The sequence below is a fragment of the Bacteroides muris (ex Afrizal et al. 2022) genome (genome assembly GCF_004793475.1).
Lineage (GTDB): Bacteria > Bacteroidota > Bacteroidia > Bacteroidales > Bacteroidaceae > Bacteroides > Bacteroides muris.
The window spans coordinates 1-42,277 of the sequence record NZ_SRYZ01000032.1; the positions used below are offsets into that span (position 1 = coordinate 1).

At 47.6% G+C, this 42,277-nt stretch carries 44 protein-coding genes and 1 pseudogene; 33 read left to right on the forward strand and 12 right to left on the reverse strand.

What is annotated here, in order from left to right; translation table 11 throughout:
* Nucleotides 1-600 precede the first annotated feature (600 nt).
* From E5355_RS13055 to E5355_RS13065, 3 genes are all read left to right on the forward strand, one after another.
* A complete protein-coding gene (locus E5355_RS13055) occupies nucleotides 601-1,164 on the forward strand; it encodes a Crp/Fnr family transcriptional regulator (protein WP_136010692.1) in 564 nt (187 codons plus the stop codon).
* A gap of 99 nt (nucleotides 1,165-1,263) precedes the next feature.
* Nucleotides 1,264-2,418 (forward strand): acyltransferase family protein, encoded by a 1,155-nt coding sequence (locus E5355_RS13060; protein ID WP_136010693.1) that lies wholly within the window; start codon nucleotides 1,264-1,266, stop codon nucleotides 2,416-2,418.
* 167 nt (nucleotides 2,419-2,585) lie between these two features.
* A complete protein-coding gene (locus tag E5355_RS13065) occupies nucleotides 2,586-3,476 on the forward strand; it encodes a YitT family protein (RefSeq protein ID WP_136010694.1) in 891 nt (296 codons plus the stop codon).
* Here E5355_RS13065 and E5355_RS13070 read toward each other — a convergent pair.
* The 4 genes from E5355_RS13070 to truA form a co-directional block, all read right to left on the reverse strand.
* On the reverse strand, nucleotides 3,463-4,122 hold the full coding sequence (locus E5355_RS13070; protein ID WP_136010695.1) for a DUF3256 family protein: 660 nt from the start codon (nucleotides 4,120-4,122) through the stop codon (nucleotides 3,463-3,465). The two genes, E5355_RS13065 and E5355_RS13070, sit on opposite strands and share 14 nt — an antisense overlap.
* Nucleotides 4,119-4,589 (reverse strand): GAF domain-containing protein, encoded by a 471-nt coding sequence (locus E5355_RS13075; RefSeq protein ID WP_136010696.1) that lies wholly within the window; start codon nucleotides 4,587-4,589, stop codon nucleotides 4,119-4,121. The genes E5355_RS13070 and E5355_RS13075 overlap by 4 nt, the downstream gene beginning before the upstream one ends.
* An 11-nt stretch (nucleotides 4,590-4,600) precedes the next feature.
* Entirely contained in the window at nucleotides 4,601-5,500 is a 900-nt protein-coding gene (locus E5355_RS13080; protein ID WP_136010697.1) for a DMT family transporter, read from the reverse strand.
* Between the two features lie 91 nt (nucleotides 5,501-5,591).
* Nucleotides 5,592-6,365 carry a tRNA pseudouridine(38-40) synthase TruA gene (gene truA / locus E5355_RS13085; RefSeq protein ID WP_136010698.1) on the reverse strand — a complete coding sequence of 258 codons (774 nt, stop codon included), beginning with the start codon at nucleotides 6,363-6,365 and terminating at the stop codon, nucleotides 5,592-5,594.
* Between the two features lie 205 nt (nucleotides 6,366-6,570).
* Here truA and E5355_RS13090 point away from each other — a divergent pair, with 205 nt between their 5' ends.
* On the forward strand, nucleotides 6,571-7,254 hold the full coding sequence (locus E5355_RS13090) for a DUF5715 family protein (RefSeq protein WP_136010699.1): 684 nt from the start codon (nucleotides 6,571-6,573) through the stop codon (nucleotides 7,252-7,254).
* A 28-nt stretch (nucleotides 7,255-7,282) separates the two neighbouring features.
* Here the strand turns inward: E5355_RS13090 and E5355_RS13095 are convergent, their stop codons facing one another.
* Nucleotides 7,283-8,794: an NAD(P)H-hydrate dehydratase gene (locus tag E5355_RS13095; protein WP_136010700.1), complete on the reverse strand. Its 1,512-nt coding sequence runs from the start codon at nucleotides 8,792-8,794 to the stop codon at nucleotides 7,283-7,285.
* Nucleotides 8,795-9,140: 346 nt separating this feature from the next.
* On the opposite strand from E5355_RS13095, the gene E5355_RS13105 reads away from it, so the two are divergent.
* From E5355_RS13105 to E5355_RS13205, 21 genes are all read left to right on the forward strand, one after another.
* On the forward strand, nucleotides 9,141-10,679 hold the full coding sequence (locus E5355_RS13105) for a peptide MFS transporter (protein ID WP_136010702.1): 1,539 nt from the start codon (nucleotides 9,141-9,143) through the stop codon (nucleotides 10,677-10,679).
* A 41-nt stretch (nucleotides 10,680-10,720) separates the two neighbouring features.
* A complete protein-coding gene (hpt, locus tag E5355_RS13110) occupies nucleotides 10,721-11,257 on the forward strand; it encodes a hypoxanthine phosphoribosyltransferase (RefSeq protein WP_136010703.1) in 537 nt (178 codons plus the stop codon).
* Between the two features lie 42 nt (nucleotides 11,258-11,299).
* Entirely contained in the window at nucleotides 11,300-11,872 is a 573-nt protein-coding gene (locus tag E5355_RS13115; protein ID WP_136010704.1) for an adenylate kinase, read from the forward strand.
* Between the two features lie 14 nt (nucleotides 11,873-11,886).
* On the forward strand, nucleotides 11,887-13,068 hold the full coding sequence (obgE, locus tag E5355_RS13120; RefSeq protein WP_136010705.1) for a GTPase ObgE: 1,182 nt from the start codon (nucleotides 11,887-11,889) through the stop codon (nucleotides 13,066-13,068).
* Nucleotides 13,065-13,892: a peptidoglycan editing factor PgeF gene (gene pgeF / locus E5355_RS13125; RefSeq protein WP_136010706.1), complete on the forward strand. Its 828-nt coding sequence runs from the start codon at nucleotides 13,065-13,067 to the stop codon at nucleotides 13,890-13,892. The genes obgE and pgeF overlap by 4 nt, the downstream gene beginning before the upstream one ends.
* Nucleotides 13,892-14,557 carry a B3/4 domain-containing protein gene (locus E5355_RS13130; protein WP_136010707.1) on the forward strand — a complete coding sequence of 222 codons (666 nt, stop codon included), beginning with the start codon at nucleotides 13,892-13,894 and terminating at the stop codon, nucleotides 14,555-14,557. The genes pgeF and E5355_RS13130 overlap by 1 nt, the downstream gene beginning before the upstream one ends.
* A 9-nt stretch (nucleotides 14,558-14,566) precedes the next feature.
* Entirely contained in the window at nucleotides 14,567-15,289 is a 723-nt protein-coding gene (locus E5355_RS13135) for a M23 family metallopeptidase (protein WP_136010708.1), read from the forward strand.
* Nucleotides 15,290-15,298: 9 nt separating this feature from the next.
* Nucleotides 15,299-16,300 (forward strand): PhoH family protein, encoded by a 1,002-nt coding sequence (locus tag E5355_RS13140; RefSeq protein ID WP_136010709.1) that lies wholly within the window; start codon nucleotides 15,299-15,301, stop codon nucleotides 16,298-16,300.
* Between the two features lie 26 nt (nucleotides 16,301-16,326).
* The gene (locus E5355_RS13145) at nucleotides 16,327-17,271 is read left to right on the forward strand and encodes a phosphoribosylaminoimidazolesuccinocarboxamide synthase (protein WP_136010710.1); all 945 of its coding nucleotides are present in this window, start codon (nucleotides 16,327-16,329) and stop codon (nucleotides 17,269-17,271) included.
* Nucleotides 17,272-17,341: 70 nt separating this feature from the next.
* Entirely contained in the window at nucleotides 17,342-18,079 is a 738-nt protein-coding gene (gene ubiE / locus E5355_RS13150) for a bifunctional demethylmenaquinone methyltransferase/2-methoxy-6-polyprenyl-1,4-benzoquinol methylase UbiE (RefSeq protein ID WP_136010711.1), read from the forward strand.
* 84 nt (nucleotides 18,080-18,163) lie between these two features.
* Nucleotides 18,164-18,910: a shikimate dehydrogenase family protein gene (locus tag E5355_RS13155; protein WP_136010712.1), complete on the forward strand. Its 747-nt coding sequence runs from the start codon at nucleotides 18,164-18,166 to the stop codon at nucleotides 18,908-18,910.
* Nucleotides 18,910-19,905, forward strand: coding sequence for an alpha/beta hydrolase (locus tag E5355_RS13160; RefSeq protein WP_136010713.1), 996 nt, complete (start codon nucleotides 18,910-18,912; stop codon nucleotides 19,903-19,905). The genes E5355_RS13155 and E5355_RS13160 overlap by 1 nt, the downstream gene beginning before the upstream one ends.
* A 40-nt stretch (nucleotides 19,906-19,945) precedes the next feature.
* Nucleotides 19,946-20,845 carry a TPM domain-containing protein gene (locus E5355_RS13165; protein ID WP_136010714.1) on the forward strand — a complete coding sequence of 300 codons (900 nt, stop codon included), beginning with the start codon at nucleotides 19,946-19,948 and terminating at the stop codon, nucleotides 20,843-20,845.
* 142 nt (nucleotides 20,846-20,987) lie between these two features.
* Nucleotides 20,988-21,569, forward strand: a complete 582-nt coding sequence (locus E5355_RS13170) for a LemA family protein (RefSeq protein ID WP_136010715.1) — start codon at nucleotides 20,988-20,990, stop codon at nucleotides 21,567-21,569.
* A gap of 176 nt (nucleotides 21,570-21,745) precedes the next feature.
* A complete protein-coding gene (locus E5355_RS13175; protein ID WP_136010716.1) occupies nucleotides 21,746-22,714 on the forward strand; it encodes a hypothetical protein in 969 nt (322 codons plus the stop codon).
* A 50-nt stretch (nucleotides 22,715-22,764) separates the two neighbouring features.
* Nucleotides 22,765-24,009: an acyloxyacyl hydrolase gene (locus E5355_RS13180; protein ID WP_136010717.1), complete on the forward strand. Its 1,245-nt coding sequence runs from the start codon at nucleotides 22,765-22,767 to the stop codon at nucleotides 24,007-24,009.
* An 86-nt stretch (nucleotides 24,010-24,095) separates the two neighbouring features.
* The gene (locus E5355_RS13185) at nucleotides 24,096-25,265 is read left to right on the forward strand and encodes an AIR synthase related protein (RefSeq protein WP_136010718.1); all 1,170 of its coding nucleotides are present in this window, start codon (nucleotides 24,096-24,098) and stop codon (nucleotides 25,263-25,265) included.
* A 5-nt stretch (nucleotides 25,266-25,270) separates the two neighbouring features.
* Nucleotides 25,271-25,504: a hypothetical protein gene (locus E5355_RS13190; protein WP_136010719.1), complete on the forward strand. Its 234-nt coding sequence runs from the start codon at nucleotides 25,271-25,273 to the stop codon at nucleotides 25,502-25,504.
* A 40-nt stretch (nucleotides 25,505-25,544) separates the two neighbouring features.
* Nucleotides 25,545-26,660 (forward strand): peptide chain release factor 1, encoded by a 1,116-nt coding sequence (gene prfA, locus E5355_RS13195; protein ID WP_136010720.1) that lies wholly within the window; start codon nucleotides 25,545-25,547, stop codon nucleotides 26,658-26,660.
* A gap of 95 nt (nucleotides 26,661-26,755) precedes the next feature.
* On the forward strand, nucleotides 26,756-27,580 hold the full coding sequence (gene pyrF / locus E5355_RS13200) for an orotidine-5'-phosphate decarboxylase (protein WP_136010721.1): 825 nt from the start codon (nucleotides 26,756-26,758) through the stop codon (nucleotides 27,578-27,580).
* Between the two features lie 9 nt (nucleotides 27,581-27,589).
* Nucleotides 27,590-28,048, forward strand: a complete 459-nt coding sequence (locus tag E5355_RS13205; RefSeq protein WP_136010722.1) for a DUF6078 family protein — start codon at nucleotides 27,590-27,592, stop codon at nucleotides 28,046-28,048.
* A 238-nt stretch (nucleotides 28,049-28,286) separates the two neighbouring features.
* Here E5355_RS13205 and E5355_RS13210 read toward each other — a convergent pair whose 3' ends face one another.
* Nucleotides 28,287-29,342, reverse strand: a complete 1,056-nt coding sequence (locus E5355_RS13210; RefSeq protein ID WP_136010723.1) for a DUF7309 domain-containing protein — start codon at nucleotides 29,340-29,342, stop codon at nucleotides 28,287-28,289.
* A 235-nt stretch (nucleotides 29,343-29,577) separates the two neighbouring features.
* On the opposite strand from E5355_RS13210, the pseudogene E5355_RS19945 reads away from it, so the two are divergent.
* The 6 genes and pseudogenes from E5355_RS19945 to miaA form a co-directional block, all read left to right on the forward strand.
* Nucleotides 29,578-29,742: pseudogene (locus tag E5355_RS19945) on the forward strand (phosphohydrolase); the annotation flags it as partial.
* 84 nt (nucleotides 29,743-29,826) lie between these two features.
* Nucleotides 29,827-30,867: a UDP-3-O-(3-hydroxymyristoyl)glucosamine N-acyltransferase gene (gene lpxD, locus E5355_RS13220; RefSeq protein ID WP_136010725.1), complete on the forward strand. Its 1,041-nt coding sequence runs from the start codon at nucleotides 29,827-29,829 to the stop codon at nucleotides 30,865-30,867.
* A gap of 3 nt (nucleotides 30,868-30,870) precedes the next feature.
* On the forward strand, nucleotides 30,871-32,256 hold the full coding sequence (locus tag E5355_RS13225) for a bifunctional UDP-3-O-[3-hydroxymyristoyl] N-acetylglucosamine deacetylase/3-hydroxyacyl-ACP dehydratase (protein ID WP_136010726.1): 1,386 nt from the start codon (nucleotides 30,871-30,873) through the stop codon (nucleotides 32,254-32,256).
* 130 nt (nucleotides 32,257-32,386) lie between these two features.
* Entirely contained in the window at nucleotides 32,387-33,163 is a 777-nt protein-coding gene (lpxA, locus tag E5355_RS13230) for an acyl-ACP--UDP-N-acetylglucosamine O-acyltransferase (RefSeq protein ID WP_136010727.1), read from the forward strand.
* A 56-nt stretch (nucleotides 33,164-33,219) separates the two neighbouring features.
* The gene (locus E5355_RS13235; RefSeq protein ID WP_136010728.1) at nucleotides 33,220-33,774 is read left to right on the forward strand and encodes a plasmid pRiA4b ORF-3 family protein; all 555 of its coding nucleotides are present in this window, start codon (nucleotides 33,220-33,222) and stop codon (nucleotides 33,772-33,774) included.
* Between the two features lie 111 nt (nucleotides 33,775-33,885).
* Nucleotides 33,886-34,770: a tRNA (adenosine(37)-N6)-dimethylallyltransferase MiaA gene (gene miaA, locus E5355_RS13240; protein WP_136010729.1), complete on the forward strand. Its 885-nt coding sequence runs from the start codon at nucleotides 33,886-33,888 to the stop codon at nucleotides 34,768-34,770.
* A gap of 30 nt (nucleotides 34,771-34,800) precedes the next feature.
* On the opposite strand, the gene E5355_RS13245 is transcribed toward miaA, so the two are convergent.
* The 3 genes from E5355_RS13245 to E5355_RS13255 form a co-directional block, all read right to left on the reverse strand.
* Nucleotides 34,801-35,289, reverse strand: a complete 489-nt coding sequence (locus E5355_RS13245; protein WP_136010730.1) for a TlpA family protein disulfide reductase — start codon at nucleotides 35,287-35,289, stop codon at nucleotides 34,801-34,803.
* A gap of 12 nt (nucleotides 35,290-35,301) precedes the next feature.
* The gene (locus E5355_RS13250) at nucleotides 35,302-37,383 is read right to left on the reverse strand and encodes a M56 family metallopeptidase (protein WP_136010731.1); all 2,082 of its coding nucleotides are present in this window, start codon (nucleotides 37,381-37,383) and stop codon (nucleotides 35,302-35,304) included.
* A 256-nt stretch (nucleotides 37,384-37,639) separates the two neighbouring features.
* On the reverse strand, nucleotides 37,640-38,002 hold the full coding sequence (locus E5355_RS13255) for a BlaI/MecI/CopY family transcriptional regulator (RefSeq protein WP_136010732.1): 363 nt from the start codon (nucleotides 38,000-38,002) through the stop codon (nucleotides 37,640-37,642).
* 211 nt (nucleotides 38,003-38,213) lie between these two features.
* Here E5355_RS13255 and E5355_RS13260 point away from each other — a divergent pair, with 211 nt between their 5' ends.
* Both E5355_RS13260 and E5355_RS13265 read left to right on the forward strand, forming a co-directional pair.
* Nucleotides 38,214-38,918 carry a hemerythrin domain-containing protein gene (locus E5355_RS13260; RefSeq protein WP_136010733.1) on the forward strand — a complete coding sequence of 235 codons (705 nt, stop codon included), beginning with the start codon at nucleotides 38,214-38,216 and terminating at the stop codon, nucleotides 38,916-38,918.
* Nucleotides 38,908-39,522, forward strand: coding sequence for a response regulator transcription factor (locus tag E5355_RS13265; protein ID WP_136010734.1), 615 nt, complete (start codon nucleotides 38,908-38,910; stop codon nucleotides 39,520-39,522). Before E5355_RS13260 ends, E5355_RS13265 begins: the two co-directional genes overlap by 11 nt.
* A gap of 87 nt (nucleotides 39,523-39,609) precedes the next feature.
* On the opposite strand, the gene E5355_RS19485 is transcribed toward E5355_RS13265, so the two are convergent.
* The 3 genes from E5355_RS19485 to E5355_RS13275 form a co-directional block, all read right to left on the reverse strand.
* Nucleotides 39,610-39,705 carry a smalltalk protein gene (locus E5355_RS19485; protein ID WP_168354333.1) on the reverse strand — a complete coding sequence of 32 codons (96 nt, stop codon included), beginning with the start codon at nucleotides 39,703-39,705 and terminating at the stop codon, nucleotides 39,610-39,612.
* 32 nt (nucleotides 39,706-39,737) lie between these two features.
* Nucleotides 39,738-40,238: an HU family DNA-binding protein gene (locus E5355_RS13270; protein ID WP_136010735.1), complete on the reverse strand. Its 501-nt coding sequence runs from the start codon at nucleotides 40,236-40,238 to the stop codon at nucleotides 39,738-39,740.
* A 179-nt stretch (nucleotides 40,239-40,417) separates the two neighbouring features.
* Nucleotides 40,418-41,980, reverse strand: a complete 1,563-nt coding sequence (locus E5355_RS13275) for an ATP-binding protein (RefSeq protein ID WP_136010736.1) — start codon at nucleotides 41,978-41,980, stop codon at nucleotides 40,418-40,420.
* Nucleotides 41,981-42,277: the final 297 nt, after the last annotated feature.

The following is a 42,277-nucleotide window of genomic DNA, read 5'->3' on the forward strand; positions in this document are numbered from 1 at the left end:
ATGCCTTCTTTTATACCCTCTTATAAACTTTCATGCTGACTTGCGAAACTTAAATAATTTACATATTCTCCATGAAATATCACTATTCCAAGAAGTAACTATATTATCCCATCTTATTAATTAGAAGGACAGCTATTAAGTCGGGTGTCCTTTTTCTGTTTATACACTCCAATCAAATAAAGAGCAATCAAATCGAAGTCACATTCCTTTAATATATGGTAATAGCATCGTTCACATACAAATATTTTATTCGTAGACTACCGTTTTCGACAAAGAAACAACATTCTAAGAACAGGTATCTTTTTTACAAGAAAAATCCCATTATACCATAAACGCTTATAAAGCAATGCACACATTTGTATATCAAAGCCCTATTTTAGTTAGAGCCTGTTTAAATTTTATTCAGCATTCTTTTAAGAGTTCTTTTTGAGGATGTTTTTCTGTTTTAATGAAGAGCATAGCGGGCTATGTGACGAATAGAAACAGAAAAACAGACCGGAAAGAAGCTTGGGAAGAAGCTGAAAAAACTTTTTGAAGAAAATTTAAACAGGCTCTAATCAAATTATGTAAGTTTGCAAACGAATAAAAAGTTCCCTTTCCATGAACAATATCATTCATAAAATCAGGCAGATTTACCCGGTTTCTGATGAGGCACTGCAGGCGCTTCTGACAAATATGCAAGTAAGGTACTACTCTAAAGGTACTTATATAGTACGAGCGGGAGTGACAGACCGACTGGTATATTTCATTGAGGAAGGAGTCACCCGTTCCGTATTTCATCACGACGGACAAGATACCACCACTTGGTTCAGCCAGGAAGGTGATGTAACCTTCGGAATGGATTCACTATATTATCAACAGCCGTCAATAGAAAGTATTGAGACTCTTTCGGACTGCAAAATCTATACTATCCACATAAACAAGTTAAACGCTCTCTACGAAACATATATCGATATAGCCAACTGGGGCAGAATATTGCATCAGAACGTAAACAAAGAGCTCAGTCACATGTTTGCGGAAAGACTCCAACTGCCTCCCAAAGAGCGGTACGAACAATTTAACCACCGTTACCCCGGACTGATAAACCGGGTGAAGCTAAAATATGTGGCAGCCTTTCTGGGTATTTCCATTTACACCCTCAGCCGGATACGCGCAAAAAAATAGAAACTCGTCGTTCTTTTTTTGCTTTTAAGCAAAAGAACTTCGTTTCGCATGGCGTATCTTTGGCATCCGAAAACATTAACCAAACAATAGAAAAAACAGATGTCACACATTTCATCTTCTGCCTTCTCAGACACCAAAGCACACTATGACCTTCTCGACGGGCTCCGTGGCGTAGCAGCCTTAATGGTTATATGGTATCATATATTCGAAGGCTATGCTTTTGCCGGTGGTGGCATTATCGACACCTTCAACCACGGTTATTTAGCTGTAGATTTCTTCTTTATACTATCGGGATTCGTTATCGGGTATGCCTATGATGACCGTTGGGGCAGGAGCCTCACAATGAGAAACTTCTTTAAACGGCGCCTGATACGTCTCCATCCGATGGCCATTATGGGGGCCGTCCTAGGCACCATTACCTTCTGTCTTCAAGGATGTGTACAATGGGACGGAACACATATTGCCCTCTCCATGATTATGCTGTCCCTTCTTTGCACAATATTTTTTATTCCCACAATGCCGGGTGCAGGTTATGAAGTCCGTGGCAATGGCGAAATGTTTCCTTTGAATGGTCCATGCTGGTCCTTGTTCTTTGAATATATAGGCAACATCCTTTATGCTTTATTTATCCACCGCTTATCAAACAAAGCCCTAACCGTACTGACAATATTGCTGGGAGTGGCATTGGCATCATTCGCCATTTTCGATGTCTCCGGATACGGAAATATGGGAGTGGGCTGGACACTGGACGGAATAAACTTTGGCGGCGGATTACTGAGGATGCTTTTTCCTTTCTCCATGGGCATGCTTTTGTCACGCAACTTCAAGCCTATCAAGGTGAAAGGTGCTTTCTGGATATGTGCCATCGCATTGGTCGCCTTGTTTTCAGTGCCCTACCTGGAAGGTGCAACACCGGTCTGTACAAATGGCATTTATGAAGCGTTCTGTGTAATCATCGCTTTTCCGGTTCTCGTCTGGTTAGGAGCTTCCGGTACCACAACAGACAAGAAATCAACCCGGATATGCAAATTCCTGGGAGATATATCCTATCCAATCTATGTGATACATTATCCATTCATGTACTTATTCTATGCATGGCTCATCAAGAACCAGCTCTTCACATTGGAACAGACCTGGCAGGTTGCCTTGTGTGTTTACGCATGGAACATATTATTGGCTTCTCTATGCCTGAAATTCTATGATGAACCGGCGCGGAAATATCTGGCTAAACGCTTCTTGAACAAGAAACGGTAAAATGGCTTCCTACTTCCGTCACATTTTTATATTCATAATCTCCTCTTTTTACTTATTAGACGCGGAAATATGAAGGTTGATTGCAAAAATCTGCATTTTTTTCCTACATTATATCCCCAATAAGCAGTATCTTTGTCCCCGCATTTTCACAACCACATAAAATTATAATGAAAACAATAGTACATGTTCCCTCCCGACAGAACACCATGCGCGAACTGCGGGATTATCTGATGATTGCTCTGGGTATGGTCTTATATGGTATCGGTTGGACAGTATTCCTGCTTCCCAACGATATTACTACCGGTGGCGTACCGGGCATTGCATCCATCGTATATTTTGCCACTGGATTTCCCGTCCAATATACGTACTTCGCCATCAACTTTATACTTCTATTGCTTGCCCTACGTGTGTTGGGATGGAAGTTCAGCGTAAAGACAATCTTTGCCGTATTCACCCTGACCTTTTTCCTTTCCATTATCCAGAAACTGACCGAGGGTGTTGTCCTCCTACACGACCAACCCTTCATGGCTTGTGTCATCGGTGCTTCCTTCTGCGGTAGCGGCATCGGCATCGCCTTTTCCAACAACGGCAGTACCGGCGGCACGGACATCATTGCCGCCGTAATCAACAAATACCGCGACATCACGCTGGGCAGAGTCATGCTGATATGCGACCTTATCATCATCTCGTCCAGCTACTTTGTTCTGAAAGACTGGGAAAAGGTGGTGTACGGCTACGTTACTCTATACATATGCAGCTTCGTGCTCGACCAAGTGGTGAACAGTGCCCGCCAGTCCGTACAATTCTTCATCATCAGCGATAAATACGAAGAGATAGCCAAGCACATCCAGGTATATCCCCATAGAGGTGCAACGGTCATCAACGCTTCGGGTTTCTATACAGGAAAAGAGATAAAAATGCTATTCGTGCTGGCCAAGAAACGGGAGTCCACCATCATCTTCCGGCTCATAAAAGACATAGACCCCAATGCTTTTGTATCACAAAGTGCAGTCATCGGAGTCTATGGAGAAGGATTCGACAAAATCAAAGTGAAGTAGAGGACTTCTCAAACTTCCCTTGATTCCAAGTATAAACAATAAAACGGCGGACAAACGGTTTCAGTTTCTCCGCCGCTTCTTTACCCATATAATCGGTCGTGGTAAAAGTAAATGTCAACGTGGCGTCCTCCGCAGAAAGGTCTGCTTTCATCAGCAACATGTCGGCCTGGCGACGGGCATCCTGATACTCATAGACATCCACTGTATCCGAGGCCTCAGCGATAAAATCATCCAGAACGGGCAATGCCGGCAAATAGGACGAAGCTGTCAGCTCCTTCCAGTCTGTGTTATAGAACTTGACATGGCTGTCGCAGGCCGGAGCACAAACCGTAGCAACCACACAAATCACCTTCGTACTGTCGTTAACGGGCAAGAGCTTCATCTGCCATGACCCTTGAGGCGTCATCTTCACATGTATATAGTCTGGAGAAAGCTTCGTCATTTCCGATTTACCACCAAGGCTGTTGGTCACCTCGGCTTTCATCTTACTTTCCAGAAAGTCTATAAAATCCGCACGGTTCACGGCACTAAGCAACGGACATATAGAATCCGGCATATTCTTAAAACACGTCTTGGCTTCCTGGGCCTGCAAACATCCCCATCCGATGAAAGCCAAAAACAAAAAAGCACTCAGTTTTCTTATCATAACATTTTAATCATTTCTTCAAGGAAACGGGCATCTGTTTTATCAAAACTGCCCAAATCGTCACTGTCAATATCCAATACCCCCCACACTTCACCGTCCTCACGCTTCAGCGGAACCACAATCTCCGAACGCGACAGCGAGCTGCAGGCTATATGTCCGGGAAATGCATCCACATCGGGCACAACCAATGTCTCGGCTCTATCCCATGCCGTTCCGCAAACACCGCGACCTTTCCTGATGCGTGTACAAGCTATCGGTCCCTGAAAAGGTCCCAACACCAGTTCCTCCCCTTTCACCAGATAGAATCCTACCCAGAAGAAACGGAAAGTCTCTTTCAGCGCCGCCGAAACATTTGACAGATTAGCTATCAAGTCATCTTCACCTGCCAGCAGGTTTTTCAGCTGAGGAAGCAGGGCTCGATATTTCTCTGTCTTGCTACCAGCATTTATATATAAGTCTTCTGCCATATATTTCTTGTCTATTTACTCCCCAAATATAGGAAGAACATTCCAATCAACACCAAAATGAGGTCGACAGCCTTGCTTTTTAAATTCTTTTCACGGAAGAAAAGCGCACCGAAAAGGAAGGAAACCACAACGCTACCACGGCGCACCATCGAAACGATGGAAATCATGGAGTCCTCATAGCTCAGGGCATAAAAATATACAAAGTCTGCCGCACAGAGGAAAATGGAGATGCAGATAATGGTCCAGTCCCAACGAAACGGAGTGCTTTCTTTTCGTTTGGGGTACCACAACAGCAGGATGATGGGGCACATGATAAAGACTTGGTAGACATTATACCACGACTGCACCAGCATCGGGTTGAGCTGCTTCATCAGGTATTTGTCATACAGCCCGCTGACAGCTCCGGCAACGGCCGCCAGCACGATGAAAAGAATCCATTTGTTATGCTTGAAGTCGATTCCCTCTTTCTTGCCCGAACGGCTCAGCATGAAGAAGGACACTATGGCAAGCAGCACGCCAATCCATTGATAAAGGTTCAAGCGTTCGCCAAACACAAGCATGGCACCTAACAGCACCATTACGGGCCGCGTCGCATTAATCGGTCCCACGATAGTCAGCGGCAGATGCTTCATCCCGAAATAGCCTAATATCCAGGAAGAAAGCACGATGAGCGACTTGACAACAATAAACTTATGTACCTCCCACCCCACCACGGGGACATCAAACATCGTGCCTCCCAACACCGACGGCGCAAAGGCAGATACCAAAATGAAAGGAAGAAATATAAGGCTTGAGAACAGCGTGTTCAGAAAAAGCACCGGCAGTACGGCATTGTCACGCAGCGACTTCTTCTTGAAGACATCGTAAAATCCCAGCAAGGCGGCAGAGAGGAAAGCAAGTAATAACCACATTGTTTTAATTGAAAATTGATAGTTAATAGTTGAGAGTTGATAGTTGATAGTTGAAAATGAAGAACGGGAAGATATATGCAATATTTAATCCTCAATCCTTCATTTCCCGTTCTTCATTTAAGAACAGCCCTTCCGGATAGGCTACGTCCACCAAAAACAATGCATTTCCGGGAACGGAAGTTCCTGCGCGGCAACGGTTCTTCTGCTCGATGACGCGTCGGAACCCTTCGACGGAAAGTTTTCCACGACCCACCTCGAGCAAAGTGCCAACAATAGCACGTACCATGTTGCGCAGGAAACGGTCGGCCTGGATGGTAAAAACCCAGGTCACATCGTCTACCCGAGTCCAGGAAGCATACATAATCTTGCAATTATTGGTTTTGACATCGGTATGGAGTTTGCTGAAGCTGGTAAAGTCCGTATAGTCAAACAAGGTTCGGGCCGCCTCATTCATCCGCTCAAAGTCCGGTGTTTGGAACAGACGGCAACGATATTGGCGATTGAAAGGAGACTTGGCGGTAGTGACGTAATACTTATACATACGTGCAGTTGCATCAAAGCGTGCATGTGCCTCCGGTATCACCGCCCGCAAGCGATACACAGAAATATCGGGAGGAAGCAGGCGATTCAGCTTATCCGTCATAAAAACAGTGTCCAGAGGAGAATCGCTGTCAAAGTGAGCTACCATCAGTGAGGCATGCACCCCGGCGTCGGTACGCCCCGCTCCCACTACTTCCACCTCGCGACGCAGCAAGGTACTCAGCGCCTTCATCAAACACTCCTGCACACTCGCACCATTCGGCTGGATTTGCCAGCCGTGATAAGCGGTACCATCATAAGCCAAGTATATAAAATATCGTTGCACGGTCTTTTTTGTGTGCAAAGATAGTGCAAACCGAATACAGAACTTTCATGCTCGCATGAAAAAGTTATGCTGAAGTGCAGCCTATATTCGCTTTTTCAGCAAAGATAGTGCCAATTTAAAAAACGTTTGAATTATCTTTGCAAGGTTTTCACCACGGATTACACAGATTAACGCAGATTTTTCACAGACGTAGTACATTTATAAGATGAGATATTCTTCCAGAATCCTACCTATACTGATAATTGCCGCAGCTGCCGCAACATTCACCTTTGCCGGCTGTAAGAAGAAGGACATGTCGCTCAAGTTGAACGAACCACGCAACATTCGGGGCGTTGTCAGTTACAAACGCTCGTTCGGAGACTTGAATGAGAAACATCTCAATGCAGCCCAAGCCATCGGCATACGTGTGCTTTCCTCTCGCGAGGAAGCAGAAAAGATGAAGGAGCAACTGCAACCTATCACGACAAACGAGCTCTATGCCGTGGATTCACTGACGCATTCCATCCCTTATCTCATTCCGGGCGCAGCCAGCCTGCTGGACACCATCGGACGCAACTTCCTTGATTCACTGACCTCCAAGGGGCTGAATCCAAACAAGGTAATTGTGACTTCCGTACTTCGCACCCAGAACGATGTAAAACGCCTGCGCAGCCGCAACCGCAATGCTTCTCCAAACTCGGCACATTTCTACGGAACGACATTCGATGTCAGCTGGAAGCGCTTTCAGAAAATAGAAGACGAGGATGGGCGTCCTTTGCAGGATGTCAGCGCAGATACCTTAAAACTGGTTCTTTCGGAAGTGCTTCGTGACCTGCGGAAAGCCGACAAATGCTACATCAAATACGAGTTGAAGCAAGGATGCTTCCACATTACGACAAGAGGGAAATAAGCAGATAAGTGTTATTACACTTATCTCTTTATTCTTCCAACATCTTCCACGCCAGCGGCAGGCAGGCAACCATATCCCCTGCCGTCATCGCCACTGCCCCCTGCTTCTTGCAGGCAATATCTCCTGCCAGTCCGTGCACATACGTGGCCAGGCAGGCTGCCTTTTCCGGCTCATAGCCTTGGGCAAGCAGTGCAAGCACTACTCCCGTCAGCACATCACCGCTACCTCCCGTTGCCATACCCGGATTGCCGGTAGGGTTGAAAAAGCATTTCCCGGCAGAAGTGACAATGGCAGAATAAGCGCCTTTCAAGATGATGTGCACTCCGGCACTCTTCGCCAGCTCGCGAGCCTTCACCAGGCGTTCGTACGAATTCTGGCATTTGCCTACAAGACGCTCCAGTTCCTTGGGGTGCGGAGTCAGAATGCTCCCTTTGGGCAGACGCCCTATATAGTTGCGCTTCTCGCCCAGCAAGTTCAGGGCATCAGCATCTACCACCATCGGAGTCTGGCATATATCTATCTGCTCCAACAGAGCCGCTTCGGTTTCTGCCGCCTTTCCCAGTCCCGGGCCTATCCCTATGGCCTGATAATCATCCGTATCGGTGGCGGCGGCAAAGCAAGTGTCGCTGATGTCCAGCTCTGTCATGGCTTCGGGCACGGAAGTCTGCACAATGAAGTTGTTGCAGAACGGAACATGCACCGTCAGCACCCCCACACCCGAACGCAGGCAGGCGCGTGCGGCAAGCACCGAGGCCCCCGCCATCCCCTGCGAACCGGCTATCAGCAATGCGCGTCCGAAGTTCCCTTTATGGGCAAACCGACTGCGCGGCTTCAGCAAAGCAGACACGTCTTCATGCTCTAGCAGACAGAAGTCCGTTTCCATGTCATGTATGGCATCCTTGCTGAGCCCGATGTCCAGCAACTGCCATTCGCCCACATACGGTTCATTCTCGGCAAAGAGAAATGCCAGTTTCGGGAGTTGTAGGCTTAGCGTCAGATGGGCGTGGACGATATTCGTCTGTATATTATAGGTATTGTCCTCGCCCATCAGTCCCGACGGGATATCAATGGCTACCACCGTGGCGGGCGAGGCATTGATGTACTTCACTACGGCTGCAAAACCGCCACTCAGAGCCTTGTCCAGACCACTTCCGAAAAGGCCGTCTATCACCACGTGCCCTGCTGTCAATGTGGGAGGCACGAACTGGGTCGTCACTTCGTGAAACTCCACACCCGTCACGCCGCACAACCGTTCCTTGTTCGTCTCACAGTCCTGCGAAAGCGTCCCTTTCGTATTGAAGAGATACACCTCGAGCCGGTATCCCTTCGCTGCCAACAACCGCGAGAGGGCAAGCGCGTCGCCACCGTTGTTCCCCGGTCCGGCAAAGACCGTAAATGGCGTGTCCGGCTCCCAGCGTTCCTCAATGGCTTCCGCCAATGCGTGTGAGGCACGTTCCATCAAGTCGATGGAAGAAATCGGTTCATTCTCTATGGTATTTGCATCCAGTTGCTTGATGCTTGCAGTAGGAAATATCTTCATAACAGAATTATCTGAGTTTTAAATTATAGAGCAAAGATAGAGCTTTGATTTCAACTATACAAAGAGAAGGCGTTTTTTATCAAGTTATTTGTGCTGTCACGGAGAAGGGTTCTCCGCATTATCAGGAAGCCAGTAATCCTATGTTTGTGCCATCGCATTGGCAAAGTTGTGCCATCGCATTGGCAAAGTTGTGCCATCGTATTGGCAAAGTTGTGCCATCGTATTGGCACAAACTTGTGTTCCCTATCGGATTTGATAAATTAATTATCTCCGCCAATTTAAGAAAATAATGACTATTTTTGCACTTTCAATATCATAAAAACGAAAAACAATAAGAATATACACTATGAGTACATCCCGACATCCCAAAGGTCTTTACCTTATCTTCGCCACCAGCACGGCAGAGCGTTTCAGTTACTACGGCATGCGTGCCATCTTCATCCTGTTTCTCACCCAGGCACTTCTTTTCGACAAGGAGCACGCCGCCTCCATCTACGGCAGCTACACCGGACTGGTCTATCTGACACCTTTGATTGGCGGCTACATTGCCGACAAATACTGGGGCATCCGCCGTTCTGTCTTCTGGGGAGCGATGATGATGGCAATCGGCCAGTTCCTGATGTTCGCCAGCGCCTCGATGCTGGAGGCACGTGAGCTTTCGCATTGGCTGATGTACGGCGGACTGACTTTCCTTATATTGGGCAACGGCTGCTTCAAGCCCACCGTCTCCTCCCTGGTGGGGCAGCTCTACGAGCCGGGTGACAAACGGCTGGATTCCGCCTACACCATCTTCTATATGGGTGTCAACGTGGGTTCCTTCCTCGCCCCGCTGGTCTGCGGCTACTTTGGCGAGACGGGCAACCCTCACGACTTCCGATGGGGATTCCTCATTGCCGCCATCGTCACCGTGCTGACGATTGCCCTCTTCGAAACCCAAAAGAACAAGTACCTCATCGGCCCCGACGGCCAACCTCTCGGCATCATCCCCGATGCCCGCAAGGAGCAGCCTCAGGCAGACAACACTGCCCGGAAGAGTGCCCCCGCCAATGGCCGGAGCGCACGCAACTACCTACTGCTTTCCCTACTCGCCATCGCGCTTGCCGGTTTCTTCTACTGGTGCTTCGGGGGCGACTGGATAAGCATCGGCATCTTCACCGCCTGCATCGTGTTTCCTGTCAGCATCCTGCTGGAAGGCTCGCTCACCAAGACGGAGCGCGACCGCATCTTTGTCATCTACATCATCGCCTTCTTCGTCATTTTCTTCTGGGCAGCCTACGAACAGGCAGGTGCCTCGCTCACGCTTTTCGCCTCCGAACAGACCGACCGCGTCATCCTGGGGTGGGAAATGCCCGCCTCCTGGATTCAGTCCTTCAATCCCTTCTTTGTGGTGATACTTGCCGCCATCATGCCGGGTGTATGGGGTGCTTTGGGCAAGCGGGGCATGGAGCCCGCCTCGCCTACCAAGCAAGCCATCGGTCTGCTACTACTTTCACTGGGCTATCTCGTCATCTGCTTTGGGGTGAAAGATGTGCAGCCGGGCATCAAAGTGAGCCTCATCTGGCTGACGGGGCTCTACTTTATCCACACCATGGGCGAAATCTGTCTCTCGCCCATCGGGCTCTCTATGGTGAATAAACTCACCCCCATCCGCTTCGCCTCGCTGATGATGGGGATATGGTATCTCTCCACTGCCACTGCCAATAAGTTTGCAGGCACGCTGAGCGGGCTCTATCCCGAAGCCGGAAAGGTAAAGACACTGCTGGGCTATCACATCGAGACGATGTACGATTTCTTCATGGTGTTTGTCGTCATGTCTGCCACAGCATCGCTTATCCTCTTCCTGCTTTCAAAGAAATTGCAGAAGATGATGCATGGAGTGGAATAAAAATCGTATTTTTGCCCCAACTTTCTAAAAACATCCCATCTATGGATACCATACAAATAAAAGACAAAATGTTCACAGTCTCTATCAAAGAGCAGGACATACTGAAAGAAGTAACCCGTGTAGCGAACGAAATCAACCGCGACCTGGCGGGAAAGAATCCTCTATTCCTCAGCGTACTGAACGGTTCATTCATGTTTACCGCCGATTTGTTGAAACGAATCACAATACCCTGCGAAATTTCGTTTGTCAAATTGGCATCCTATCAAGGAGTATCCTCTACCGGGGTAATTAAGGAAGTAATAGGCATCAATGAAGACCTCACAGACCGCACAGTGGTCATTGTAGAAGACATCGTAGATACGGGTCTCACTATGCAGCGCCTACTGGACACCCTTGGTACCCGCAGTCCCAAGGAGATTCATATTGCCTCCCTGCTGGTGAAACCGGATAAGCTGAAAGTTGATTTGAACATAGAATATGTGGCCATGAATATTCCGAACGACTTCATCGTGGGTTACGGGTTGGATTATGACGGCTTCGGACGTAACTATCCAGACATTTATACAGTAGTAGACTGATACAGACATAATATAGTAAATCATTAAATAATAACTAAGCAAATGTTGAACATTGTAATTTTCGGTGCTCCCGGTTCAGGTAAGGGAACGCAAAGTGAAAAGATTGTAGAAAAGTATGGCATCAACCACATCTCCACCGGAGACGTGCTCCGTGCAGAAATGAAGAATGGTACAGAACTGGGCAAGACTGCCAAAGGCTACATCGACCAGGGTCAACTGATTCCCGATGAGTTGATGATTGATATCCTGGCAAGCGTATTCGACAGTTTCAAGGATAGTAAAGGTGTGATTTTCGATGGCTTCCCCAGAACAATCGCCCAGGCCGAAGCATTGAAGAAGATGCTCGCCGAACGCGGACAAGAAGTCAGCGTAATGCTCGACCTCGACGTACCCGAGGAAGAACTGATGAAACGCCTCATCAAACGCGGACAAGAATCAGGACGTGCAGACGACAACGAAGAGACAATCAAGAAGCGTCTGGTGGTGTATCACTCGCAGACAGCTCCGCTGATTGACTGGTACAAGCAAGAAGGCAAATATCAACACATCCAGGGCCTCGGCGTATTGGAAGAAATCTTTGCCGATGTTTGCAAGGCTATTGACGCAGTAAAATAACAATAAAACTGAATATGGCTGAATCGAATTTTGTTGACTACGTAAAAATATATTGCCGCTCCGGAAAGGGCGGACGAGGTTCTACGCATATGCGGCGTGAGAAATACATACCCAACGGAGGCCCCGACGGAGGTGACGGAGGACGAGGAGGCCATGTCATCTTGCGCGGTAACCGCAACTACTGGACGCTGCTCCATCTGAAGTATGACCGCCACATTCTGGCAGGACACGGAGAATCAGGTTCCAAAAACCGAAGCTTCGGCAAGGACGGAGCAGACAAGGTGATTGAAGTGCCCTGCGGCACGGTGGTGTACAACGCCGAAACGGGTGAATATATCTGCGACGTCACCGAGCACGAACAAGAAGTCATCTTGCTGAAAGGCGGACGCGGAGGTCTGGGCAACTGGCACTTCAAAACCGCCACACGCCAGGCTCCCCGTTTTGCACAACCCGGCGAACCGATGCAGGAGCTGACGGTAATCATGGAACTGAAGTTGCTGGCAGACGTCGGTCTGGTAGGTTTCCCCAATGCAGGAAAATCCACTTTACTGGCATCCGTTTCTGCGGCAAAGCCCAAAATCGCCAATTATCCGTTTACGACACTGGAGCCCAATCTGGGCATCGTGTCCTATCGCGACAGCAAATCGTTTGTAATGGCGGACATTCCCGGCATCATCGAAGGGGCCAGTGCGGGCAAAGGATTGGGATTGCGCTTCTTGCGACACATCGAGCGCAACTCCTTGTTGCTGTTCATGGTACCTGCCGACAGCGACGACATCCGCAAGGAGTACGACATACTCTTGAACGAGCTTCGCACCTTCAACCCCGAAATGCTGGACAAACAGAGGGTGCTTGCCGTCACCAAATGCGACATGCTCGACCAGGAACTGATGGATGAAATAGAACCGACACTACCCGAAGGAATTCCGCATATATTCATCTCTGCTGTCTCCGGCATGGGCATCCCGGTGCTGAAAGACATCCTTTGGGAAGAGCTGAACAAGGAAAGCAATAAGATAGAAGGCAAAGTAGACAGCATTGCCCACCGCGCCAAAGACCTCAGCCACCTGCAGGAAGAATTGAAGGAAGAGGGTGAGGACGAAGACCTCAGCTATGAATACGTCAATGATGATGAGGACATAGAAGACCTCGAGGACTTTGAATACGAAGAAGATTGGGAGGAAGACAAAAAATGATTCCTCTTACTGAAGATAGGAAAATGTTGGGATATGAGCTGCTTGTCTCATATCCCGGCATTTCTTGTTTTGTAACCACCCGCCGCGGAGGATGCAGTGAGGGCAACTATGCCTCACTCAACTGTACGCCTTATACCGGAGATGATGCTGAAGCAGTGCGCCGCAATCAGGAAATAGTATGTTCTTCGCTGCCCCGGCGTCCCAAAGAACTGGTCATCCCGTTTCAGACCCACGGGACAGAGGCACTTGTCATTGATGAAACCTATCTGCAAGCAACAGCAGAAGAACGCCACTCCATGTTGCAAGGCATTGATGCACTGATAACCCATGAACCGGGTTACTGCATCTGTATCTCTACGGCAGACTGCATTCCCATCCTGCTCTACGACCGGAAGAATGCCGTGATAGCTGCTGTTCATGCCGGATGGCGGGGCACAGTGAATCATATCCTCGGCCACACGCTCGACAAGATGCGTGCCTGCTATGGCACAGAGGGTAAAGAAGTGATAGCCTGCATCGGCCCCGGCATCTCTCTTTCTGCCTTCGAGATAGGCGACGAAGTCTATGAAGCATTCCGTAAGAACGGTTTTCAGATGGATTACATCTCCGAATGGAAACCCGACACCCACAAATACCATATCGACCTATGGGCCGCCAACCGACTGCAATTGCTGGACTTCGGAGTACCTGCCTCACAAGTAGAGACAGCCAATATATGTACTTTTACCCAATATGAAGAGTTTTTCTCGGCACGCCGGATGGGTATCAGATCCGGAAGGATGTTGTCGGGAATCATGTTGACCTATTCAAACGGATTGTATTAATGTATCATATCACACTTTCTAAAGATATCAAGCAAAATTGCCCCGAATTCCGCGGTGCAGCCGTATTTGCAGAAGTGACAAATACCGCATATTGTGAAGGGTTGTGGCAGGAAATCGCAACTTTCACCCATGAGCTAAGAGCACGTGAAACAACGGACAGCATCAAGTATCAACCCGTCATTGCCGCCACACGCGAGGCCTACAAGCGTTGCGGAAAAGACCCCAGCCGCTACCGTCCCTCTGCCGAAGCCCTGCGCAGACGGTTGCTGCGCGGACTGGAACTTTATCAGATTGACACGCTGGTAGACCTTATCAACCTTGTTTCCCTACGCACGGGCCACTCTATCGGCGGATTTGATGCCGACAAGATACAAGGAACCGACCTTGAGCTGGGTATAGGACGTGCCGAGGAATCGTTCGAGGGTATAGGCCGCGGCATGCTGAACATAGAAGGGCTACCCGTCTACCGCGACCGTATAGGCGGTATCGGTACCCCGACCAGCGACCACGAACGCACCAAGATGGGACTGGAAACCCGTCATATCCTTGCCATTGTCAACGGTTACAACGGTCAGGAAGGACTGGCAGAAGCCGCCGAAATGATACTGCACCTATTAGAGAAATACGCTTCCGCTACCGGTGGAACCATACAATATTTTGAATAAGACCATCCCATGAGAAATCATATTCTTGCCTGCTGTCTGCTGCTGCTCCCTCTCGATGCCACGGCACAAGAAAAGAAAAACAGCTTTTCCGCCATGGAAATCAACCACGTCCGCGTCACCACCCCCGGACTGTTCTCGCAACGAAACGAAATAGAACTCCCCTTGGAAACCATATTGGATAGCGAATACTCCTTCCCCCTGCCCGGCGGAAAAGTCATCTCTCCATACGGACGGGGAAGGGGAAGACACAGCGGCATCGACATCAAGACCCACGCCAAAGACACCATACGGAGCGCTTTCAACGGAGTGGTACGCATGTCCAAGCACTACAGCGCATACGGCAACGTGATAGTCGTGCGCCACTCCTTCGGGCTGGAAACCATCTATAGCCATAACTCCAAAAACCTGGTACACAGCGGAGATACCGTCAAAGCCGGACAACCCATCGCCCTGCTTGGACGTACGGGACGCGCCACCACCGAACACCTCCACTTTGAGACTCGCGTCAATGGCCAGCACTTCGACCCCAACTTCATCTTCGACATGGAGAAACAAACCCTTCACAGGCAACGCATCAGCTGCCTGAAAACCGGAAACAAGATTGTCGTGAAACCATTGCCCACCATCTACCCGAAGCCCTTGGAAAAAAAATACCCAATGGAACTATTTAAGTATCCAAACGTTTCACTACATTTGCAAAACGTTTCACTAAAAGAACGAATTGAACTTTAAAGCATATCAATGATAGAAAAACTGATTGTTCTTGAAGATATTGATCCGGTAATATTCTACGGCGTAAACAACGCCAACATGCAACTGATAAAAGCTTTGTACCCCAAACTTCGTATCGTTGCCCGTGGCAATGTCATCAAAGTATTGGGTGATGAGGAGGAAATGTGTGCATTCGAGGAGAACATCACCAAACTGGAAAAATACTGTGCCGAGTACAACTCTTTAAAAGAAGAGGCCATTATCGACATCATCAAAGGCAATGCCCCGCAGGCCGAGAAATCGGGCAATGTCATCGTATTCAGCGTAACCGGAAAGCCTATTATACCACGTAGCGAAAACCAGCTGAAACTGGTGGAAGCCTTTGCCAAAAACGACATGCTGTTTGCCATCGGTCCTGCCGGTTCCGGAAAGACCTATACTGCCATCGCACTTGCCGTGCGGGCACTGAAAAATAAAGAAATCAAGAAAATCATCCTCAGCCGCCCTGCCGTAGAAGCCGGAGAGAAACTCGGTTTCTTGCCCGGTGACATGAAGGACAAGATAGACCCGTATCTGCAACCACTCTACGATGCCCTGCAGGACATGATACCTGCTGCCAAGCTGAAAGAGTACATGGAGCTGAACGTCATCCAGATTGCCCCCCTCGCCTTTATGCGCGGACGCACACTGAACGATGCCGTCGTCATTCTGGACGAAGCGCAGAACACCACTACCCAGCAGATCAAGATGTTCCTCACCCGTATGGGTATGAACACCAAAATGATCGTAACGGGAGACATGACGCAGATTGACTTGCCTTCTTCCCAGACTTCGGGTCTGGTACAGGCACTGAAGATTCTGAAAGGCGTAAAAGGCATCAGCTTTGTGGAACTGAACAAGAAAGACATCGTAAGACATAAGCTTGTCACCCAAATCGTGGAGGCCTACGAAAAGTTCGACAAAGAAGCGAAAGCAGAGCGTGAAAGGCACAAGACCGAACAAACCGACAAAAGGATTGAACAGAAACAGTAAATTCTCAAATCGTAAATATTACAAAGATGAAAGCATTAACAGCAACTGAATTTAACTTTCCCGGACAGAAAAGCGTGTACCACGGAAAAGTTCGCGATGTGTACAACATCAACGGTGAAAAACTGGTCATGGTAGCTACCGACCGTATCTCAGCCTTCGACGTAGTATTACCCAAAGGCATTCCCTTCAAAGGACAAATGCTGAACCAGATTGCAGCCAAGTTCCTGGATGCCACTACCGACATCTGTCCCAACTGGAAAATGGCTACTCCCGATCCGATGGTGACGGTAGGTGTGATGTGCGAAGGTTTCCCCGTAGAAATGATTGTACGCGGTTACCTCTGTGGCAGTGCATGGCGTGCTTACAAAAGCGACGTGCGTGAAATCTGTGGTGTGAAGCTTCCCGAAGGAATGAAGGAAAACCAGAAATTCCCCGAGCCCATCATCACCCCGACCACTAAAGCCGAGATTGGCGAACACGATGCCGACATCTCCAAAGAAGAAATCCTGGCACAAGGGCTGGCTACTCCCGAAGAATATGACGTATTGGAAAAATATACCATGGCCCTCTTCAAACGCGGCACCGAGATTGCAGCGGAACGCGGATTGATTCTGGTAGACACCAAATACGAATTCGGCAAGCACGACGGCAAGATTTACCTGATGGACGAAATCCATACCCCCGACTCCAGCCGCTACTTCTACTCCGAAGGCTACGAAGAACGTTTTGCCAACGGCGAACCGCAGAAGCAACTTTCCAAGGAATTCGTACGCGAATGGCTGATGGAAAACGGCTTCCAGGGTAAGGAAGGACAGCAGGTACCGGAAATGACAGACGAAATCGTTACTTCAATCAGCGAACGTTATATCGAACTGTACGAGCATATCACCGGCGAGAAGTTCGTGAAGGAAGATACCAGCAACATTGCCGAACGCATTGAAAAGAATGTAACAGAATACTTAAATAAGTGATAAATATCTTAGTGACAAGTGATTAATAGATTTATTAATCACTTGTCACTTATCACTAAACTCTATCAACATGGATTATCCCCAGGAACATATCAAGCCCTACGGTAAGGATGGAAAGAAGAGTGAACAGATAGAGGAAATGTTCGACAACATTGCCCCTGCTTATGACAAGCTGAACCATACCCTTTCATTAGGCATCGACCGCAGTTGGCGCCGGAAAGCAATCAATTGGTTAAAGCCTTTCCAGCCGAAGCGCATCATGGACGTAGCCACCGGTACAGGTGACTTTGCCATTCTGGCCTGCCGCGAGTTGCAACCTGACGAGCTGATAGGCACCGACATCTCAGAGGGAATGATGGACGTGGGACGTAATAAAGTAAAACAGGCGCACCTCTCGGACCGAATCACCTTTGCCCGGGAAGATTGCACCTCTCTCTCATTTGCCGATGACACGTTCGATGCTGTAACCGTAGCGTTCGGTATCCGCAACTTCGAAGGGCTGGACAAAGGGTTGGCAGAAATGTGCCGCGTGCTGAAAACCGGAGGACATCTCGTCATTCTGGAACTCTCCACACCGGACCGTTTTCCTATGAAACAACTTTTCACCATCTACTCCAAAGTAGTCATCCCCCTACTTGGCAAATGCCTGTCAAAGGACAATAGTGCTTACACCTACCTGCCCCAAAGCATCCGTGCTTTCCCGCAAGGCGAAGTGATGCAGGAAGTTATTCGCAAAGCAGGTTTCAGTCAGGTTAATTTCCGCAGACTGACATTCGGTATATGCACTCTTTATACTGCGACCAAATAGAGTGATAAAGTGATATCACCTATCACATTACCGCTCTACCACCTTGATATATAGTATTATTAACGTTAGCACACTAAGAGAATTATGCAGAAATACGGTTTAATAGGCTATCCGCTGAGACATTCGTTTTCCATCGGATATTTCAATGAAAAGTTCAAATCGGAGAATATCGACGCTGAATATGTAAACTTTGAGATACCCAGTATCAATGACTTTATGGAAGTCATAGAGGAAAATCCCGACCTCTGCGGACTTAATGTGACCATCCCGTACAAGGAGCAGGTCATTCCCTTTCTTGACGAACTGGACAAAGACACCGCAAAGATCGGTGCAGTGAACGTCATCAAAATCATCCGCCTGCCGAGGGGAAAAGTAAAGCTTGTCGGCTACAACTCGGATATCATAGGATTTACACAGTCTATTGAGCCTTTACTGCAACCCCATCACAAGAAGGCGCTGATTCTGGGTACAGGCGGTGCATCCAAAGCCGTCTATCGCGGACTGGCCAACCTAGGCATCGAAAGCGTATTCGTATCGCGCACGAAAAAGGAATCGTCTTACCTCACTTATGACGAACTGACACCGGAAATCATGCAGGAATATACAGTCATCGTAAACTGTACGCCTGTAGGCATGTATCCCAAAGTAGATTTCTGCCCCGACATCCCTTATGAACAACTGACCCCAAACCATTTGCTCTACGATTTGTTATATAATCCAAACGAAACACTCTTCATGAAGAAAGGCCAGGCACAAGGAGCCGTCACTAAAAACGGACTGGAGATGTTGCTGCTGCAAGCCTTTGCTGCATGGGAAATTTGGAATAGATAATGAAGAAAACCATCAAATATTCAATTCTCGGTCTGGCTGCCCTCTGCACCTTGCTGTTGTGCGGAGGGTACTATATGCTAGGATATGCCCTGAAGCCCGAAGAACTGGCGACACGAAGCCGCGACATCGCCTCATCCTACGAACTCATGTACGAACACTATCCCGAACTGCAACCGTGGATGGACAGCCTGATGACCGTAGGAGCACTGAAGGACTTCTACATCGAGAACGACCGTGGAGAGACACTACATGCGCTCTATGTTGCAGCCACCCTCCCCACCGACAAAACGGCAGTCATCGTACATGGATATACGGACAATGCCGTACGCATGCTGATGATAGGCTATTTGTACAGCAAGGAGATGGGTTTCAATATCCTGCTTCCCGACCTTTACGGACACGGAATGAGCGAAGGAACCCATGTACAGATGGGCTGGAAAGACCGACTTGACGTGTTGCAATGGACTGAAACCGCCGATGAGCTTTTCGGGCGCAGCCATGCAGACAGCATATCATCCCGCAGTACAAAGATGGTAGTACACGGCATCTCCATGGGAGCCGCCACCACCATGATGGTATCCGGCGAAGTAGAACATGGCCAATACCAACAGCCTTTCATCAAGTGTTTTGTGGAAGACTGCGGCTATACAAGCGTATGGGACGAGTTTCGCGGAGAATTGAAAGAACAGTTCGGACTGCCTCCTTTCCCCCTACTGCATACTGCGAGCTGGCTCTCTCGGCAGGAGTACGGATGGGACTTCCGTGAAGCTTCTGCCTTGGAGCAAGTAAAGAAATGCACTTTGCCCATGCTCTTCATCCACGGTGATGCCGACACCTTTGTGCCGACGTGGATGGTTTATCCCCTCTACGAAGCCAAGCCTGAACCCAAAGAATTATGGATTGTACCCGGTGCCACGCATGCCATGTCTTACAAGGATTATCCGCAGGAATACACCGAGCATGTAAAGAAATTCGTAGGGAAATACATTCATTAATGTGATTTTGCCTATCTTGGCCACAACGAATATTAGTAGTATGAAACGATTTATTTCCATAGCATTCTTCTTGTGCCTGGTCGTATCCTTGCAGGCACAAGAAGTCTACACCACTAAGAACATTCCTAAAGTACACCTTCAGGACAAGACACGTTATGCCTGCAACCCTGCCGGTATCCTGTCTGCAGAGGCATGTGACGACATAGACCGCATGCTCTACGCACTGGAACAGCAGACGGGCATCGAAACGGTAGTCGCCGTTGTCCCGTCCATCGGACAAGAAGATTGTTTCGACTTTTCACACCGGCTGCTCAATGAATGGGGAGTGGGCAAGAAAAAGAAAAACAACGGTTTGGTCATTCTGTTGGTAACCGACCAACGCTGCATCCAGTTTTACACAGGATACGGTCTGGAAGGAGACTTGCCCGATGCCATCTGCAAACGCATACAAACCAAGTACATGATTCCCTATCTGAAAGACAGTAATTGGGATGCCGGAATGGTAGCGGGCGTAAAGGCTGTCTGCGCACGTCTTGACGGCAGTATGGAAAATGACACGGAAGAGGAGGAAGACCTCTCTACAGGAGGTATTCTGTTGGGGATTTTAGGTATCTTTGGAGTAGCACTGATAACAGGTTTCCTTGCCCAACGCGCAGCCAACAAATGTCCCAACTGCGGACAACATAAATTGCAGAGAAGCGGAAGCGTACCCATCTCACGCCGCAATGGAGTGAAAACCGAAGACGTGACCTACACCTGCCGCAATTGCGGACACAAAGTAGTGCGCCGCCAGCAGTCATACGATGAGAATTACCGGGGAGGCGGAGGCAGCGGTCCGGTCATTTTTGGTGGAGGAGATCTCTTCGGAGGCGGAGGCTTCAGCGGTGGCAGCTTCGGAGGTGGTATGGGCGGTGGCGGTGGAGCCGGTTCCAGATTCTAAAACCTCATCCTCTCTCCCGCAGAGAGGAGAAAAGGAATGAAAAAAAAATTTCATAGAATATAATTAAATGATTAATAACCGCACTTTCCTCCTCCCCTCTCTACGGAAGAGAGGGCGGGGGCGAGGCTTAAAAATGAAAAGTATGAAGAAATCAACCATTATCATTATTGCAGTTTTAGCACTCCTTGCCATTTGGGCAGTAACGGGTTACAACGGACTTGTAGCAATGGAAGAAAATGTCAACGGACAATGGTCGAACGTGGAAACTCAATACCAACGCCGTGCCGACCTGATTCCCAACCTTGTAAATACAGTAAAAGGCTACGCTTCTCACGAACGGGAAACCTTGGAAGGTGTGATAGAGGCCCGCAGCAAGGCCACCCGAATCACAGTGAATGCCGAGGACCTGACGCCCGAAAAGCTGGCCGAGTATCAAAAGGCGCAAGGTGCCGTGACTTCTGCCCTCGGCAAACTGCTTGCCATCACGGAGAACTATCCCGAGCTGAAGGCCAACCAGAATTTCCTGGAACTGCAAGCCCAACTGGAAGGTACCGAAAACCGCATCAACGTGGCACGTACCAACTTCAACAACACGGCGAAGGAATTCAATACCAGCATCCGCCGCTTCCCCAAGAATATCCTTGCCGGACTGTTCGGCTTTGAGAAACGCGCTTACTTTGAAGCTGCCGAAGGTGCGGAACAGGCACCGAAAGTAGAGTTCTAAAAATGGACGCAAAAGCATGAATTGAATAATACAGCCTGCATCACATATTCATAAGCAACTGTATATCAACATAAATAATCTAATAAAAGCTAAAAAGGTATGCCCGTATAACCGGACGTACCTTTTATTTTATACATTTGCTCCCGTTATCCATTCCTTTTAACCCGATACAAACAATGAAACATACGTTGAAATACATCTTCACCCTCCTTATACTGTCCGGCTTGTATGCCTGCAACGGTGACGTTTTTGTGGACGAAGTCAAACTCCCCCTCACCGAAGCCACGCTCAGCGGCGACGGCGACACGCTGACTCTCCGATTCAATACTCCAGAGTGGTCGCTGATTAATGCCTATAAAGGCGAAGAGATTTACGGGCTTTACGGACAATTCTATACACTGGACGGCACGGACATGGGTATCACCAAGTGCCATTTGGAAGACAAAGGAAAAATCGTAGTAAAAGACCTCGGCCAAGAGTTAATCCTTGTCCGCCCCAACGACAGGGAACTGCAAGTGTACATCGGCGACAACCCCACCGGCAATCCTTTTCTTTTCTCCGTGTTGATAGGCAATAAGAACCATTACGGCAAGGAACAAGAGATACGCTTCACCCAATCTCCGGGCAGCGGTTACGTGATAGACCGGATAGAATACAACCTCATCCCCGAATCCGTGGGTACTGAAATTTTTGAAGACAATTATCTGCTATGCCTCAACAGCTCCGGCGAACCGGAAGTGCGCACCTACAACCTGAACGAATGGATGCGCCGTCACATATACCTCTCCTGCGCCACCTCCACACACTTTGCACAAACAGATGACGGTCTGCCCTCCATCGAGCTCCCATCTGCCGACATCTCGCAGGGACTGAAACCCGGCAACGACCGTATAGAGTACTTCCAAAACGGAAACGCACTTGTCGAAATGAGTGTGCAGCCGCCCTTCATGAAGACCATGACCCTGCAACCGGGTATCACAGAAATCAGACGCATAGCCGAATATCAGGTTTATTCCGCCGACTACACCCTCTATCTGCGCAATGCCAAAACAGGAAAGCCCCATACCGTGCAAGGTACCTTGCGCAGCAAAACTCCGACAAGAACAATTGGTTTCTATCTAAATCATCAGGAGAATGATAAGTGACCCCAAGAACAAAATACAATATACAAGTAAGAAAACAAGCCTATACATTCATGAAAACCATCCATAAACTACTGACGGCCCTGCTCCTTGCAGGACAATCTGTCAACGGGCTATGGGCGCAGGGCGATGCGATGCCCGCACATACAGACACCGTGCCTCATCCCCTGCACCGTCCCATCCACAAAATCTCACTGGACATACGCCCCGCCTACCTGACTCCTACCAACAGCTTCTTCAAAGGTGACAATGCAAACCAACAACGGATGAACAAGTTCTTGTCGGGGCATCTGAAATACGGTTTGCAGTTCAACCCCGAATCGCCTTTGGGAATGATGTATCCACACACCACACAGGGCATCGGTTTGGCGGTCAATACGCTATTCAATGACACGGAAATAGGAACACCGGTGGCAATCTATGCCTTTCAGACTTCGCGCATCGCAAGCCTATCGTCCCGGTTGTCGCTGGACTATGAGTGGAACTTCGGCGCATCGTTCGGCTGGAAGAAGTATGACGAGGAGACGAATCCGTACAATACAGTGACAAGTTCCAAGATAAATGCCTACATCAACCTGGGCTTCTTCCTGAACTGGCAGCTTTCTCCCTGCTGGAACTTCACGGCAGGGGTGGAAGGAACCCACTTCTCGAACGGAAACTCCCACTATCCCAATTCAGGAGTCAACACGATAGGAGCACGGATAGGCATCACACGGAACTTCGGCGATGCACGGACACTGATGCCGGCACAAGCCGCCCGTCCTCCTCAGGGAAGGACATTTGTCCCGCATATCAGTTACGACTTAGTGGTGTACGGAGCCACGAAAATACGCGGTTGGGTAGAAGAGTACAACAGTGTGCTGGTGCCGGGTTCATTCGGTGTAGCGGGCATCAACTTCAACCCGATGTATAATTTCCACCGGGTATTGCGGGCAGGCATATCGATAGACGCTCAATATGACGAAAGCGCCAACCTACGCGACCATCAGGCGGGAACGAACGAGAAGGGTGACCTCAAGTTCTACCGCCCACCATTCAAGGAGCAATTCAATGCGGGACTGTCGGCACGCATCGAGTTCGTGATGCCGGTGTTCTCCATCAACCTTGGCGTAGGTTACCACTTCCTGCACAAGGGCAATGACACCAAAGGATGCTACCAAGTACTGGCACTGAAAACGTCACTAACGAGGAACCTCTACCTCCATATAGGCTATCAGTTGCAGAATTTCCACGACCCGAACCACTTGATGCTGGGATTGGGATGGAGATTCAACAACCGGAGAACCGGAATGTTCTAAGCAGATTACTTTTCTCGCACAAAGCCAAGGTTGTAACCGAAATAATCACTACTTTTGCGCATTCAATTGAACTAACTTATTATCTCATGAGCAATCAACGATACATGATGCGAGGCGTCAGCGCATCCAAGGAAGATGTGCACAACGCCATAAAGAATATCGACAAAGGTATCTTCCCGCAGGCTTTCTGCAAAATTATTCCCGACATTTTGGGCGGCGACCCGGAATATTGCAACATCATGCACGCCGACGGTGCAGGCACCAAGTCCAGTCTTGCCTACATGTACTGGAAGGAAACCGGTGACCTCAGTGTATGGAAAGGCATCGCACAGGATGCACTTATCATGAACATAGACGACCTGCTTTGTGTGGGTGCCGTGGACAACATTCTGGTATCTTCCACCATCGGGCGCAACAAACTGCTCATTCCCGGTGAAGTAATCTCCGCCATCATCAACGGTACGGACGAACTGCTTGCCGAGCTCCGTGAAATGGGCGTAGGCGTTTATGCCACCGGAGGCGAGACTGCCGATGTGGGCGACCTTGTACGCACCATTATCGTAGACTCTACGGTGACTTGCCGCATGAAGCGCAGCGATGTCATTGACAATGCCAACATCCGCCCGGGAGACGTGATTGTAGGTCTGGCTTCCTACGGACAGGCCACCTACGAAAAAGAATACAACGGCGGTATGGGCAGCAATGGTCTGACCAGCGCACGCCACGACGTGTTCGCCAAATATCTGGCAGAGAATTATCCCGAAAGCTACGACAAGGCAGTGCCCGAAGAACTGGTTTACAGCGGCAAGCTGAAACTGACGGACAGCGTCGAAGGCAGTCCGATAGATGCAGGAAAGCTGGTACTCTCTCCTACCCGTACGTATGCACCGGTAGTAAAGAAGCTGCTCAACGCACTCCGTCCCGAGATTCACGGTATGGTCCACTGCTCAGGCGGCGCACAGACCAAGGTGCTGCACTTTGTAGGTAACAACTGCCGCGTCATCAAAGACAATCTCTTCCCCGTTCCACCGTTGTTCAAGATCATCAAAGAACAAAGCGATACGGACTGGAGCGAAATGTACAAGGTGTTCAACATGGGCCACCGTCTGGAAGTGTACCTCTCTCCCGAACATGCGGAAGAGGTGATTGCCATCTCGAAGAGTTTCAACATCGACGCACAGATTGTAGGCCGCATCGAGGAAAGTGACAAGAAAGAGTTGATTATCAAAAGCGAATTCGGAGAGTTCAGATACTGATAAAGATGGGAAAAAAAGGCGACAGCATCTACATAAAACTACCTGAAAGCATAGTTCAACTGGGTGCGATAGCTATTCTGTTCGTTATTATCGACCTCACCGGAGGACTGATAGACTACATTCAGGAACCGGAAATGAGAATAGGTCGTATCATTATGCGCTCAATAGGTATATTAGGCTGGTCGGGCGTAGAATATCTTGCCATTAACGTGATATGGCAGAATCATAAGAATAAATGACTCTACAGCAGGAAGTAAAAAAACAGAAAACTATTATTAAATGGCAGATAACAACAATACACTACTCGAAAAACTGGAGGGCCTCGTAGCCCGCTTCGAGGAGGTATCGACTTTGATTACGGACCCGGCAGTGATTGCCGACCAGAAACGTTACGTCAAGCTCACCAAAGAGTACAAGGAACTGGGCGACCTGATGAATGCCCGCAAAGAATACATGCAAGTGTTGAGCGGCATCGAAGAAGCCAAAGAAATCATTGCCAACGAAACAGACCAGGAGATGCGCGAAATGGCACGCGAAGAGCTGGATGCCTGCCAGACCCGCCAACCGGAACTGGAAGAACAGATAAAGCTGCTCCTCGTTCCCGCCGACCCGCAGGACGGACGCAACGCCATTCTGGAGATACGTGGCGGTACGGGCGGCGATGAAGCCGCCATCTTTGCAGGCGACCTCTTCCGCATGTACACCAAATTCTGTGAAGCCAAAGGCTGGAAGCTGGAAATATCCAGCGCCAACGAAGGTGCAGCCGGCGGTTTCAAGGAAATAGCATGCTCCGTGACGGGCGACAACGTATACGGCACGCTGAAATATGAATCGGGCGTACACCGCGTGCAGCGTGTGCCTGCCACCGAAACACAAGGACGCGTACACACCTCTGCCGCCTCCGTAGCCGTGCTTCCCGAAGCCGAAGAGTTCGATGTAGTCATCAACGAAGGCGAAATCAAGTGGGACACCTTCCGAAGCGGCGGTGCAGGCGGTCAGAACGTGAACAAGGTGGAATCCGGCGTGCGTCTGCGCTACAACTGGAAGAACCCCAACACGGGCGTAGTCGAAGAAATCCTCATCGAGTGTACCGAGACGCGCGACCAGCCCAAGAACAAGGAACGCGCCCTCTCGCGCCTGCGTACCTTCATCTACGACAAGGAACACCAGAAGTACATCGACGACATTGCCAGCAAACGCAAGACAATGGTCAGCACCGGCGACCGCTCTGCCAAGATACGTACCTACAATTATCCGCAAGGACGTATCACAGACCATCGCATCAACTACACCATTTATAATCTCTCCGCTTTTATGGATGGAGACATCCAGGACTGCATCGACCACCTCATCGTAGCGGAAAATGCAGAAAGACTGAAGGAAAGCGAATTGTGACAAGGTGGCAAAGTGATAAAGTGACAAGGTTATAGAGTGACGAGATGATAGTTCATTAACCAAGCAATCCCAATCATTAAATCGTAAATATAAAGATGAACAAACAAGAATTATTTGAAAACATAAAGCGCAAGAAATCATTTCTTTGCGTAGGCCTTGATACCGACATCAAGAAAATCCCCGAACATCTGCTGAAAGAAGAAGATCCTATCTTCGCTTTCAACAAAGCTATCATCGACGCAACGGCCGACCTCTGCATCGCCTACAAGCCCAACCTTGCTTTTTACGAAAGCATGGGCGTGAAAGGCTGGATAGCTTTCGAGAAGACCGTGAACTACATCAAGCAGAACTATCCCGACCAATTCATCATCGCCGACGCCAAACGCGGAGACATCGGAAACACCTCTGCCATGTATGCACGCACGTTCTTCGAAGAGCTGGATATAGATTCCGTAACCGTTGCCCCCTATATGGGCGAAGACAGCGTTACGCCGTTCCTCACCTATGAGGGCAAATGGGTAATTCTGCTTGCACTGACCAGCAACAAAGGCTCGCACGACTTCCAACTGACGGAAGACCCGCAAGGCGAACGCCTCTTCGAGAAGGTGCTCCGCAAATCACAGGAGTGGGCTAGCGACGAACAGATGATGTATGTGGTAGGCGCCACCCAGGGCCGTGCCTTCGAGGATATCCGCAAGATTGTGCCCGAACACTTCCTGCTTGTCCCCGGCGTAGGTGCCCAAGGCGGTTCGCTGGAAGAAGTCTGCAAGTATGGCATGACGAAGACTTGCGGACTGATTGTCAACTCCAGCCGCGGCATCATCTATGTGGACAAGACGGAAAATTTCGCTGCTGCCAGTCGCAAGGCTGCCCAAGAAGTGCAGGCACAGATGGAAGAACAATTGAAAGCAATCTTGTAAGAATATGCCATGATACTCCTGCAAGACATACCACAATATTATGCATACTGCTTTGCGGGCAAAGACCTTTGCCCCAAAGCAGCCACCTGCCTGCGAGCCATTGCAGCGCAAACCCTCGCGGAAAGCGAGGAAGAAGGGAAGAATATACTGTACTGCATAAATCCCGTTTATGTGCAGCGTCTTTCGCCTGCCGACAGTTGCCGGTATTACCGCAACAATAAACCCGTGCGCTATGCCAAGGGTATGACCCAGCTCTTCGAAGACCTCCCCTTAAAGCAATCACGCGTGGTCCGCCTACGGGTAATGCAATGCTTTTCGTGCGAAAGCTATTTCTACCAAAGCCGCAAAGGAGAGCGGCTCATTACTCCTGACGAACAAGAAGCCATTCGCCGTGTATTCCGTGCGTCAGGCGTGACAAGCGAACCTAAGTTCGATGGCTTTCAGTACAGTTTGGCGTGGGAAGGATAGATATAACTATTCTATCAATCAGCATCTTACGGATTTATTTATTTTTATCTCCAACAAAGTGACACTTTATTCCCAATAAAGCGCCACTTCAACAGCAATAAAGCGTTACTTTAACAGCAATAAAGTGGCGCTCTGGCAGAGATAAGACAAAACTCGATTGTCACTGAAGCAACAGCATACGGAAAAGAAGATACAGACAAGACAGTTCTCATCCACCAGTTGATGAGCAGCGTCTGTCTTACTGCATGAAATTAGCAATCAGGAAACTGCAAGCGTCCTCAAGTTCCGAAAGTTCTTCTTTGCGAGACAGACGGATGCCGCACCGGTCGCAGAAATCTTTCAAGAGCGATTCCGTTCTGCCATCCTCCACCTCAATCATATCCGGTTTGTTGTCCAAGCGGCACAAGTTATCGACAAGTTCAACAAGCATCTGCCGAGGCGCCTCTTCTCCATCCTCCATACAGAAGACGGGGAACAGCCCATCTTCTCCGGCATCCAGGCAAAGCAATACAGACGGCAGGAAAGGTATTCCATCTGCTGATTCATCCACGGGTGCAGGCATGTGGATGAGCTTCATCTGCAATGTGCCGGAAGTACGGAGTTTCTTCACCCTTCTTATAAGTATATCATTGGTAAACTCCGGTGCCGGCCATTCGTCGGGCAGGAGAGCAGGGAGCTCTATCATCCCCCAGTCGTAAGTCCCCTCAGCGTTTGGAACAAGGTAAGGCACCGGTTTTCCTCCCTCCATCGTAGGGTAATCTCCTTTTTCGTCAAAGCCCAGTTCAGTCAGACTCCGGCACGCCAACTCTCCCGCAACGGCAATCGCCGCACGGAGTGCTTCGACAATATCGGCGGCATCTTTCTCGCAAGTAATGCCCAAGGGCACTTTGAAAGGCAGATGCCGGGTAAAGTCAGGCCACCCTTTGGGACGGCGCACCTTCAGCCCATGGGCATTGACATAGTCGCGGATTATCTTCTTCGTCTTATTCTGCACGGCAGATGCCTGTATGAAGTCACAATTGATGCAGTCAAAAGTCGCTGCCATCTCAAGCATATCCACTTCAGAAAACCGCATACTGCCGAAACCGAGACTCTTCAAATAAGAAGCGAACCCTTTCTGTCCCCTATAGAAGCCCAAGGCTAAATGTTCGCCTCCATTCCCCATCACGCAACAATAACCTGTCTCTCCATCAGAAAGGCGGAATGCAAACACATCACTGTCCGTCAATATATTCCACAGTTCCGTATCGCGGTATTGAAATGCCACCGCAAGCATATCATCTGTCAATATCATACTACATCTATTTTTATCAGATGCAAAGCTACGACTTATTTCGAACAAACATGCTTCCTTATCTATTTAATTATAAAAAACTGTCATCCATAGCGAAGCAAAGCACCTACTTTTCCAAAACAAGTTTGTTATCTATCAAACCCAAGACGGGAAGACTTCTATTGATGTGAAATTGGAGCAGGACACGGTGTGGCTTACACAGGCGCAAATGAGCGAATTGTTTCAGATTTCATCTTCGACAGCGAAGAACATGTACAACAAGGCAGATGACAGTATTGACATCCTCTACAACGACGGCAGCACCAAGAATATTGCCGAAGCATCGGACATGCTCAACATTTCTCTTCTGTCTAAGAAAGTAAAAAAGTACGACTTATGCTACCAACGTTTGCATAGATAAGTATAAAATATTCACCTTAGAATAAGGAAATATAAAAAAAAAGTCCGTTATTTGCGTTTTGAAACCATCTAACAAGAATAAGACATGGAGTTCTCTGCTAAACAAATTGCAACATTTATCCAAGGAGAAATTGTTGGAGACGAGAATGCTACCGTTCATACCTTTGCGAAAATCGAAGAGGGAATACCGGGAGCCATATCCTTCCTATCCAACCCCAAATACACCCCCTATATATACGAAACCCAATCAAGCATTATTCTGGTAAACAAGGACTTTGTTCCGGAACAAGAAGTAAAAGCTACCTTGATTAAAGTGGACAATGCGTATGAAAGTCTTGCCAAATTGCTGAATCTTTATGAGCAAAGTAAGCCAAAGCGGGTGGGAATTGACTCTCTGGCCTTTGTTGCCGAGACAGCTAGAATAGGCAAGGATGTTTACATTGCGCCTTTTGCTTGTATTGGCGAATATGCAGAAGTGGGAGACAATACGGTCATTCATCCTCACGTCACGATTGGCAACGGTGCCAAAGTGGGCAATGACTGTATTATTTACGCTAACTCAACCATCTATCACGATTGCCGGGTAGGAAATCACTGCATCCTGCACTCCGGTTGCGTTATCGGTGCAGATGGCTTCGGCTTCGCCCCCACTTCCGAGGGTTATGAAAAAATCCCGCAAATAGGTATAACCATCTTGGAAGACCATGTGGAAATCGGTGCCAACACGTGTGTGGACCGCGCTACTATGGGAGCTACCATCGTACATAGCGGCGTGAAACTGGATAATTTAATCCAGGTGGCACACAATGATGAAATAGGCTCCCACACCGTAATGGCTGCGCAAGTAGGTGTAGCAGGTTCTACCAAGATAGGAGAATGGTGCATGTTCGGCGGGCAAGTAGGCATTGCAGGCCATATCCATATAGGCAATAAAGTGAACCTTGGCGCACAGTCCGGTGTTCCCAGTAGCCTAAAGGACGGTAGCCAGCTTATCGGCACCCCTCCTATGGAGCTGAAACAATATTTCAAGGCATCCATCGCACAAAGAAGTTTGCCGGAAATGCAAGTGGAACTGCGCCAGCTCCGCAAAGAATTGAATGAACTTAAACAACAATTAAATAAGTAACCAATGTTAAAACAAAAGACTCTAAAAGATAGCTTTTCGCTCAGCGGAAAAGGTCTTCATACGGGACTTGACCTAACCGTTACTTTCAATCCTGCTCCGGATAATCATGGATACAAAATCCAACGTGTCGACCTAGAAGGACAACCTACCTTCGATGCCGTTGCAGACAATGTAATCGAAACTACCCGTGGTACCGTACTCTCCAAAAACGGAGTAAAGGTGAGCACAGTGGAGCATGGTATGGCAGCCCTCTATGCATTGGGAATCGACAACTGCCTGATACAGGTAAACGGACCGGAATTTCCCATTCTGGACGGAAGCGCCCAATATTATGTCAACGAAATAGAGCGCGTAGGCACTGTAGAACAAAATGCCGTAAAAGATTTCTATATCATCAAGTCCAAAATTGAATTCCGTGACGAAACCACCGGCTCTTCCATCATCGTGTTGCCGGACGAGAACTTCAGCTTGAATGTACTGGTATCGTACGACTCCAACATCCTCCCCAACCAGTTTGCAACATTGGAGGACATGACAAAATTCAAGGATGAAATCGCAGCAAGCCGTACTTTCGTGTTTGTGCGCGAAATTGAGCCATTGCTGCAGGCCGGTCTTATCAAGGGCGGCGACCTTGACAATGCGATTGTTATTTACGAACGCGAAATGTCTCAGGAGAACTATGACAAACTGGCCGATGTGATGGGAGTTCCTCACATGGACGCCAAACAATTGGGATATATCAACCACAAACCTTTGGTGTGGCCCAATGAATGCGCCCGTCACAAGTTGCTCGATGTCATCGGCGACCTGGCTTTGATAGGCAAGCCCATCAAGGGCCGCATCATCGCTACCCGCCCGGGACACACTATCAACAACAAGTTCGCCCGCCAGATGCGCAAGGAAATCCGCCTGCACGAAATCCAGGCTCCTGCCTACGACTGCAACCGCGAACCGATTATGGATGTAAACCGCATCCGCGAACTTCTGCCTCACCGTTACCCGATGCAATTGGTGGACAAAGTAATAGAAATAGGTGCCAACTACATTGTAGGTATCAAGAACGCAACTTCCAACGAGCCTTTCTTCCAGGGACACTTCCCGCAGGAACCCGTAATGCCCGGTGTGTTGCAGATAGAGGCAATGGCGCAGACGGGAGGTCTGCTTGTACTGAATTCGGTGGATGAACCGGAACGCTACTCTACCTACTTCATGAAGATTGACGGTGTGAAGTTCCGCCAAAAAGTGGTACCGGGAGATACGCTCATCTTCCGTGTAGAGCTGATGGCTCCCATACGCCGCGGCATTTCTACCATGAAAGGTTATGTGTTCGTAGGCGAGAAAGTGGTCTGCGAAGCGGAGTTTATGGCACAAATAGTTAAGAACAAATAAATAGATTTACGATTAGACGATTTACGTTTTACGATTCATATTACCCATAAGAATTATCACTTTCAGGTAAAATCGTATATACTGTAAATCGCAAATAACCTCAATCGTAAATTGCTAAACCGTAAATAATATGATAAGTCCCTTAGCGTATATTCATCCCGAAGCCAAAATCGGGGAGAACGTAGAGATTGCTCCTTTTGTTTTCATTGACAAGAATGTGGTAATCGGTGATAACAACAAGATTATGGCAAACGCCAACATTCTGTACGGTGCACGCATCGGCAATGGAAACACCATTTTCCCGGGAGCCGTTATCGGTGCCATTCCCCAGGATTTAAAATTCAGAGGGGAAGAAAGCACTGCTGAAATCGGAGACAACAATATCATACGTGAAAACGTAACTATCAACCGCGGCACAGCTGCCAAAGGCAGAACCATCGTCGGCAACAACAACCTCCTGATGGAAAGCGTACACGTGGCCCACGATGCCCTGATAGGCAACGGCTGTATCATTGGCAACTCTACAAAAATGGCGGGTGAAATTGTCATCGACGATTATTCCATCATCAGTGCCAATGTACTGATGCACCAATTCTGCCATGTAGGCGGTTACGGTATGATACAAGGCGGTTGCCGTTTCAGCAAGGACATCCCACCGTACATCATTGCCGGACGCGAGCCTATCTGCTATGCGGGAATCAATGTGGTAGGGTTACGCCGCCGTGGATTCTCCAACGAGACCATCGAGAAAATCCACGATGCCTATCGCATCATCTATCAAGGCGGTCTGAACAATACGGATGCCTTGAAGAAAATCGAGGATGAAATGGAAATGACACCGGAAATAAGTTATATCGTAAACTTTATACGTGAATCAGCCCGCGGCATTATCCCCGCAGGGAAATAAAAAGACGTATGATTTACACAAAATCAGAAGTCAGAAATCATAAATTATAATTCATCATGATCTACAGATTTACAATCATCTCTGACGAAGTGGACGATTTTATCAGAGAAATACAGATAGACCCGGAAGCTACCTTTTATGACTTCCATGAAGCAATCCTAAAGTCGGCCGGCTACGCCAACGACCAGATGACCTCTTTCTTCATTTGCGATGATGACTGGGAGAAAGAAAAGGAAATTACGCTGGAAGAAATGGACGACAATCCGGAAATGGACAGTTGGGTAATGAAAGAGACCCAACTGAGTGAACTGGTTGAAGACGAGAAACAGAAACTTCTCTATGTATTCGATTATATGACTGAACGTTGCTTCTTCATCGAGCTTTCTGAAATCATTACCGGAAAAGAAATGAAAGGCGCCAAATGCACCAAGAAGGCGGGTGAAGCTCCCAAGCAGACCGTTGACTTTGAAGAGATGGCAGCTGCCGGCGGTTCTCTGGATTTAGACGAAAACTTTTACGGCGACCAGGACTTCGATATGGAAGATTTCGACAAAGAGGGCTTCGGCGGTTTGGACGAAGCCGGAAGCTCTTTTGAAGAAGAGAAATATTAAACAGACATACCATACAGATTTCTTTTAAGCGCGGATTACACGGAAACGCACGGCTATTATTGAATATTCCCCGTGTAATCCGCGTAATCCGCGCTTAACGTTTTTATCCGCATGCACACTTTAATTGTACTTATCGGTCCCACCGGAGTAGGCAAAACAGAGCTAAGCCTCCGATTGGCAGAACATTTCCATACTTGTATCGTCTCAGCCGATTCGAGACAACTCTACGCAGATATAAAGATAGGCACAGCTGCCCCTACACCGGAGCAACTGAAACGGGTACAGCACTACTTCGTCGGCACCCTGAAGCTGACAGACTATTACAGTGCCGCCCAATACGAAGCGGAAGTGATGAGGCTGCTGGAAAGCTTGTTTACAAAGCATGACACCGTACTGCTGACCGGAGGCTCAATGATGTATGTAGATGCAGTCTGTAAAGGAATTGACGACATTCCGACCGTAGATGCCGATACACGCCGGCTCATGCTGCACAAATACGAAACAGAAGGTCTGGAAAGACTTTGTGCGGAACTTAAGCTGCTGGACCCGGAATATTACAAAATAGTAGATTTGAAAAATCCCAAACGTGTAGTCCATGCGTTGGAAATCTGCTACATGACGGGAAAGACCTACTCTTCCTTCCGCACCCGGCAAAAGAAGGAACGTCCCTTCCGTATTATCAAAATAGGATTGACTCGTGACCGGGAAGAGCTTTATGAACGCATCAACTGCCGGGTAGACCAAATGGTGGAAGACGGCTTGGTGGAAGAAGCGCGCACGGTCTATCCGTATAAAAGTCTAAATTCCCTGAATACAGTAGGCTACAAAGAAATATTCAAGTATCTGGACGGCGAATGGACATTACCCTTTGCCATCGAAAAGATAAAGCAGAACTCACGCATCTATTCCCGTAAGCAAATGACCTGGTTCAAACGGGACGAGGAAATCCGCTGGTTCCACCCGGAGCAGGAAACGGAAATACTGAAAATCCTCTGAAATCCTTATCCCCTATTCATCAAGAAAGAATTATTCGCTGACAAGTTCCTGCAACTTATCCTGCATATACCGAAGTTTCGCAGTTCCAGTACCTTGTTCTATATGGCGGATAATGCCTTTCTTATCCACCAGTATAGTGACCGGCATACCACTCACATGAAAGGTCTCGAAGAAAAACGAGTCATCGGCTATCTGGGTAAAGAGGAAAGGACGGCTCTCTACAATTTTCTTTATTTGTGCAGCACTGTCAAAAGTCGTAGCAAGATAGGTTACATCAGGATAGACTTCCATCCATTTGTTCAGCTCCGGCATTTCACGGATACAAGGGCCACAGCCGGTATACCAGAAGTTCAAGACCATAGGACGTCCCGCCACGTTGTCCGAACCCACACCAGGCGGCATGCCTTCGAAGAAAAGCCCGTCCACCAAATAATATTTCTTACCGGCTGTCTGGGCAGAGCAAAGCCCTGCCCCCACAGCTAGCAGAATTAGAAACAAAGAGAAAATTTTCCTTATCATAGTTGTTAGAGACTATTCATTTTTTAGCGCAATCGTAAGCTTGGATTGTGCCTTCACTTTGCCGGTAGCCATGCCAATATACGAAACAACCAATACAGCATCCTTAGAAGGTACAGAAAGGACAAAATTACCATTGACATCGGTAACGCTTCCCGTAGTGGTACCTTCTATCAGAACAGTCGCACCGATAACAGGTTTCCCCTGCTCATCCACCACTTTGCCTTCCACTTTCATATTGCCTTTGGCAATGGTCTTTTCTACAGCTTTAGTTTTTTTAGTAGTGATGTAAATCTCACCTTTTCCATCTGCCTCTTTCTTCACCTCAATACCCTCAATATTCTCGGCAGGTATTAAATCATCGATAGTTTTAGTATCCAAGTCAACCTTTTCTCCATCAATATAGACAGTCTTTATTAAATCAAGACTGCCCTTATGCTGTACTTTAGCATTCTCTGCCACCTCATTACCCCGGCGGATAACCATACCCGGAGTTCCTTGTTTCAGGGTTATCAGAATAACACCATTCTGTCCCTTTTCTCCATATAATTCCGTGGCAGATTTGTCTTTTAAAACCGTTATACGTTCTATCTTATCAGAATTCAATGCACTCATAACAGATGGCGTCACCTCTTTTCCATCCACAATATACAGTGGTTCTTTCCCATTACCTGCATACCCTTCAACTGTAATACCATTGGCAGAAGAAGTTTTTTCAAGTTTGTCGTCATCCAGCCTGAACATCACCGGAGCCGTATATTTCACCGCCACCGGCTGCCCCTTCTGTCTTCCAGGTTTCCACTTCGGCATAGTGTTTATCAAACGTAACGCCTCAGCATCCATATCCTTATCTACAGAACGGAGTACCTTGGAGTCCTTGATACTTCCATCTTTATCCACTACAAACCGGACAGTCACGCATCCCTGTATACCTTTCTCTTTGGCAGATGCCGGATAACGCATATTCGTCTTGATATAATCCATGAAAGCACTCATTCCGCTGCCGGGAAATTCCGGCATCTCCTCTACCACCTCGAAGACCGGAGTTCCCTTCAACTGCTTTCGGACTTCCGACGGTACATACTTCACATCGGCAGGTTTCGTAGTGTCACCTGCATTTTCCGCCACTTTTGTTTCTACAATTGCAGCCAAATCGTTAACTTTGACGCTTGAAATTTCCTCAACTTTATCGGAAACTTCGGGACGGGCAAAAGCTGTCACTGCAATGGCAGCCACAGGAAGTACATAAAGATACTTCAAACGTGCCCACGGACTTGATTTTTCTTTTAACATCATAGTGATACGTTTTTTAAGTTTACTGTGATTAAAGCTGTTGGCCATAGAGTAGAGCCTTGTGCCGACAGCTTTTTTTATTAATAATAGTTGATATTGTTTTGCGTCCACGCCCTCCTTTATCACCGTCTCATCGGCTTCAAACTCATGGATATTCTGCAGTTCCTGCTTCAGCAACCACGATGCCGGATTGAACCACTGGAAGAAAATGCAGACATCAGTCACCAGCAAGTCCCAGGAATGGCGGTTATGGATATGGGCAAGCTCATGGATAAGGATTTCCCGTCCATTCTCCTCCAAGTCTTTCCGTGAAATGACAATATATCCCATCCAACTGAACGGGGAGATGTCACGGTTGTGTACAATCAAAGTAACGCGCTCTTTCCTGCCCTGCAAGTAATTGCCGATGTCTTCTCTCCTACCCGCTTTCAGCAACATCAGCAACCGCACCAGCGAACAGGCATTGCGGAAAGCAAAGAAAACGATTCCTGCCAGATAGACCAACAGTGCCACTTGTATCCAGGTGACCGTTGCCGCCTCAGCCGTTATTCCGGTTTCAGTGGCATTCATTGCATCTGCCATCATCAACAACTGTTCCAATGTCAGCATGGTCTGATGCACTTCAGTCTCTTGCCTTACACTTACCTCAACCCAAGGCAGCAGGCACGACAACAACAAAATGCCCAGTAAAGCGAACCGGTTGAAACGATGAAAAGTCTCACGTGCCAGCAGCAAGCGGTAAAACAGATAGAATACCGCCAGACAAACGGATGATTTGAGTATATAAACAAGAAACAGACCCATGGAGTTATTTGCTATTTGATGATTTGTAATAGTCAAGACTTGTTCTGACAGTCCATTTACTATTCGGTTTTCTCATTTCCTGATTTTGCAGTTGATACTTTCTTGCCACAGCGACTTCTTCGATAAAAGTTTGCATGGGAGTTTTTTCTGAAACAGTACTTTCCGGATGCTTGCAATCCGTAGCAAATAGTCACCAGCAACCAACAAACCAATCCGATGTTTTTCATAAGCAAGAGTTATCAAATTTTCAATTACCTCATTCCTTTCCCTTTTCCACCTCTTGTATCAACTGTTTCAGCTCTTCCAGCGATATATCCTCTTCCTTTACCAAAGACGACACCGCGCCGAGATAAGAATTATTGAAATATTTGCTGATGACATTCTTCAGTGTCCGCTTGCGGAAATCCTCCTCGCTGACCACCGCATAATACTGATACGTGTTGCCATACGTATGATGGCTCAGAAACCCTTTATCCTCCAATCCTCTCACAATGGTGGACAAAGTATTGAAATGCGGTTTCGGCTCTTCATAGAATGCCAGCATTTCCTTCACAAACAACGGCCCCTTTTCCCAGAAAAAGCCCATGATTTCTTCTTCTTTTGCAGTCAATCCTTTCATAACATTCTTTGTTTTCTGCAAAGAACTAAATTATTTAGTTCAAAAACTAATTTCCTTCGTTAAATAAAACTAAAGCTTTTAGTTTATCCGGCAAAACCCACTCTCCAACCATCTCCCGACAAGCAAAATACCTAGTAATAGTGATTGCAGTTCTCGGATAAAAGCCGTTACTTTGCATACGAATTAGAGAATTAAAAAACAATAACGCACAATGAATGAGCAACATAAATACCGTTCCACGGACAAGATGAGCGACCTCATCTGCGACAATTACTCTTTATTGATGGTAATGAGCCGTTTCGGACTGTCATTAGGATTCGGAGACAAAAGTGTGAAGGACGTCTGCGAAGCGCAAGGCGTCGATTGCCCTACATTCCTTGCCGTAGCCAACTTTATCAGCGAAGAGCAATACTCTTACAGAGGCAATGAAAGCGATTTTTCCATTCCCGCCCTTATGGATTATCTGAAGCGTGCCCACACATATTTCCTCGACTTCAACCTGCCGGCCATCCGCCGCAAACTCATCGAAGCCATCGATTGTTCCAGTACAAACGATGTAGCCTACCTTATCCTGAAGTTCTTCGATGAATATGCCAAGGAAGTACGCCGCCACATGGAATATGAAAACCAGGCCGTATTCACCTATGTAGAGCAACTGCTCCAAGGCAGGCTATCGGACGAATACGACATCGCCACTTTTGCCAGCAAACATAACCAGATAGACACCAAACTGAAGGAACTGAAGAACATCATCATCAAATACTATCCGGAAAAGGGGAACAATAACCTCCTGAATGCTGTTCTGTTCGATATATTCAACTGCGAACAAGACCTTGCCACCCACTGCCAAGTAGAAGATTATATGTTTGTTCCCGCCGTAGCACACATAGAAAGGAAGTTGAAAAATGAACCATAACACTTCATTGAAGATTGTCATTGCAGAAACCTCAGTCATCCTACGGAGTGGACTGACGGCTGTTTTAAAGCGTATTCCCAACTTGAATGCACACCCCATTGAGGTTTCTTCGCCAGAATCACTGCAGAACTACATTCACATGCAACCGGCAGACATTATCATCATCAACCCCACTTTCGGTGGCTGGTTCGACCTGCCCGCCTTCAAGGCAGAACACGGAAAATCAGGCGTCAAGTTCATTGCCATGGTATGCTCCGTCATCGACAATAACATATTGAAGGAATATGACGAGAACTTCGCCATGTGCGATGACGTAGATGTCATCACCTCCAAAATCAACCACTTGCTGCACACCGAGGAGGAAGAGGAGAAAGACGGCGAACAAGAAACCCTGAGCCAGCGCGAAAAGGAAATCATCACCTGCGTTGTGAAGGGCATGACCAACAAAGCCATCGCCGACAAGCTCTACCTCTCCATCCATACCGTCATTACCCATCGCCGCAACATTGCACGCAAATTGCAGATACATTCTCCGGCAGGGCTCACCATCTACGCTATTGTAAACAAACTGGTAGAATTGAGCGATATCAAAGACTCCCTATAAAAAATCCCGACAGATGTTTTCCATTCTGTCGGGATTCTTTTTACCATTCTCACCGTGCTTGTAAGAATATGGTCTTCAGCAACTCTGCTACAAGTTCATTGCATTGGCACCTAAAGCTCCCAATACGGCGGAAGCAACAGCTATCACTACCTTCAAAATCTTGTCCCAAACGTTCTTTTTCATAGTCTCAATCTTTCAAAATTAGTAAATACATCTTATCCTAACGGGTTCTCTCCCTGGTCACCGTCGGAACCGCCACCGGAATTGCCACCGTCACCGGCATCATCCTTACCGTCAGTAACTGGTCCCGTCCATTTCTCAAACTCCACCCCCTGAAGCAGGGCACGCGTAGTGCCAATGGCAGCCGGGCGCGTGTATTCCGGAGTAAACTGGCAGCGTAGAGCAGTCACCTGATTGGGATTCACGTCTTCAGATTGAGCCACTCCCTTACCTCGCGTACGGGCCTTCATGGTGAATGTGCCCAAACCATCCAGACGCACCGTACGACTGTTCAGCAGCTGGCTCCTCATCACCGTCATCAGGTTACGGATTACATTATGTACGTCACCCGGAGTCAGGGAAGACTTCTCGGCAATCACTTCAGCCAGCTGTTGCGCATCCACGGCTCTTCCCACTTTCTTCAAACTCAGATGCCAAAGTTTGGCACCCTCTTTCGTCGCCAGAGACGACTGTCTTGCATAATAAAATAAAGGCATACTTTCTTTCTCCTTTTTACATTTTTAATTCAACATGGTTTTTAATCTCGTTTTGTTGATCAACAATGCAAAGGTGGGGATATATATGCCTGCAAACAAAGAAAACAGCCTCGCTGAAGCTGTTTTCTGAGATAAGTTTATAAAGTATTGATTTACAGACTTGCAAACAGATATCAGAATTATTCCTCTATCACTATATATTTATCAACATTCCGCATCTCTTTGCTGAAATTGACTCCTACTTTCAGCAGCTTTCTTCCTTCCAACGCATAAGGAATCAGATAGCCTTTTTCATCTATTTGTTTCAGAGCCTCTTCAGCACTACCATTCAGCTTAAATTCAAATACATAGATATAATCTCCAGTCTTCACCACTGCATCGGCACGTCCACGGGCACTGCGTACTTCAGTTTCTACAAACTGCCCCATCAGAGTGAACACTATATAGAAGACCGCTTGATAATGCCGCTCGGTACCGTTACTCAGTTCATAGGGAATACCAGCAAAGAATACTTTCAAACGCTCCATGAATGCGTCGACATCACCGAAACTGAGTTCACGCATAAACTTAGCGATGTGAAAACCGGTCTCATCGTCCGTGACATCAGTATAATAAGGTACTAAGAAATTCAAAAAACCATAGCGGACTTCATCATTGGGGAAACCTAAAGTATAAAGTAAAACATCTTTGTCATAATCCTTAATAGTAAGATATCCGCTTTGATAAATCATCGGAAGAGGATTCTTCACCTCAGCACGATACTCGAAAAAAGCGGAAGCCGTTACTTCAACACCATCAATCAAGAGACGCAAATCATAATCACTCTGCTTCAACAAATCCACCAAATAGGTAGGAGTACCTGTCTGAAACCAAAAATTATCCAAAACCTTTGCTTTACATGCATTCAATACGCTAAAGGGATTGAAAACTCCTTCACAATGCGGATAGAAATGATAACCGTCATACTGCTTGGTCATCTTATCCAGTATTGTGTCAAAGTCCATTCCATTGTCAGCTCCCAAACGTTCTATTTCCGGAGTAAATGTACGAACCAATTCTTCTTTGGTAATACCACAAAGAGAAGAATAATCGGGCCATGAACTGATATCCTGCAAGTGATTCAGGTCGCTGAACACACTGACTTGAGCAAACTTGGTAACTCCCGTCAAAAAGACAAAACGCAGATAGCGGTCGGCACTTTTCAGTACTCCATAAAAGGCTTTCAAAATACGTCTGTACTCATCAAGCAGTGTTTCGTCAAGCAGAGTTTGTATCAAAGGTTTGTCATACTCATCAATCAAGACCACTACTTGTCTACCCGTTTGTTCATAGGCACGGCGGATAATACCGGAGAAACGGTCGGAAAGTGTTACCTCACGTTCTTCTTGTCCCCAAACATCCTCCCACAAACTCAGATACCGGGCAAGCATAGAGTCTAAGCGGGAGATGGAATCATATTTTTCCGCATTCAAGTCCAAATGCAACACCGGATATTCAATCCACTCCTTTTCTAATTGCTCAATGGCAAGTCCTGTAAACAAGTCTTTGCGACCTTGAAAGTATGCTTCAAAAGTTGAAATAAGTAAGCTTTTCCCAAAGCGACGGGGACGGCTCAAAAAATAAGGTTTCCCAGTATGAACCATCTGATAAACAAACGCTGTCTTATCCACATAAAGGTAACCATCTTTCCGAATATCCTCAAAAGTCTGTATGCCTATCGGCAATTTACGTATCTGTTCCATTTTAGTATGGTCTTGGAGTGTGATAATAAGTCGCAATCTTTTTTACAAAGATACTTTTATATTTTAAGATGCCCTAATTATCACTCACTAATTTCAATTTTCCAGATACAAGAACAAATATAAAAGCAGCCGGGATCACCTCCTTCGAAGCTTCTTTTTACATTTTTAATTCAACATGGTTTGTTAATCCTGTTTTGTTGTTCAACAATGCAAAAGTGAATATATATGCCTCTAAACAAAGAAAACAGCCTCGCTGAAGCTGTTTTCTGAGATAAGTTTATAAAGTATTGATTTACA

Excerpts from the sequence above, each read along its gene's own strand:
- E5355_RS13255 (WP_136010732.1), bottom strand. The coding sequence starts at position 38,002 with ATGAAAGGATTGACTGCAAAAGAAGAAGAAATCATGGGCTTTTTCTGG.
- lpxD (WP_136010725.1), top strand. The coding sequence starts at position 29,827 with ATGGAGTTCTCTGCTAAACAAATTGCAACATTTATCCAAGGAGAAATT.
- E5355_RS13265 (WP_136010734.1), top strand. The coding sequence starts at position 38,908 with ATGAACCATAACACTTCATTGAAGATTGTCATTGCAGAAACCTCAGTC.
- E5355_RS13155 (WP_136010712.1), top strand. The coding sequence starts at position 18,164 with ATGCAGAAATACGGTTTAATAGGCTATCCGCTGAGACATTCGTTTTCC.
- hpt (WP_136010703.1), top strand. The coding sequence starts at position 10,721 with ATGGATACCATACAAATAAAAGACAAAATGTTCACAGTCTCTATCAAA.
- E5355_RS13055 (WP_136010692.1), top strand. The coding sequence starts at position 601 with ATGAACAATATCATTCATAAAATCAGGCAGATTTACCCGGTTTCTGAT.
- E5355_RS13260 (WP_136010733.1), top strand. The coding sequence starts at position 38,214 with ATGAATGAGCAACATAAATACCGTTCCACGGACAAGATGAGCGACCTC.
- E5355_RS13225 (WP_136010726.1), top strand. The coding sequence starts at position 30,871 with ATGTTAAAACAAAAGACTCTAAAAGATAGCTTTTCGCTCAGCGGAAAA.
- pyrF (WP_136010721.1), top strand. The coding sequence starts at position 26,756 with ATGAACAAACAAGAATTATTTGAAAACATAAAGCGCAAGAAATCATTT.
- E5355_RS13275 (WP_136010736.1), bottom strand. The coding sequence starts at position 41,980 with ATGGAACAGATACGTAAATTGCCGATAGGCATACAGACTTTTGAGGAT.
- E5355_RS13145 (WP_136010710.1), top strand. The coding sequence starts at position 16,327 with ATGAAAGCATTAACAGCAACTGAATTTAACTTTCCCGGACAGAAAAGC.
- E5355_RS13190 (WP_136010719.1), top strand. The coding sequence starts at position 25,271 with ATGGGAAAAAAAGGCGACAGCATCTACATAAAACTACCTGAAAGCATA.
- E5355_RS13090 (WP_136010699.1), top strand. The coding sequence starts at position 6,571 with ATGAGATATTCTTCCAGAATCCTACCTATACTGATAATTGCCGCAGCT.
- E5355_RS13080 (WP_136010697.1), bottom strand. The coding sequence starts at position 5,500 with ATGTGGTTATTACTTGCTTTCCTCTCTGCCGCCTTGCTGGGATTTTAC.
- E5355_RS13170 (WP_136010715.1), top strand. The coding sequence starts at position 20,988 with ATGAAGAAATCAACCATTATCATTATTGCAGTTTTAGCACTCCTTGCC.
- E5355_RS13075 (WP_136010696.1), bottom strand. The coding sequence starts at position 4,589 with ATGGCAGAAGACTTATATATAAATGCTGGTAGCAAGACAGAGAAATAT.
- E5355_RS13115 (WP_136010704.1), top strand. The coding sequence starts at position 11,300 with ATGTTGAACATTGTAATTTTCGGTGCTCCCGGTTCAGGTAAGGGAACG.
- miaA (WP_136010729.1), top strand. The coding sequence starts at position 33,886 with ATGCACACTTTAATTGTACTTATCGGTCCCACCGGAGTAGGCAAAACA.
- E5355_RS13270 (WP_136010735.1), bottom strand. The coding sequence starts at position 40,238 with ATGCCTTTATTTTATTATGCAAGACAGTCGTCTCTGGCGACGAAAGAG.
- pgeF (WP_136010706.1), top strand. The coding sequence starts at position 13,065 with ATGATTCCTCTTACTGAAGATAGGAAAATGTTGGGATATGAGCTGCTT.
- obgE (WP_136010705.1), top strand. The coding sequence starts at position 11,887 with ATGGCTGAATCGAATTTTGTTGACTACGTAAAAATATATTGCCGCTCC.
- E5355_RS13065 (WP_136010694.1), top strand. The coding sequence starts at position 2,586 with ATGAAAACAATAGTACATGTTCCCTCCCGACAGAACACCATGCGCGAA.
- E5355_RS13185 (WP_136010718.1), top strand. The coding sequence starts at position 24,096 with ATGAGCAATCAACGATACATGATGCGAGGCGTCAGCGCATCCAAGGAA.
- E5355_RS13245 (WP_136010730.1), bottom strand. The coding sequence starts at position 35,289 with ATGATAAGGAAAATTTTCTCTTTGTTTCTAATTCTGCTAGCTGTGGGG.
- E5355_RS19485 (WP_168354333.1), bottom strand. The coding sequence starts at position 39,705 with ATGAAAAAGAACGTTTGGGACAAGATTTTGAAGGTAGTGATAGCTGTT.
- E5355_RS13105 (WP_136010702.1), top strand. The coding sequence starts at position 9,141 with ATGAGTACATCCCGACATCCCAAAGGTCTTTACCTTATCTTCGCCACC.
- E5355_RS13235 (WP_136010728.1), top strand. The coding sequence starts at position 33,220 with ATGATCTACAGATTTACAATCATCTCTGACGAAGTGGACGATTTTATC.
- E5355_RS13070 (WP_136010695.1), bottom strand. The coding sequence starts at position 4,122 with ATGATAAGAAAACTGAGTGCTTTTTTGTTTTTGGCTTTCATCGGATGG.
- lpxA (WP_136010727.1), top strand. The coding sequence starts at position 32,387 with ATGATAAGTCCCTTAGCGTATATTCATCCCGAAGCCAAAATCGGGGAG.
- E5355_RS13205 (WP_136010722.1), top strand. The coding sequence starts at position 27,590 with ATGATACTCCTGCAAGACATACCACAATATTATGCATACTGCTTTGCG.
- E5355_RS13140 (WP_136010709.1), top strand. The coding sequence starts at position 15,299 with ATGATAGAAAAACTGATTGTTCTTGAAGATATTGATCCGGTAATATTC.
- E5355_RS13180 (WP_136010717.1), top strand. The coding sequence starts at position 22,765 with ATGAAAACCATCCATAAACTACTGACGGCCCTGCTCCTTGCAGGACAA.
- E5355_RS13130 (WP_136010707.1), top strand. The coding sequence starts at position 13,892 with ATGTATCATATCACACTTTCTAAAGATATCAAGCAAAATTGCCCCGAA.
- E5355_RS13210 (WP_136010723.1), bottom strand. The coding sequence starts at position 29,342 with ATGATATTGACAGATGATATGCTTGCGGTGGCATTTCAATACCGCGAT.
- E5355_RS13060 (WP_136010693.1), top strand. The coding sequence starts at position 1,264 with ATGTCACACATTTCATCTTCTGCCTTCTCAGACACCAAAGCACACTAT.
- E5355_RS13165 (WP_136010714.1), top strand. The coding sequence starts at position 19,946 with ATGAAACGATTTATTTCCATAGCATTCTTCTTGTGCCTGGTCGTATCC.
- prfA (WP_136010720.1), top strand. The coding sequence starts at position 25,545 with ATGGCAGATAACAACAATACACTACTCGAAAAACTGGAGGGCCTCGTA.
- E5355_RS13095 (WP_136010700.1), bottom strand. The coding sequence starts at position 8,794 with ATGAAGATATTTCCTACTGCAAGCATCAAGCAACTGGATGCAAATACC.
- E5355_RS13135 (WP_136010708.1), top strand. The coding sequence starts at position 14,567 with ATGAGAAATCATATTCTTGCCTGCTGTCTGCTGCTGCTCCCTCTCGAT.
- E5355_RS13160 (WP_136010713.1), top strand. The coding sequence starts at position 18,910 with ATGAAGAAAACCATCAAATATTCAATTCTCGGTCTGGCTGCCCTCTGC.
- E5355_RS13250 (WP_136010731.1), bottom strand. The coding sequence starts at position 37,383 with ATGGGTCTGTTTCTTGTTTATATACTCAAATCATCCGTTTGTCTGGCG.
- ubiE (WP_136010711.1), top strand. The coding sequence starts at position 17,342 with ATGGATTATCCCCAGGAACATATCAAGCCCTACGGTAAGGATGGAAAG.
- E5355_RS13175 (WP_136010716.1), top strand. The coding sequence starts at position 21,746 with ATGAAACATACGTTGAAATACATCTTCACCCTCCTTATACTGTCCGGC.